The sequence below is a fragment of the Mycobacterium sp. VKM Ac-1816D genome (genome assembly GCF_000416385.1).
Classification (GTDB): domain Bacteria; phylum Actinomycetota; class Actinomycetes; order Mycobacteriales; family Mycobacteriaceae; genus Mycobacterium; species Mycobacterium neoaurum_A.
This window is the reverse complement of sequence record NZ_AOHQ01000117.1, coordinates 1-54,036: the sequence shown is the minus strand read 5'-3', so window position 1 is coordinate 54,036 and position 54,036 is coordinate 1. Positions and strand designations below refer to the sequence as shown.

Genomic DNA, 54,036 nt, shown 5'->3' with positions numbered 1-54,036 from the left:
GGTGCACGACGTCGAACACTCGGCGACCGCCCGCGATCTCGAACACATCGTGGCCGACTCACGCGAGGCGGGGGACATCCCCGAGGAGCTGTCCACCCTGCTGGACCGCATCCTGGACTTTCCGACCCGCACAACCGAGCACGCGATGATCCCCCGGGCCCGCGTCGACGTGGTCGGTGCCGACGAGCCGGTGGGCGCAGTGTTGACCAAGATGGCCAGCGGTCATACCCGTTACCCGGTGATCGGTGCGACACCGGATGATCTGGTGGGCGTTGTCCATTTGCACGACCTGCTGGACGCCGCCGACCCGTCGGTCACGGCCGGCGAGAAGTGCCGGCCCGCGGTGATCCTCCCGGAAACCCTGCCGTTGCCGTCGGCTTTGCGCGCCCTCAGCGAGGCGCACGACGAGATGGCACTCGTGATCGACGAGTACGGCGGTTTCGCCGGGGTGCTCACCATCGAGGATCTGGCCGAGGAACTGGTCGGCGAGATCGACGACGAGCATGACAAGGACTCGGCCGACGATGACGTGGTGCCCATCGATGACGGTTGGTTGGTGCGCGGCGATGTCGCGCTCGACGAATTGAGCCGAGTGATCGGCCATGACCTGCCCGAGGGCGACTACGAGACGCTGGCCGGGCTGCTGATCGCCGAATTCGGTGGTCTTCCCGGTGTCGGCGATGCCGTCTCGGTCGACCTCGGCGTCGAGCCCGCGGAGTTGGTCGCCGATCATCCGCCGTTACACCGCCGGCTGGATGCCACCGTCCAGGCCGTCGAAAAGCACGTGCCGGCAAGGGTTCTGGTGAGCCTGGCCGACGTGCCCGTCGATGCCTTGCAGGAAGGCGCTGGTGATGAGTAACCCCTGGGTCGTCGCCCTGGTGACCGCGTCGCTGATCGCTGCCAGCGCGTTCTTCGTGGCCGTCGAGTTCGCCTTGATCGCGGCACGGCGCCACCGTCTGGAAGATGCGGCGCCGCACAGCCGCTCGGCACGCGCCGCGCTGCGTTCGGCGTCCGAGCTGTCGGTTCTGTTGGCCGGGTCGCAGCTGGGTATCACGATCTGCACCCTGGCGCTGGGCGCGATCACCAAACCCGCCGTGCACCATTGGTTGACCCCGGCCATCGCGGGCTGGGGTGCGCCGTCATGGCTGGCCGATGTCGGCGGGTTCGTGCTCGCGCTGATCATCGTGACGTTCCTGCACCTGGTCGTCGGCGAGATGGCCCCGAAGTCCTGGGCCATCGCCCATCCCGAGCGGTCGGCGACCATGTTGGCGTTGCCGATGCGGGCGTTCATGTGGGTGACCCGCCCCGTGATCGGCACGCTGAATCGCCTGGCCAACTGGTGTCTGCGCAAGGTCGGCGTCGAACCGGTCGACCAGGTGGCCACCGGTCAAGATCCCGATGCCCTGCGGCATCTGGTGGAGCATTCGGCCACCGTGGGCACCCTGGACGAGCGGTATCACGGTCATCTGGTCAGCGCGCTGGAACTGGAGGCGCTGACCATCGGGGACATGTTGCGCACCGGAGCCGAGCCCAGCAGCGTGCGCTCCACGGCGACCACGGCCGACATCCAGGCCGAGTCACTGCGCACGGGTCACCTCCGACTTCTGGTCCGCGACAACGGTGCCGTTCTGGGGGTCGTGCACGTACGCGACACCGTGCAGGCCGACGCCGGCACCACGGCCGCCGACCTGATGCGTCCGGCTCTGGAGTTGAAGGTCGACATCCCTGCCTATGCCGCGCTGCGGACCATGCGGGAGACCCGCAATCATCTTGTGGTGGTGACCGACTCCGACGGCAGCATCCTCGGCTTGATCACGCTGACCGATGTGCTCGAACGACTGCTGCCGACTGCCGACGCGGTGACCTGAGTTATCCACATTGCCAGGTTGATCCACAGTTCGCCCGTCGTGGTCGCGCAGACCGGGTGACTCGTCGTGGCGTGCCGTGACGATCATCGGTATGACACAACAACCTCGCGGATTCGACGTCGGTCGGCCCGCATCGCTGATCGCCGCACTGCCGGCGGTCCTCGGCTTCGTCCCGGAGAACTCGCTGACCATCGTCACCCTCGACGGCGGCGAGATGGGCTGCGTCATGCGGGTCGACCTGTCGCCCGGTCTGCTCGGCAACACCACCGCGCTGGCCGAGGTGGTGGCCGGATCGGGTCATGACGGGGCCGTGGCCGTGATCGTCGACGAAGACGGAGCCGATCACGGGGAGCTTGCCGACGACCTCGCGGTGTCGATGTCGAGGGAAGGGGTCGATCTGCTGGCGGTGCTCGCCGTCGATCGGATTGCCGCCGACGGTCGATGGTTCTGTGTATGCGGATGTGGTGCGCACGGGGTGATCGATGACCCGGACTGTTCCCCGCTGGCGGCCGAGGCCGTGCTGGGTGGGCGCCGGCTCTATCGCCGTCGTGACGAGCTACGGGCCGTGGTCACCACGACCGACGCGGCGCGCGGTGAGCGGCTGGGTCAGGTGTTGCGATCGGCTCGGCGGGGCCAGCTCAGTGCCGCGGCGGCACGGCGGGCGATCGAGGCGGCCATGACGCTGGCCCGCGCAGTGGCGACAGGCCAGCAACCCGCCGATGCCGACATCGTCGTCGTGGTGGGAGCGCTGCGTGATCCTCGTGTCCGAGACACGCTCTACGCCCTGGCGGTCGGCGATGCCGCAGCCGCTGCCGAGACGCTGTGGGCGACGCTGGCGCGGTTGGTCCCGGTGCCATGGCGGCAGGAGGTACTGACGTTGCTCGCGTTCTCGGCCTACGCGCGCGGCGACGGCCCGCTGGCGGGGATTGCGCTGGAGGAGGCGGTCGATATCGATCCGACGCACCGGATGGCGACCATGCTCGACTGTGCGTTGCAGTCCGGGATGCGTCCCGAGCAGATTCGTGAGCTGGCGCTGTCCGGCTACCGGATCGCCGGGCAACTGGGCATCCGATTACCGCCGCGGCTGACCTTCGGCCGCCGCGCGGGTTAGACCTTTTCGACCTTCACCGCATGGGCCATGTGATGGGGCAGCTCGACGTCCTGGTGTCCGGGCATCAGGATCAGAACGCCCTGATCGCCCGGATCGTCGCCGACCTGGACGGTTACGCGCGCATTGGGGACCACACCGGCATCCTTGAGCCTGCCGATCAGCTCGACATCGCCCTGGACGTGTTCGGTCAGCTGGCGCACCACCACCGCGACCGGGGAGCCGGCCGGCAGCTCGGTCAGCCGGACCAGGTTCGCGTCCTCGTCGGCATCGGCCCCGCCGAAACCGAGTTCCGACAGTCCCGGGATCGGGTTGCCGAACGGAGAGGTCGTCGGATTGTCGAGCACCTGAACCAGACGCCGTTCGACGTCCTCGCTCATGACGTGCTCCCAGCGGCACGCCTCGGCGTGCACTTCTTCCCAGGGCAGGCCGATGACGTCGACGAGCAGCCGCTCGGCGAGACGGTGCTTGCGCATCACGGAGACGGCCAGATTGCGGCCCTTCTCGGTGAGTTCGAGATGGCGGTCACCGGCGACGTGCAGCAAGCCGTCTCGTTCCATCCGGGACACGGTCTGACTCACGGTCGGTCCGCTCTGATCCAGACGTTCGGCGATGCGCGCCCGCAGCGGCACCACGCCCTCTTCCTCGAGGTCATAGATCGTCCGCAGGTACATCTCGGTGGTATCGATGAGGTCGTTCATGCCCTACCTTCCAAGCCCTGCTGTTACTACCCGAGTCTAGCTGGCCGGTGTCGTGAGCAGGGTTCCAACATCCCATGTGAGCATCCAAGACGTCGCGATGCCCGCCGCGGAACGCGCGACGGGCATCACGGGGTGGGTGGTCTGGATCAGCTGGCGTACGACCGCAGCCGCTCGGCCCGATCTCCGTTACGGAGCTTGGACATCACTTCGCGCTCGATCTGGCGGACCCGCTCGCGGGACAGCCCGAACAGTTTGCCGATCTGGTCGAGAGTGCGCGGCTGGCCGTCGTCCAGGCCGAAGCGCAGCCGGATGACCTGCTGCTCGCGCTCGTCGAGCGTGGCAAGCACATACCGGATGTCGGTGTGCAGGAGCTCGGAGATCACGGCGTTCTCGGCCGACATCGCCTCGGAGTCCTCGATGAAGTCACCCAGCGGCGCCTCTTCGTCGCTGCCGACCGGCATGTCCAGGCTCACCGGGTCGCGGCTGTGCTCCAGCAGGTCGGTGATCTTCTCGACGGGGATACCCGACTCCTCGGCCAGTTCCTCGTCAGTCGCCTCGCGACCGAGGTTCTGGTGCATCTCGCGCTTGATGCGGGCCAGCTTGTTGACCTGCTCGACGAGGTGGACGGGCAGCCGGATGGTCCGGCTCTGGTCGGCCATACCCCGGGTGATGGCCTGGCGGATCCACCAGGTGGCGTAGGTGGAGAACTTGAAGCCCTTGGCGTAGTCGAACTTCTCCATCGCGCGGATCAGCCCGAGGTTGCCCTCCTGGATCAGGTCCAGCAGCGGCATGCCGCGTCCGGTGTAGCGCTTGGCCAGCGACACCACCAGGCGCAGGTTGGCCTCCAGCAGATGACGACGCGCGGCGTCACCATCGCGGACCACGGCCGCCAGATCGCGACGCTTGGCCTCGCCGAGGCGCTTCTTGGTGTCCAGGACGTGCTGGGCGTACAGGCCTGCCTCGATGCGTTTGGCCAGCTCGACTTCGTCGGCCGCGTTCAGCAGCGCGGTCTTGCCGATGCCGTTGAGATAGACGCGGACCAGGTCGGCGGCGGGGCTCTGGGCGTCCAGATCGGAATCGATGCGGCTTGCGGTGGCGATCGCCATTTACGGCCTCCTGCTCGGCGGAACTGTCACTGCGTACAACGCCCGAGAGGGTTCGTGAGTTCCCGCTCGGTCCCAGTGGCATACCACCTGACCTGCGGCTTTAAACAGACGACCTGAGAATGTCCTGAGAAGTGGAGAAGAGGCTGCTCAGTCGGGAACGCCGTGGCCCGCATGCGGACTGCCCGCACTGGGATCGGGCCGAACGGGTGCCTGCAGGGCCGGGCGCTCGGCGGTGGGGAACAGCGGGGTGCGCCGGCCCGTGCCCGCACCGGGATAGCGGCGCGGCTCCGAGGCGCTGCGCGGTGGGCGGTCGTTGGCGATCAGCACCGCGATCCAGGGCAGTGGAATGGAGGCCACGATGATCGCCAGCGAGATCAAACCGTTGTGCCAGATCCCGTAGGCGACGGCGGCCAGCACCAGCGCGGGAATGCGGAAGGACATCAAGGTGAGGTATTTGCGCACCCGGGCGCGATGCTGCTCGTCGTGGGGCAGTGCAGCGCGGGTGATGAGCACCGGGCGACCTTGGTCGTCGAAACTCAGCTCGGGGCTTTGTTTCATCACTCCACTGTCGCACACCCGAGACGCCGCGCGCACGTGCCGGGCACAATGGAGCGATGCAGACCCAGACCATCGAACGGCCCGATACCGACGAGCACGTCGACGACGGGACCGATGACGACGCCCCCAAGGTCTTTCATTACGTCAAGAAGGACAAGATCGCCGAAAGTGCCGTCATGGGCACGCATGTCGTCGCACTGTGCGGCGAGGTCTTTCCGGTGACCAAGGCCGCCAAGCCCGGTTCACCGGTGTGCCCGGACTGCAAGAAGATCTACGAACAACTCAAGAAGTAGCGTCGCCGGGATCGGGCTGCGGCTCGGACTTGGCGGCACCGGCCCGCGCGGTGTCGGTCTTGGCCGATATCCACTCGCGGACCCGGTCGGCATGCGTCACCGGGGCGGGCCACTCCTCCTGGATGGCGGCGTTGAGTTCGGCGCCGATCATCACCGCGAAGCCCGCCAGGAAGGCGAACAGCAGGAACGCGATCGGGGTCGCCAACGCGCCATAGGTGTAGCCGGTCGCGGTGATCCAGGTCAGATAGAACCGAAGACTGAACGTGGCGATCAGGAAGACCGCGGTGGCCAGCACCGCGCCGACGACCAATCGGTGCGTGGGCAGCGGACTGGGTAGTGACACGCGATAGAGCACGGTGACCACGACGATCAGCGCGATCACCAGCACGGGGTAGTAACCGTACTGCAGCGTGTGCGACCAGCTCTCCGGGATGTACTCGGTGATCTTGCGCGGTCCCAGTGCGATGAACGGAGCGGTCAGCACCGCGCTGACCAGCATGATCACGTAGAGGCCGAGTGCGAAGAAACGCTGTCGGACCGGGTGGCGCAGGGGCGTCTGGTCGTGTGCCTCGACCACCGAGTCGACGAAGGCCGACACGGCCGAGGACCCGGCCCACAGCGAGATGACGAATCCGAGCGACACCACCTCGCCGCGCGCCGACCGCACGATGTCGTAGATCGTCGGCTCGATGATCTCGTTGACCACGTTCTGCGAGAAGAACCGCTCCGATGTACCGATGAGCTGCTCTTCGATGGTGGGCAAGGTGTCGGGACCGAACAGCGGCGCGAGATAGGCCAGACTGCCCAGCATTCCGAGCAACAGCGGGGGCAGCGACAACGCGCACCAGAATGCGGCCTGCGCGGATTCCGAGAAGATCGAATCGTCCCACGCCTTCGACAGCGTGCGCTTGAGGATGGGCCAGATGTGGTGGCGTGACGGTCTTGTCGAGGACTGGTCGCTCATCACTGGTCCAGCATTCCCGACGAAAGCACGCGCCGCCCCGGAGGGCGGCGCGTGATGTTCGCTATGCGTCGACCGGACTGACCTCGATCACGGCGGCCAGTTCGATCAGCTTCGCCTCGTGCTCGTTGGCGTGATGCTGGCAGAACAGCAGCTCGGCACCGGAAGGCAGCTTGGCGCGTACGCGTGCGGCGGCACCGCAGCGGTCGCAGCGATCTGCCCGGGTCAGTTCCGGACTCATCAGGGTTGCGTTCACGGCGCTTCCTCCGTTCTGCCTGGGTGCGTATGTCTACTGTGTCAGACGTTTTCGGTTCTGGCCTTGTTCCCCGGGGGTTCACCGGTGTGTCGTGTCTCACTGCGCCGGCGTTACCGTGCGGGCAACCTGGACAGCGTGAGTACCCAGAGCGCGTTTCTTTTGCACCTGTGCACGGCCGAAGAGTGGGAGCGGGCGCGTGCCGCCGGCGAGCATCGTCCGGCATCGCTGGACGATGTCGGATTCGTGCACCTCTCCACTCCTGAACAGGTTCATCTGCCCGCCAACCGCTTGTTCGCGGGACGGACCGATCTGGTGCTGCTGCACATCGACCCGCGGGCACTGAACGATGAGGTGCGATGGGAGCCCGGCGTGCCGACCGATCCCGAATCGATGGTGTTCCCACACCTTTACGGACCGTTGCCGGCCGCTGCTGTGACAAGTGTCACGCCGTATGTGCCGGCGGCAGACGGCTTCTTCGCCGCACTCGGGTGAACGTCTTCGGACACGCCGCCATGGTAGTCACCGGTACGTTGAGCCGGTGACGGCAGCGCAGCGGATCGCGGTGGTGACCGGGGCCGGTCGCGGTGCCGGGCGCGGCATCGCGACCGCACTCGGCGAGCACGGGTGGAAGGTCTACGGCACCGGGCGGACCATCGACGCCGCACCGCCCGGCGGCGTGGCGGTCCGGTTGGACCACGCCGACGACGCCGCCGTGGGCGAGTTCTTCGCGCGCGTCGGCGCCGACGAGGGTGGGCTGGATCTTCTGGTCAACAACGCCGCCGTGGTCCACGACGACCTGACCGGGTCGAAGCCGTTCTGGGACAAGCCGATCGGCCTGGGCGACGTGCTCGACGTCGGTCTCCGGTCGGCCTATGTCGCCTCCTGGCACGCCGCGCCGTTGTTACTGCGACGGCCGCGGGGGCTGATCGCCTTCACCTCGTCGCCGGGGTCGGTGTGCTACATGCACGGCCCCGCGTACGGGGCGCAGAAGGCCGGGATCGACAAGCTGGCCGCCGATATGGCGGTCGACTTCCGCGGCAGCGATGTCGCCACGGTGTCGATCTGGATGGGCATCCTGCTCACCGAACGGCTGCGGGCCGCCTTCGCGGGCAACCCCGAGGCCTTGGCGGCGACCGCCGAGCACGCCGAGACCCCGGAGTTCACCGGGCATCTGATCGACGCGTTGTTCGCGGATCCGGAGCTGGCCGGGTTGTCCGGGCACACCCTGATCGGAGCGGAGCTCGGCGAGCGCTACGGCATCACCGACGAGGGCGGACGCCGCCCGCCGTCGCACCGCGCCTGGTTGGGTGCCCCGCGGACGCCCAGTCAGGTTGTCGTGCGCTGAGCGACCGGGCCTAGTCCAGGTAGTCGCGCAACACCTGGGAACGGCTGGGGTGGCGCAGCTTGCTCATCGTCTTGGACTCGATCTGACGAATGCGCTCACGCGTGACGCCATAGACCTGGCCGATCTCGTCGAGGGTGCGCGGCTGACCGTCGGTCAGGCCGAACCGCAGCCGCACCACGCCCGCCTCACGCTCGGAGAGCGTCTCCAGCACCGACTGCAGCTGATCCTGCAGCAGGGTGAAGGACACGGCGTCGACGGCCACCACGGCCTCGGAGTCCTCGATGAAGTCACCGAGCTGGCTGTCGCCCTCGTCGCCGATGGTCTGGTCCAGCGAGATCGGCTCACGCGCGTACTGCTGGATCTCCAGCACCTTCTCCGGCGTGATGTCCATCTCCTTGGCCAGCTCTTCGGGCGTGGGTTCGCGACCCAGGTCCTGAAGCAGCTCGCGCTGGATGCGGCCCAGCTTGTTGATGACCTCGACCATGTGCACCGGGATACGGATGGTGCGGGCCTGGTCGGCCATGGCGCGGGTGATGGCCTGGCGGATCCACCAGGTGGCGTAGGTGGAGAACTTGTAGCCCTTGGTGTAGTCGAACTTCTCGACGGCACGGATCAGGCCGAGGTTGCCCTCCTGGATCAGGTCCAGGAACGCCATGCCGCGTCCGGTGTAGCGCTTGGCCAGCGACACCACCAGTCGCAGGTTCGCCTCCAGCAGGTGGTTCTTGGCGCGGTCGCCGTCACGGCAGATCCACGTCATGTCCCGGCGCTCGGTCGGGGTGAACTTCTCACCCTTGGCGGCCTTCTCGGTCATCAGCTGAGTGGCGTACAGGCCGGCCTCGATGCGCTTGGCGAGCTCGACCTCCTCCTCGGCGTTGAGCAGCGCGACCTTGCCGATCTGCTTCAGGTAGGCCCGCACCGAGTCCGCCGAGGCGGTGAGCTCGGCGTCCTTGCGGGCCTGGCGCAGCGCCTCGGACTCCTCTTCGTCCCAGACGAAGTCTCCCGAGGCCTTGTCCTTCTCGGTCGGCTCGGCGATATCGTCCTCGCCGTCCTTGGCCGGCTTGGCCGCGGCGGGGGAGGCGTCGTCACCTTCGGCCTCTTCGTCGGAGTCCGCGTCGGCGGGGTCGGTCTCGTCGTCGGTCTCCAGGTCGTCGATCTCGACATCCTCGAGATCATCGCCGGGCTCAACGTCCAGATCCTCGGCACCGTCGAGTTCCTCGCCGAGGTTCACTTCCTCGCCGGACTCGTCCTTCTTGCCTCGCGGCGATGCGGCCTTGGCCGGTGCCTTCTTGGCCGGTGCCTTCTTCGCGGCCCGCTTGGCCGGTGCCTTCTTGGCCGGCGCCTTTTTCGCGGCGGTCTTGGTGGCGGTGGCCTTCACCGGCTCGTCGGTTGCCGGGCTTGCCTCTGTCGCTGCCACGTACACCTCTCGGTAATGCTGGACGGTGACCACGCGCACGCGTCACCGAAATTCGGCTATCTCGAATAGTGGCGTCGTATCTCTGCTTGGGATATCCGCCGCTATCAGTCGGTGGCGGCCGCCGTCGACCATTGTAACGACAGTGTGGTCCACCACCGTGCCGAGCGGCAAATCCGGTCGCGTGTTATTGCACGTGAATGCCCTTGGCGGCCATCGCCGCGCCGACGATTCCCGCCGAGTTGCGCAGCGCGGCGGGGACCACCGGGGTGCGGTTCTTGAGCATCGGGATCCAGCGGTCGGCCTTGCGGCTGATTCCGCCGCCGGCGATGAACAGGTCGGGCCAGATCGCGTTCTCGATGGTCACCAGCACCTTGGTCACCTCCTCGGTCCAACGCTGGTAGTTCCATTCCCTGCGTTCCTTGACCGAGGAGGCCGCGCGATGCTCGGCTTCCTTGCCGTCGACCTCGAGGTGGCCGAACTCGGTGTTGGGGAGCAGCAGACCGTTGTGGATCACCGCCGACCCGATGCCGGTGCCGAACGTCAGCAGCACGATCAGACCGGTGTTGTCCTTGCCTGCGCCGTATTGCGCCTCGGCAAGGCCCGCGGCGTCGGCGTCGTTGAGCACGGTCACGTGCTGGCCTTCCAGCACATTGCTGATCACCTCGGCGGCGTCGGTGCCGATCCAGCCCTTGTCGACGTTGGCCGCGGTGCGCACGACGCCGTTGGTCACCACGCCCGGATAGGTGACGCCCAGGCTCCCGGTCCAGCCGAACTCGCGGACCACGGCCGCCACGGTCGCCGCGACGGCATCGGGGGTGGCGGGCTGCGGGGTGGCCACTTTGATCCGGTCGCCGATGAGGGTTCCGGTGTCGAGGTCGACGATGCCTCCCTTGATGCCGCTGCCGCCGACGTCGACGCCGAAGCCAGTATTGGGCGAATCGGTCATTGGAACGCTCCTCAGCAGGGTCCGGCGGGCAATCCGACATCACCCTAACGGGTTGTGGTGCGATGTACTCATGACTGATCCGCAGACGTTGCGCCAGGTGTCCGAGCAATTGGCCACGGAGGCGGCAACTTTCGTGTTGACCCGACGGGCCGAGGTGTTCGGTGCTGTTCCGGTGGCCGATGCGGTGCAGGCCAAGAGCACCCCGACCGACCCGGTGACCGTGGTGGACACCCAGACCGAACGGTTGCTGCGCGACCGGCTGGCCGAGTTGCGGCCCGGTGAGCCCATCCTCGGTGAGGAGGAGGGTGGGTCGGCGGTGGGTGAACCCGGCGTCCCGGTCTGGGTGATCGACCCCATCGACGGGACGGTGAACTTCGTCTACGGCATCGAGGCCTATGCGGTGTCGGTGGGAGTCCAGATCGACGGTGTCTCGGTGGCCGGTGCGGTGGCCCATGTGTCCACCGGCGAGATCTACTCGGCGGCGGTGGGGCACGGCGCGACGGTCACCGGCGCCGGTGTGCAGGCCGCGTTGCGGTGCAACACCATCGACGATCTGTCGATGGCGCTGGTGGGCACCGGATTCTCCTATGATTCGGCGCACCGGGCCAGTCAGGCCGAGGTGCTTACCGCGTTGTTGCCCCAGGTTCGCGATATTCGGCGCATCGGGTCCTGTGCGCTGGACCTGTGCATGGTGGCCCGGGGGCGGCTGGACGCCTACTTCGAGGACGGCGTGCAGGTGTGGGACTGGGCGGCCGGCGCGCTGATCGCCGCCGAGGCCGGAGCCGTCGTGCGCCTGCCGGGCCCCGACGGGGGCGGGGCGCTGATGGCGGCCGCGCCCGGTGTCGCCGAGGCGCTGGCCGACCGGATCTGAGGGCTCAGCAGGTGGCGCTGTGGATCTTGGTCAGCAGCGCCGCGTCGGCAGGTTGGGTCGCATCGGGCCGCAGGCCGGCGAGCATCGCGTCGATATCGTCGCTGCGGCTGAACTCGCTGAACTCGGTGCCGACGGCCAGATCGACGGTGTCATCGGTGCGGCCGTCCTGGAACAGTTCGGTGCAGGGCGCGACGAGCCAGACCGCGGCCGCGGCCGCCCGGCCCGCCTCGCCGAACCGGATCTGACCTTGGCATTCGAGTCTGCTGTTGGCGTACACGGGGTCGTTGGCGGCGGTCGGCTGCGCGAATCCGAGGCCCTGCAGCGCCCCGGACACATCGGCCGCCTGCCCGGCTTGGCCGCTGGCGTTGAGGACGCGGACCTTGGTGTCGGCGAGACGGGCGGGCATCACCTCGGCCATCTCGGTGCGCGACACCGGTTCACCGAGTTGGGTCTGGGTGGCATCTGCGGCGGGCGGGGGCGCATTGCAGGCCACTGCTTCGGGCACGACGGTCGACTGGTTGAGCGCGACGACCCAGATCACGCCGGCCGCCAGGGCCAGCACCACGAACAGGCACAGCACCGGGATGACGTTGCGGCGACGGAACGGCCGGCCGTGCTTGTCGAACGCCGTGCCCTCGGTGATGGATGCGACCACCACTGCACCTTAGAGGTATGCCGGGACGGGCGCTTCTACCAGGACGTTTACGTTGTGATATAAATCACAGTCAATCTGAACCCAATCGGGGCACGAATCATTTGGCGTAGGCGTTCTGCGCTGGTACAAAGCCTTGCTGCACGACGCTGCATGAATTAGGAGGGGATTGAATGGCCACCGACTACGACGCTCCACGGAGAACAGAGACCGACGACGTCTCGGAGGATTCGCTCGAGGAGCTCAAGGCGCGACGCAACGAGGCCCAGTCGGCCGTCGTCGACGTCGACGAATCGGAGTCCGCCGAATCGTTCGAATTGCCCGGCGCCGATCTTTCCGGCGAGGAACTGTCGGTGCGGGTTGTGCCGAAGCAGGCTGACGAGTTCACCTGTTCGAGCTGCTTCCTGGTGCACCACCGCAGCAGGCTGGCAAGCGAGAAGAACGGCGTGATGATCTGCACCGACTGCGCCGCCTAGCGCCGCGGAACCGGTCCCGATGATCCAGCAGTCAGCTGCGCAGGGCCGCCAGCACCCGGTCCGGGTGCCGGCAACTGACCAGCCAATAGGGGGTCGGGTCATCGGGATCGTCGAGTACGACCAGCACCATCGGGCCGACCCAGGCCCGATGCAGCACATAGGCCGCTGGGTCCAGTTGGCGACCCAGGGCCGACGATTTGGCCGATCGGGGAACCTCGGCCGACCGGGCGATCAGGTTCACCGGCAGATGCGCCGGGCCCGCCCACAACTCGACCGGTGCGTCGTCTGAGGTGCCGTTCTGGACGACCCGGACTTCCATCCGTCCCATCCACATCAGCGCCGCCGCCGCCACGGGCAGCAGCACCGCATAGGGCACCCAGTCCGGCAGGGCGGCCACGCCCATGTTGACCTCGGCGGCGATCAGTGCGGCGAGCCCCAATCCGGGCAGCCAGAACCACCACGGGACCCGAAGGCGTTCGCGGTAGCGCACGGTTTGGGCGATGGCGCGCGTATCGGACACGTGCCCAAGAGTAATCTTTGCGCCCGTGCCCACTTCTCTGGCGGTCGTGCGATTGGATCGCGACCTTCCGATGCCCAGCCGGGCTCACGACGGTGATGCCGGCGTAGACCTGTACAGCGCCGTCGATGTCGATCTCAAGCCGGGGCATCGCAGCCTGGTCCCCACCGGGATCGCGGTCGCCATCCCGCACGGGATGGTCGGTCTGATCCACCCACGGTCGGGATTGGCTACGCGCGTGGGTCTTTCGATCGTGAACAGTCCGGGCACGGTCGACGCCGGGTACCGTGGTGAGATCAAGGTGGCGTTGATCAACCTCGATCCGCAGCAGCCGATAGCGGTGCGACGCGGAGATCGCATCGCACAGCTGCTGGTGCAGCGGGTCGAGCTTCCCGAGCTGGTCGAGGTCCCGTCATTCGACGAGGCCGGGCTGGCTGACACTTCCCGTGGCAGCGGTGGCCACGGCTCTTCAGGCGGACATGCGAGTTTGTGATGACAGATAACGACGACGACGATTTCGACGGCCCCTTCGACATCGAGGATTTCGATGATCCGGAGTCGGCGACGGTGGCGCGCCTCGACCTCGGTTCGGTGCTCATTCCGCTGCCGGCCGCCGGTCAGGTGCAGGTGGAGCTCACCGATCAGGGTGTGCCGAGTTCGGTCTGGGTGGTGACGCCCAACGGCCGTTTCACCATCGCGGCATACGCGGCGCCCAAGTCGGCGGGACTGTGGCGCGAGGTGGCCACCGAGCTGGCCGAGTCGCTGCGCAAGGACGGTGCCAAGGTGCGCATCGACGACGGCAAGTGGGGGCGCGAGGTCGTCGGCGCCAGCACCTCGGTTCCGGAGGGGCAGCAGCCCGGAGTGGTGCGCTTCATCGGTGTCGACGGCTACCGGTGGATGATCCGCTGTGTCGTCAACGGACTCCCGGAGAAGGTCGACGCGCTGGCGGTCGAAGCGCGAGAAGCGTTGGCCGACACGGTTGTTCGCCGTGGAGACACGCCATTGCCGGTGCGTACACCGCTGGCTGTGCAGCTGCCCGAGGCGATGGCCGCCCAGCTGCGCGCCGCGGCGGCCCAGCAGGCCGCCGCCCAACAGGCGCAAGCCCACGCTCAGGGACAGGTCCCGCCGGAACCGGCGGCACGGCGCAGCGCGCAGGGCACCGCCATGCAGCAGATGCGCAGCACCATCACCGGCGGCTAGAGCCCGCTCAGAGCGGTCAGGCACGCCGCACCCAGGCGCGCCGGGTCCGCCCCGATTTCTTCGAGGGTCACCGTCTGCAGCGCCGCGCGCGGTGCCGCGGCAGCCCACTCGTAGCCGACCTGTCCGGGATGGATCGGATCATCGACGGCCGCGGCGATGCCCATCGGCGCCGACAGCGTCCGCAGTTCGTCGACCGTGGGCGCCACGAACCCGGCGGCCTCCTCCATCGCATCGGGCAGCCCCGGCCACTGTCCGGTCCATGACCGGGCCAACTCCTCGGCCAGCCAGGCCGGGCTCGATTCCCGCATTGCGGTGATCGTCGCCGCCAGCCCGTCGGTGCGTAGCTGACGTGCCGACGCGCGCGCCGCCTGCGCGGCCACGGCATCACCGGGCGCCCCCGACCAGGCGGGCAGTGCGGCGAGCACCGCGACGGTGCTGTCCGGATGGGCCAATGCCCAGTGCGCGGCGATGGCCGCGCCGATGGACACCCCGCCGACGGCGATCGGCCCGGCCGCCGCGGTGGCCTCGGTCAGCGCGGCAACGTAGCCGGCGATCAGTCGGTGCGGGTCGGGGGCCGGGGTGAGCACCACCGCGCCCACGGCGTGCAGCGGCGCGGCGAAGGCGCGATAGACGTAGTCGTCGTCGGATCCGGTGCCTGCCATCAGGACGGTCGTGACGCCTGTCAAGTCGACGGTCATCATCCGATCGTGCCGCGCCGATGCCCGGCGTGGCGAATCGGAACCAACAGGTCTACGGTGGCGTTGGTCAGTATGCGGATCGAAGACGATTCGCGGTGAGGGAGAGGTCATGGCTACCGCCGAGGGGTATCTTCGCCGGCTTACCCGCCGGTTGACGGAAGACCCCGAGCAACGCGATGTCGAGGAACTCAGCGATGAGGCCGCCGGCACCGGCGCCCAGAAGGCCATCGACTGCGAGCGCGGCCAGGAAGTCACCATGGTCGGCACGCTGCGCAGCGTCGAGTGCAACGGCAAGGCCTGCGCCGGGGGCGTCAAGGCCGAACTGTTCGACGGCACCGACGCGGTGATGCTCGTCTGGCTCGGTCAGCGGCGCATCCCCGGTATCGAGACCGGCCGGACCCTGCGCGTGCACGGACGGATCGGCAAGCTCGACAACGGTGCGAAGGCGATCTACAACCCGCACTACGAGATCCAGAAGTGACGGGGGATACCTCCGAAGTCACCGCCGAGGAACCCGCCAAGAAGGGCGGGCAGGCGATCCTGGACCAGATGGGCGGCATCAGCGGCCTGATCTACTCCTCGCTGCCGGTCCTGGTGTTCGTGCCCGTATCGACCAAATTCGGTCTGATGCCCGCGATCTGGGCGGCCCTCGGTGTGGCGGCGCTGGTCCTGGTGTGGCGGCTGATCCGGCGCGACACGGTGCAGCCCGCCATATCCGGGTTCATCGGCGTGGGGATCAGCGGGCTGATCGCCTGGTGGCTCGGCGAATCACGCGGCTACTTCGCCTACGGCATCTGGATGTCGCTGGTCTACGCCGCGGTGTTCACCGTCTCGATCGTGATCCGTCGTCCGTTGGTGGGCTACGCCTGGAGTTGGTTCAGCGGTCACGGGCGGGACTGGCGCGCGGTGCGCCGGGCGGTGCTGGCCTTCGATGTGGCGACCTTCGCGTGGGCGATCGTGTTCGCGTCGCGGTTCGTCGTACAGCGCCACCTCTACGACGCCGACGATGTCGGCATGCTCGGGGTGGCCAGGATCGCCATGGGATGGCCGTTGACCGGCGTGGCGGCCGTCATCACCTGGTTCGCCATCCGGGCCGCGCAGAAGGCGCTACATGAATCAGCGCGCCTGCGGCCGCAGGAGTAGCTGGCGCAGCTCGTCCTCGGCCTCGGTGGTGGACACGAAAACCAACTCGTCGCCACCCTCCAGCGGCTCGTCGCCTTCGGGGACGATCACCCGCTGGCCGCGCAGGATGGTCACCAGTGACGCGTCACGCGGCAGATTGAGCCGCTTGACGGCCTTGCCGCCCCACGGGGTGTCATCGGGCAGGGTGATCTCCACCAGGTTGGCCTGACCCTTACGGAAACTCAGCAGGCGCACCAGATCACCCACCGCGACCGCCTCCTCGACCAGCGAGGCCAGCATGCGCGGGGTGGACACCGCGACGTCGACACCCCAGTTCTCGTCGAAGAGCCACTCGTTGCGCGGATCGTTGACCCGTGCCACCACCCGCGGCACCGCGAACTCGGTCTTGGCCAGCAGGCTCAATACGACATTGGCCTTGTCGTCGCCGGTGGCGGCGATCACGACGTCGAACTCCTCGAGCCGCACCCCCTCCAGCAGGCTCAACTCGCAGGCGTCACCGAGGCGCCAGTGCGCGGCCGGGATGGCGTCGACGTCGATGTGTTCGGGATCACGCTCCAGCAGTGTGACCTCATGGTTGGCGACGAGTTCACGGGCGATGGACCGGCCCACTGCACCGGCTCCGGCGATGGCCACCTTCATGCGTCGTCCTCGCTGGGCGGTAGTGCCGAGATCGCCATGGCCTCGGCGATGTGACCGGAGATGGCGGCGATGAAGACCTGGTCACCGGCCTGGATGATGGTCTTGGCGTCCGGGAGCAGGCCGCTGCCCATGCGCAGCAGGAACGCGACCCGGCCGCCGGTGGTGGTCTCCAGCTCGGTGACCGGATGGCCGGCCCAGTCCTGATGCAGGGGCAGTTCGGCAACGCCGACGTTGCCCGACGGGTCCCGCCACTTCGTGGTCTCGGACTCCCTGGTCAGGACGTTGAGCAGCCGGTCGGTCGTCCACGGCACGGTCGCGACGGTGGGGATGCCCAGGCGCTCGTAGACCGCGGCGCGTTTGGCGTCGTAGATGCGCGCGACAACCCGCTCGACGCCGAAGGTCTCGCGTGCGACACGCGCGGAGATGATGTTGGAGTTGTCACCGGAGGAGACCGCCGCGAAGGCGCCGGCCTCCTGGATCCCCGCACGCAGCAGGACATCCCGGTCGAATCCCATGCCCAGCACGCGCTCGCCGGAGAATTCGGGGGACAGCCGGTTGAACGCGGTGGAATCACGGTCGATCACGGCAACCTCGTGTCCGATCCTGGCCAGTCCGTCAGCCAGCGATGCGCCCACCCGGCCGCACCCCATCACCACTACCCGCACTCTCGGTCCTCTCTGGCCGTCGTCCAGGAATACCGCCATATCCAACACACCGGTGTCCCGGCGCACCCGGAACGCTACAGCCAATCGCCGCTGCGCTTACTCTTGGCACTCGTGTCCAAGCTTTCGACCGCCGCCAGGCGGTTGGTCCTGGGAAGACCGTTCCGCAGCGACAAGCTGTCCCACACGCTGTTGCCCAAGCGGATCGCGCTGCCGGTGTTCGCCTCCGATGCGTTGTCCTCGGTCGCCTACGCGCCGGAGGAGATCTTCCTGGTGCTCTCGGTGGCCGGCTTGGCGGCGTACTCGTTCGCCCCGTGGATCGGTCTTGCCGTCGCGCTGGTGATGATGATCGTGATCGCCAGCTACCGGCAGAACGTCCATGCCTACCCCTCCGGCGGTGGCGACTACGAGGTGGTGACCACCAACCTGGGTGGCACGGCGGGCCTGACGGTGGCCAGCGCGCTGCTGGTCGACTACGTCCTGACCGTGGCTGTCTCGATGTCCTCGGCGATGGCCAATATCGGGTCGGCGGTGCCGTTCATCAACCAGCACAAGGTGTTGTTCGCGGTGCTGGCGATCTTGGTGCTGGCCGCGCTGAATCTGCGCGGCATCCGGGAGTCGGGCACCGCCTTCGCCATCCCCACCTACGCCTTCATGGTCGGCATCTTCATCATGCTGGGGTGGGGCCTGTTCCAGATCTACGTGCTCGGCCACGAGCTGCGTGCGGAGTCGGCTTCGTTCGACGTGCATTCCGAGCATGGCGATCTGATGGCGGTGGCCATGGTGTTCCTGGTGGCGCGGGCGTTCTCGTCCGGCTGTGCGGCCCTGACCGGTGTGGAGGCCATCAGCAACGGAGTCCCCGCCTTCCAGAAACCCAAATCGCGCAATGCGGCCTCGACGCTGCTGATGTTGGGTGCGGTGGCCACCACGCTGTTCATGGGGATCATCCTGTTGGCCAAGGAAACCGGCGTGAAGATCGCCGAAAGCCCCGAGACCCAGTTGATCGGCGCCCCACCGGGATATCACCAGAAGACGCTGATCGCACAGCTCGCGGACGCGGTGTTCCACGACTTCCCGGTCGGCCTGTACGCCATCGCCGGGGTGACCGCGCTGATCCTGGTGCTGGCGGCCAACACCGCGTTCAACGGTTTCCCCGTTCTCGGATCGATCCTGGCCCAGGACCGGTTCCTGCCACGGCAGCTGCACACCCGCGGTGACCGGCTGGCGTTCTCCAACGGGATCCTGTTCCTGGCTTTCGCGGCCATCGCCTTCGTGGTGGCGTTCCAGGCCGAGGTCACCCACCTGATCCAGCTCTACATCGTGGGCGTCTTCGTCTCGTTCACGCTCAGCCAGATCGGCATGGTGCGGCACTGGACGCGTTACCTGAAGGTCGAGACCGACCCGGCCGTCCGCCGGCACATGATGCGCTCGCGGGTGATCAACGCCGTCGGCTGTGTGTGCACCGGCACCGTGCTGGTGGTCGTCGTGATCACCAAGTTCATGGCCGGTGCGTGGATCGCGATCTTGGCCATGGGATCGCTTTTCGTGCTGATGAAGATGATCCGCAGGCACTACGACACCGTGGCGCGCGAGCTCGACGAGCAGGAGGCCGAACTCGAGGACGTGGTGCTGCCCAGCCGTAACCACGCCGTGGTGCTGGTGTCCAAGTTGCACCTGCCCACCCGCCGCGCCCTGGCCTACGCGCGCGCCACCCGGCCGGATGTCCTGGAAGCTATCACCGTCAGTGTCGATGATGCCGAGACCCGCGAGTTGGTGCATACCTGGGAAGAGAGCGATGTCAGCACGCCGCTGAAGGTCATCGCCTCGCCGTATCGCGAAATCACCAGGCCGGTACTGGATTACGTCAAGCGGGTGACCCGTGAGTCGCCGCGCACGGTGGTCACGGTGTTCATCCCCGAATATGTGGTCGGGCATTGGTGGGAACAGGTACTGCACAATCAGAGCGCGTTGCGGCTGAAGGGTCGGCTGCTCTTCGAGCCGAACGTGATGGTCACTTCGGTACCCTGGCAGCTCAACTCGTCGGAGCGGCTCAAGACCATGCAACCGCAGTCTGCGCCCGGCGATGCACGTAGAGGATTTCTGGATTGATCGAGCTGACGCTGACCACCGGGCCGGCGGCCAACGGTGGCAGCTGTGTCGCCCGCCACGACGGCCGCGTGGTGTTCGTGCGCTACGCACTGCCCGACGAGGTGGTCCGGGTGCGTGTGGTGTCCGAGCGCGGATCCTATTGGCACGCCGATGTTGTCGAGGTCCTCGAGGCCTCGCCCGATCGGATCGACTCGTTGTGCTCCATCGCGGGTTCGGAGGGTTCCGGGTGTTGCGATCTGGCGTTCGTCGATCCTGCCGCCGCCCGCCGGATCAAGGGCGATGTGGTGGCCAACCAGCTGAGCAGGCTCGGCGGGTTCGAGTGGTCCGGGCAGGCCGAGGAGGTGGGAACGGTGGGCGCCACCGGCTGGCGCACGCGTGTCCGACTGGACGTCTCGGACTCCGGTCGCGCCGGGTTCCACCGTTACCACAGCGATGAGTTGGCCGAATCGCTGCATTGTGCGCAGCTGCCCGCCGGGATGCTCGACGGCCTCGACGGATCGCGTTGGCCGCCAGGGGCACAGCTGCACATCGCCGTCGACGATCTCGGCCGTCGCCATATCGTGCAGGCCGGACCGCGAACCGGGCGCAAGGCGAGCACCCGTGTGGTGGAGGGTGACTACGAGGCCGTGCAGGAGATCGGCGATCGGCGGTGGCGCGTTCCGGTGACGGCGTTCTGGCAGGCGCACAAGGACGCGCCGCGCACCTACAGCGAGCTCATCGGCCGGGTCGCCGGTGCCCAGCCGGGTGGCACGGCGTGGGATCTGTACGGCGGTGCCGGGGTGTTCGCGTCGGTGCTGGCCGACGCGGTCGGGGAGAGCGGCCGGGTTGTCACCGTCGACACCTCCCGCGGTGCGGCGCGTTCGGCGCGGGCGGCGCTCTCGGATGCCCCGCAGGTTTCGGTGGTGACCGATTCGGTGCGCCGGGTGGTGGCCGCCGAACGGTCCCGTCCCGACGTCGCGGTGCTGGACCCGCCGCGCTCGGGTGCCGGCCGTGAGATCATCGAGGCGCTGGCCGGTGTGCCGAGGATCATCCATATCGGTTGTGAGGCAGCATCATTCGCGCGGGATATCGGTGAGTACCGACGACACGGCTACGACGTGGAGTCGCTGCGGGTTTTCGACTCTTTCCCGCTGACCCACCATGTCGAATGTGTGGCGGTGCTGACGCGCTGACTCAGGCCGCGCGGCCAGAACATTCCGGCGCGCGATCTGCGGCGGCGTCGAGGCCTGACTGAGTCCGCGAGACTACGTGTTTTTGCGCGAAAAGGCTGAATTCTCGCCACAAACCGTAGTGTCGTGGAGGGCGAAGAGTTGTGCCGACTTGACGGAACGTTGGGTTTTCCCAACAATTGCTTGTATGAGTCCGGTGAAACGGGGTGAAACGCTCCCGATCCACAACCGCATCCGCGTTCTGCGCGCGGAGCGCGGTATGAGCCGGGCCGACCTGGCGGCCCTCATCGAGGTCAACCCGCAGACCGTCGGTGCGCTGGAGCGGGGCGATCATTACCCGAGCCTCGATCTCGCGTTCCGCATCTGCGATGTGTTCGATCTTCCGGTCGAGGCGGTGTTCTCGCGGACCGAGTTCGCACCGTTGTCCGGCCAGGTCTACCGACGCGACAAGGGAGGCGATTGACAATGGCTGACGCGGATGTGATCGAGCGCTACCAGAACTTCCGGACCAGGCGGTTCCTGAAACAAGAACAGGTGTGGGAGAACTCGCTCCCCGGTTGGCGCAGCAGGCGGCGCAGGCGGATCCTCGTGGGAGTCCTCGCGGTGACGTTCGTGGCGATGTTCGGCGTCAGCGTCTTGTGCGCATTCGGCGTGTCCTGGGCGCCACTGCTGTGGCTACCCGCGTGCGTGGTGTTCTTCCCGGCCTGGATCGCCATGCAGATCGTGTCCAGCCGTCGCGGCGACGCGCCGCAGGGCGCCCTCGACGAATTCGAGATAGCCCAGCGCAACAGTGCCCGGTCGATCGGGCTCACGGTCACCCAGAACCTCGTGATGATCCCGGTGCTCTATCTCGTCTTCGGGTCTGTCATCACCGGGGGCACCGATCCCAACATGGCGTACGCGGGCGGCTTGATGGCTTTGACGACGTTGCTCATCGGCGGCTGCACCCCGGCGATGATCCTGGGCTGGACCCGCCCCGACCCCGAACCGGACGTCTGAGCTCAGGCGCGCAGCGCGGTCGACAGCAGGTCGAACAGCCGAGCATCCCAGTCGCCGACCCGTCCGGTGCGTGCTCGTTCGGCGACGTACGCGCCGACGACGGCATCGATGAGCGCCTCTGGATCGATATCGGCCGAGATGCTGCCGTCGGACTTGAGCTCGTCGATGACAACGACCAGCGCCGCCCGTTGGTTGCCGAGGACTTCCCGGAACAGTCCGCTGAACTCTGGGTCTTCATCGGTCAGGAGTGAGGCGAAGCCGCCGAATCCGATGCCTCCGTCGACTGCGGCGACGGCGTTGCGCACCAGCCAGTGCAGCCGATCGGTGGTGTCGGCGCGGGGCGGTGGCGGCGTCGGTGTCATCAACTCCGAAAGAGCGGCGCGCAGCATGGCGCGCCGGTCCTGGTGGCGGCGGTAGATGGTGGTCTTGGCGATTCCCGAATGGGCCTGCACCGCTTGGATCGTCACCGCTGCGGGTCCCGCTGACCGCAACAGGTGCAGCGCGGCGTCGGTGATCCGACTGCCGACCGCATCGGAATCTGCCATCGATGGTGTCCTCTCGGTCCCGGGGATGTCCTTCCTGCATTATGCGCTACGGTATACGTATCGCTACGCGACGCGTAGCGTAGCTCAGGGAGGAGTGAACGATGAAGAAATGGAAGGGCACGACCGTCATCTATCTCGGCTACGTCAGCCTGCTTGTCGGATTCCTGTGCCTCGGCCTGACCGTCGCCGCCCTGGCGGCGCGGAGCCCGTGGGTCATCGCGACCGCCGCAATGATGGTCAGTGCCTTCGTCGCGGCCGTCATCGGTGTACGGAAGGGCCTTCGCCGCGGGGTTTCCAGCCTGTGGGCCGAACAGCGCCCGTCCGATGACGCCGAGCGGTATCTGGCCAGTTACCGCGGCGGACGGCGAGCCGCGCCCGAGGCGACCGTGGATGCGTCCGTCGTCGGCTCCCGGGCGGCCTGACCCGGCAACCGGTAATCTCCGTACCGGTGTGCCGGGAAGTCTGGTCGGCGTTCATATCGCGCTGACCAAGGGAGCTTGATGAACAACCGCAGACTTCTCACCCTCGGCTCATGGCCGGAGGCCAAGCGGGTCTCGGAGATCCTGCGCAAGGAGACCGTCGGCGGCGTCATCCTGCTCATCGCCGCCGCAGCCGCCATCATCTGGGCCAATTCACCATGGGCGGACCGCTATTTCGCCATGCGGGACTTCGAGATCGGTGCCGAGCCGTTCGGATTGCATCTGTCTCTGTCGATCGGGCACTGGGCCGCCGACGGGCTGCTGGCGATCTTCTTCTTCGTGGTGGGTCTCGAGCTCAAGCGGGAGTTCGTCGCCGGCGATCTGCGCGACCCGGGCCGCGCAGCGCTGCCCATCGCCGCAGCCGTGGGCGGCATGGCGGCGCCCGCGCTGATCTTCGCCGCCATCGCCTGGCGCGGCGGCGAGGACGCCCTGCACGGCTGGGCGATCCCCACCGCGACCGATATCGCGTTCGCCGTCGCCGTGCTCGCGGTGATATCCACCCATCTGCCGTCGGCGCTGCGGATGTTCCTGCTGACGTTGGCGGTGGTCGACGATCTACTGGCCATCACGGTGATCGCGGTGTTCTACACCGACGACCTCGACATCGGTGTACTCGCTGCGGCGTTCATCCCGCTGGCCGTGTTCGCGCTCTGCGTGCAACGGGGCATCAAGGCCTGGTGGATCCTGATCCCGCTGTCGGTCGCGACGTGGGTCCTGATGCACGAATCCGGTGTGCACGCGACCGTTGCCGGGGTGCTGCTGGGCTTCGCCGTACCCGTGCACCGGTCGGTCACCCGCGCCGGTGACGACCTCGGCTCCGGCATGGCCGAATACTTCGAGCGCAAGACCCGCCCACTATCGGCCGGAGTGGCCATCCCGGTGTTCGCCTTTTTCGCCGCGGGTGTCGCACTCGGTGGATTCAGCGGTTTGGCCCAGGCGCTGACGAACCCGATCACGCTGGGCATCGTGGCCGGGCTGGTCCTCGGCAAGCCGATCGGCATCTTCTGCACCACCTGGACGTTGTCGAAGCTCACCCGCGCCGAACTGGACAGCTCGCTGCGCTGGGTCGACGTGATCGGGGTGTCGATGTTGGCAGGCATCGGATTCACCGTGTCGTTGCTGATCGGTGATTTGGCTTACAGCGACGCGACACGCGCGGAGTTCGTGAAGGTCGGGGTGCTGACGGGTTCGCTCATTGCGGCAGTGTCGGCCGCGGTGGTGCTGGCCACCAGAAATGCCGCATACCGCCGAATTCAGGAAGCCGAAACGGCCGACGATGATCATGACGGAGTGCCCGACATCTACCAGCCTCGACAGGACTGACCCATGGTGCGTGGGTAAGCTGGCGGGATGCTTAAACAGATCCGCGGACCAGCAGATCTACAGCGCCTGTCGCAGTCCCAGCTCACCGAGCTGGCCGGCGAAATCCGTGAATTCCTGATTCACAAGGTAGCTGCAACCGGCGGACATTTGGGCCCCAACCTCGGCGTCGTCGAGCTCACCCTGGCTCTGCACCGGGTGTTCGACTCGCCGCACGACCCGATCATCTTCGACACCGGGCACCAGTCCTATGTCCACAAGATCCTGACCGGCCGCGCAGATGACTTCGATCAGCTGCGTATGAAGGACGGCCTGTCGGGTTATCCGTCGCGGGCCGAGAGCGAGCACGACTGGGTCGAATCGAGCCATGCCAGCACCGCGCTGTCCTATGCCGACGGGCTGGCCAAGGCGTTCGAGCTGTCCGGGCATCGCAATCGCCATGTCGTCGCCGTCGTCGGTGACGGGGCGCTGACCGGCGGTATGTGCTGGGAGGCGCTGAACAACATCGCCGGATCCGACCGCCCGGTGGTCATCGTCGTCAACGACAACGGGCGCAGCTACGCGCCCACCATCGGCGGACTGGCCGATCACCTGGCCGCCCTGCAGTTGCAGCCCGGGTACGAGAAGTTCCTCGAACGCGGCCGCGATGTCGTGCGCGGGGTCCCCGTCATCGGTGAGATCTGCTACCAGTGCATGCACAGCGTCAAGGCCGGCCTCAAGGACGCGCTGCAGCCCCAGGCCATGTTCACCGATCTGGGTCTGAAGTATGTCGGTCCCATCGACGGTCATGACGAGCACGCCGTCGAGGCGGCGCTGCGGCACGCCCGTGGTTTCAACGCGCCCGTCATCGTGCACGTCGTCACCCGCAAGGGCATGGGCTACGGGCCGGCCGAGGCCGACGTCGCCGAGCAGATGCACGCCTGCGGTGTGATCGACCCGCTGACCGGTCTGGCGACCTCCGAATCGGCGCCGGGCTGGACCGGGACGTTCTCCGATGAGCTCATCCGGATCGCCCGACGGCGCCGCGATATCGTCGCGATCACCGCGGCCATGCCCGGTCCCACGGGACTGAGCGCATTCGGCCAGCAATATCCGGATCGGCTGTTCGATGTTGGTATCGCAGAACAGCATGCGATGACGTCGGCGGCCGGGCTGGCGATGGGTGGAATGCACCCGGTGGTCGCGGTGTATTCGACCTTCCTCAACCGCGCCTTCGACCAGATGATGATGGACGTCGCGCTGCACAACCTACCGGTGACGATCGTGCTCGACCGTGCGGGCGTGACCGGGCCCGACGGCGCCAGCCACAACGGTGTGTGGGACATGTCGATCCTGGGGATCGTGCCAGGGATGCGGGTGGCCGCCCCGCGCGACGCCGCCCGGCTGCGCGAGGAGTTGGGCGAAGCGCTGGAGGTCAAGGACGGGCCGACGGCAATCCGGTTCCCCAAGGGTGCTGTCGGAGAAGATATTCCGGCGCTGGAGCGGTGCGACGGTGTCGATGTCCTGGCCAAACCCGGACCGGGACTGTCCGAGGATGTGCTGCTGATCGCGGTCGGTTCGTTCGCCCAGATGGGTCTGGCCACCGCGCAGCGCCTGCAGCAGCAGGGGATCGGTGTCACCGTCGTCGATCCGCGGTGGGTGCTTCCCGTGCCCGAGGCGTTGCAGGCCATGGCCAAGGCCCACAAGTTGGTGGTCACCGTCGAGGACAACGGTCTGCACGGAGGTATCGGATCCTCGGTGTCGGCGGCGTTGCGGCACAACGAGATCGACGTGCCGTGCCGTGACGTCGGTGTGCCGCAGGAATTCCAGGTGCACGCGTCGCGCGGTGAGATCCTCGCCGAGGTCGGCCTGACCGATCAGCACATCGCCCGACAGATCACCGGATGGGTCGCCGCGCTGGGATCGGCCGTGGGAGACCGGGTCGAGAACAGCGTCGACTGACGGCGTTGTGCTCAGGCGTCCTCGTCGGGCGCAGCCGCCAGGCGGCGCTGGCGTAGCACCCATGCCGCGACCGCCAGGACCAATACCAGTGCGCCGAGCACCCCGGTCTGCACGATGGTCCTGGCGAACTCCGGCCCCTGGCCGACCAGCTTCGCCGCCTCCACCGACTGCACCACGATCTCTTTGATGCAGGCCAGGATTCCGACGATCAGGAACGGTTCGACGGCAATCTCGTGGGATCGCAGGCTGGTGCGTACCGCGTAGAGCAGTTCGACGAAGATGAAGATCAGCAGCACGCCGTCCAGCAGTTCCAGCATGACGTTGGAAGTGGGTGCGTCCAGAAGTGAGAACATGGTCTTGACCTGGGCGACCAGCAGGGCCACCGCGCCAGCGACAAGGATCACCGCGATGCCCCAGTACACCGCGTCCTCGACGATGCTCAGGACGCGGTCGGCGAACCGCTGGCGGTCCTTCTCGTCGTGTGTTTCGTCTTTCTCGGCCATGTCGGCTACCCGTCGGACGGTGTGGTCAAGGCTTCGGTCAGCACCGGTACCGTCAGCTCCCGCTGCCATGGGCGCGCCCCGGCCTGTATGAGGTAATCCTCGACCGCTGCCCGCACATCGGGCACCGGCTGCCAGTCCCAGCACAATCGGCGCACGGTGTCGGGCGTCAGCAGATTCTCCGTCGGCACCGAGACGCGTTCGGACAACTCGGACAGGGCGGCGCGCGCGGCCTCGAGACGTTCGGCGGCCTCCGGCTTGCGCCGTGACCAGCGGGCCGGCGGTGGCGGGCCGGTCGTGGGCTCGGCACCCGTCGGCGGATCCGGGTCGGTGCGGGCCCTGGCCAACGCGTCCAGCCACACCTGCGCACTGCGGCGCTGTCGACTGCCGCCGAAAACCGGCAAGGCAGTCAACTTTTCGATGGTGTCCGGGTTGCTGGTGGCGGCGCTGACGATCGCGGCGTCGGGCAGGATGCGTCCTGGGGCGATATCGCGGCGCTGCGCGATGCGGTCGCGGGTGACCCACAGTTCGCGCACGGCGGCCAGGGCGCGCGGGTCGCGCACCTTGTGGATACCCGATGTCCTACGCCAGCGGTCACGCCGGGTGACCGTCGGTTCGGCGGTGCGCAGATACTCGAATTCCTGTGCCGCCCAGTCGGATTTGCCCTGCTCGGCCAACACCGCGGCGAGCGCCTCCCGCAGCTCCAGCAGTACCTCGACGTCCAGCGCCGCGTAGTTGAGCCAGTCCGCGGGCAACGGACGCTTGGACCAGTCGGCGGCACCGTGACCCTTCACCAGACCGAGGCCCAGCAGTCTGCGCACCATCTCGGCGAGGTTGACCCGCTCGAAACCGGCCAGCCGCGCGCCCAATTCGGTGTCGTACAGCCGAGGTGGTGTCATACCCAACTCCGCAAGGCAGGGCAGATCCTGGTCGGCGGCGTGTAATACCCACTCGTCGGTGCTGAGCACCTCGGCCAGCGGCGCCATGACCTTCAGCGCGTCACCACCGTGATTGACGGGGTCGATCAGGATGATGCCCGACCCGGCGCGTTTGATCTGAATCAGGTAGGCGCGGTTGGAGTATCGGAAGCCCGACGCGCGTTCGGCATCGATCGCGAACGGGCCCGAGCCGGCGGCCAGCAGGTCGGCTGCCTTGACCATGTCGCTGGGGTACAGCGCGACCGGCGGCACGCCGCCGGCGGGTGCCAGCAGGGGAGTCGCCTCGGGTTCGGGCGCGGCCCCGGAGTCCTCTGATTCGGTCATGTCAGGCGCGGGTGCGGGATCCCAAGCTCGTCACGCCGGCCGGCGGTAACCCGGCAGCATGCTCCAGCACCTCGCAGAACGCCTGGACGTGCGGGCCGAGCTCCAGATCGGTTGCCGTCCACGAGGCGCGCAGTTCGAGCTGATGGGCGCGCGGCGGGCCGGAGATGTCGCCGTAGCGCACCGACGTGGTGGCGGTGACGGTGCCGCCGAGGGCGGTGACCGCCTGCGCGTGCGCGGCGAGTGCGTCGGCCAGCCAACTCCACGCGACCTCCGGGAGTAGCGGATCGACGGCCTCGGTGGAGTCCAGGTCGGCCTGGATGTAGGCGACCAGTCGCATGGTGCCGTCCCAGGCCTCGGCACCCTCGGGATCGTGTAGCAGGATCAGGCGGCCGAAGGCGTCGCCGTCGGAGCGTTCCGGAACCACCGCGACCTCGGGATGGCGGACCTCGGCGCCCAGCGCGTAGCTGAACGGAGCCAATCGCTGCGGGGGGCGGATCGGACCCAGCTCGATCTCCGGCCGCACGGTTGCGGCATTCATCGCCGCAACTGCGGTCCGGAATTGAGCCGGTTCGACGGATGTCACAGTCAGCGACGCTAGCCCCAACTGCTCTCAGCCTTGCGCAGGCGCGCCGTCTTTCGGGCGCGTGGCAACATAGGTGCCGATGAGCACCCGTCGTGACCTGCCAGAGTCGCCATTTCTGGCCGCCGCTACCGGCCGCACCCCGTCCCACACCCCGGTGTGGTTCATGCGGCAGGCCGGGCGTTCGCTACCCGAATACCGTGCGCTGCGCGCCAACCACAAGATGCTGGAGGCCTGCTTCGACTCCGAACTGGTCTGCGAGATCACCCTGCAACCGGTACGCAGGCACAAGGTGGACGCGGCCATCCTGTTCTCCGACATCGTGGTGCCCCTGCGGGCCGCCGGTGTCGCCCTGGACATCGTCCCCGACGTCGGACCGGTGATCGAGCATCCGATCCGCACGACGGCCGACGTGGCCGCGCTCACACCGCTGGAGCGCGCGCAGGTCGCCCCGGTCAGCAACGCGATATCGCTGCTGGTGGCCGCGCTGGGGGACGTTCCACTGATCGGATTCGCCGGCGCCCCGTTCACGCTGGCGTCCTACCTGGTGGAGGGCGGCCCGAGCCGCAACCACGAGAAGACCAAGGCCATGATGCTCGGCGAGCCGCAGACCTGGCACGCCCTGATGGCCTCGCTGACCGACCTCACGATCGAATTCCTGGAGGCGCAGCTGGACGCCGGTGTCGACGCCATCCAGCTCTTCGACTCCTGGGCGGGCACGCTGTCGCTGGCCGACTACCGCGCCTACGTCCTGCCGCACAGTTCGCGGATCTTCGCGACGCTGGCTCCCCGCGGCGTGCCGATGACGCACTTCGGGGTCGGTACCGCCGAACTGCTCGGTGCCATGGGTGAGGCCGGCGCGACGATGGTCGGGGTGGACTGGCGTACCTCGCTGACCGCGGCGGCCCAGCGGGTGGGCCCCGGAAAAGCACTGCAGGGCAACCTCGATCCGGTGACGTTGTTCGCCGGCTGGCCGGCCGTCGAGCGCGCCGCGCGTGCCGTCGTCGAGGACGGCCGCGCCGCGGTGGCCGCGGGCGCGGCCGGACACGTCTTCAACCTCGGTCACGGTGTGCTGCCCGCCACCGACCCCGAGGTGGTGACCGACCTGGTCGCGCTGGTGCATTCGTTGTGACCACGTACTGCGTTGTCGGCGGCGGAATCTCGGGGTTGGCCGCCGCCTACCGGCTGCGGGTCGCAGCCGGTCCGGATGCCGAGATAACGCTCTTCGACCCCGCCGACCGGCTCGGCGGGGTGCTGCGCACCGAACAGGTCGGTGGCATGACGATGGATCTGGGTGCCGAGGCGTTCATCACGCGCAGGCCCGAGGTCCCCGCGCTGCTCGCCGAACTGGGGCTGACCGACCGCCAGGTCGCCAGCGCCGGTGCGCGGCCGCTGATCTACAGCCAGGGCACGCTGCACCCGCTGCCCGCCGGCACCCTGCAGGGGGTGCCCGCGCATGCCGAGTCGGTGGCCGGATTGGTCGACGAGGCGACCGTCGCACGGATAGCCGACGAACCCCGCCGCCCGCTGAACTGGCGGCCGGGCGCGGATCCCTCGGTCGCCGAGCTGATCGGGGACCGCTTCGGCGCCCAGGTCGTCACCAGGTCGGTGGAACCGCTGCTGACCGGTGTCTACGCCGGGTCGGCCGCCACCATCGGGGTGCGCGCGGCGTTCCCGGCGCTGGCGGCCGCGCTGGACCGCGGTGCCCGCAGCCTCACCGAGGCGGTGCGCACCGCCCTGCCGCCGCCGCAGCCCGGTCCGGTCTTCGGTGCGCTCGACGGCGGCTACACGGTGCTCGTCGATGAGCTGGCCCGTCGCGCCGGGGCGCGTTGGGCGCAGGTCGGCATCGAACGGGTGACGCGATCACCGCGCGGCTGGGACCTGGTCGACGACGAGAGCAGGCACTGGTCGGCCGATGCGGTCGTGCTGGCCGTGCCCGCGCCGCGGCTGGCCCGCCTGATCGAACACGTCGCGCCGCGCAGCGCGGCGATCGCGCGCGACATCCCGGTGGCCTCCACCGCCCTGGTGGCGCTCGCCCTGCCCGGCGGCACACCGCTGCCCGACCAGTCGGGTGTGCTGGTTGCCAGCGGCGAGGCGTTGCACACCAAGGCCATCACCCTGACCTCCCGCAAGTGGGGCAGGCGCGGCAATGTGGAGCTGGTGCGGTTGTCCTACGGACGGTTCGGGGACAGCCTGGCCCGTAGCGTCGGTGACGACGAGCTGTTGAGCTGTTCGCTCGCCGACCTGCAGCAGGTGTTCGGGATCAGCACCGACCCGGTCGATTTCCGGGTGCAGCGCTGGATCGAGGCGATGCCGCAGTACGGGCCCGGCCATGCCGATCGGGTGGCGGAGTTGCGCGCCGGACTACCGCCGACATTGGCCGTTGCCGGTGCCTACCTCGACGGGATCGGGGTGCCCGCATGCGTGGGGTCCGGCACGACGGCGGCGGCACGGCTGGTGGCAGGATAGCCATATGGCCAAGCTCGATTACGACTCGCTCAACTCGATGACCCGGTACATGATGATCTCGGTGTTCGCCGTCCAGCCGGAGGCGCTCGATGCCGATCGCAGTGCCGTCATCGACGAGACCGCGACCTTCCTCAAGCAGCAGGAGGAGGGCGACGTCGTCGTCCGAGGCCTCTACGACGTCTCCGGCTTCCGGGCCGATGCCGACTACATGATCTGGACGCACGCCGAACGCGTCGAGGATCTGCAGGCCACCTACAAGGCCTTCCGGCGCACCACCCTGGGGTTGGCCAGCGATCCGGTGTGGAGCGTCGTCGCCCTGCACCGGCCCGCGGAATTCAACAAGAGCCACGTCCCGGCGTTCATCGCCGGTGAGGATCCCGGCGACTACATCTGCGTGTATCCCTTTGTGCGGTCCCTGGATTGGTACCTGCTGCCCGACGACGAGCGCCGCAAGATGCTCGTCGAGCACGGGATGGCCGGCCGGGAGTACCCGGATGTGCGTGCCAATACCGTGCCGGCGTTCGCCCTTGGTGACTACGAGTGGATCCTGGCCTTCGAGGGGCCGGATCTGGCCCGCATCGTCGAGCTGATGTGGAAGCTGCGCTATACCGACGCCCGGCGCCACGTCCGCGAGGAGACGCCGTTCTTCACCGGTCCGCGGGTGGGTGTCGAACAGCTGTTGACCGCCCTGCCGTGAACCCAGGCCCCGACCGGATGCGCGTCGACCTGATTGTTTGCTAGCGTTTGACGATGCCGACAGTCGCCCGGGTGGGGGGCGGGGCCGCGGTCACCACCATCGCGTTCTCCGTGTGGCTGCTCACCGGGTGGGGTTCACCCGATGTGCGGGTGGCGGTCGAAGATCTCGCGTTCATCGTGATCTCGGTCTTCGTGACCGGTTGCTGTATGTACGCGGCATGGCGTGCCCAGGGACGGCAGCGGGTGGTCTGGGGCTGTGTCAGTACCGGCATGGTCGGCTACACCTCGGGCTCGGTGATCTGGGCGTATTACGAGGTGTGGCAGGTGGCATCGCCGTTCCCCTCGATCGCCGACGTGGCCTATCTGGTGTTGCCGATCTTTGTCTGTATAGGTTTGCTGGCTGTCCCGCATGCGGCGTCCGGCTACACCCACGGCAGGCTGGCGCTCGACGGCGTCATCGTGGCGGTCGCGTTCTTCCAGATCGGCTGGTGGACGGTGATGGACACCATCCTGCAGTCCGACGGGGCCGGTCGTTTCCTGCTGGGGATCGCGCTGGCCTACCCGATGCTGGACCTCGGGGTGCTCACCGTGGCGGTGCTGGTCTTGGCCCGTGCGCCCGCCGGTCAGCGTCAGTCGCTCGCCCTGCTGGTCGGCGGTATGACGCTGATCGCCATCGGCGACGGCATCTTCGTCTTCACCAACACCCATGGCAACGAGTCGTGGGTGCCCTTTTCCAGCATCGGGTGGGCCCTCGGGCTGTTGCTGATCGCGCTGGCGGCCCTGACCTCCCGCAGACACCCCAGCACGCGGACCGATACCGATCAGCCGATCACCCGCGGCGCCATGTGGTTGCCCTACATCCCGATCGTGCTGGCCCTGGCCGCGGCGGCGATGCACTTTGCTGGATCGCCGGGGGTGCCGCCGGCCCTGTTGATCTCGGTGCTGCTCATCGTGCTGGTGCTGGTGCGGCAGTTCATCGTGGTGGGGGAGAACAGCCGGCTGCTGGAAACGGTGGCCGCTCAGGCCATGCGCGATCCACTGACCGGGCTGGCCAACCGCGCCCTGCTGCAGGACCGACTGACGCACGCGATGGCGCTGCACGAGCGCGACGACGAGGCCGTCACGGTGCTGTCGATGGACCTCGACGACTTCAAGCTCGTCAACGACGGACTGGGCCATCCGGCTGGTGATTCACTGCTGATCCAGGCCGCGGAGCGCATCGTCACCTGCACCAGGGCCGGCGATACCGTCGCCCGGATGGGTGGCGACGAGTTCGTCGTGCTGATGGAGGGTGACGAGGCCGCCGCGCGGTTGGTGGCCCACCACGTGGTGGCCGCGTTCGCCGATCCGTTCGTGGTCGACGGATATGAGTTGCGGCTCTGTCCCAGCGCGGGGTTGGCGGTCGCGAATTCCGAGGGAACCCGGCTGTCGGCCGATGATCTGCTCAAGCGGGCCGATCTGGCGATGTATGCCGCCAAGCGCGGCCGCATCACCGGTGTGCACATCTACTCCGACGAGGACGTGCCCGCCGGCGTGGCCGATCCGGTGCAGTTGCGTCGGGGGGCTGCCGACAGCGCACATGACAGCGCGGTGGCGTTCCAGATGCTGGGCCAACTGCGCCATGCCATCGACAACTTCGAGCTCACGCTGGTCTATCAGCCCAAGGTCGACCTGCTCGACGCATCGATCATCGGGGTCGAGGCCCTGGTCCGCTGGCCACATCCCGATCGCGGGCTCCTCGGGCCGGACCAGTTCCTGCAACTGGTCCGCGATCACGGATTGATGCGCCCCATCAACGAACTGGTTCTTGAACAGGCGCTCGGCCAGGTGGCCATCTGGCGCGATCTGGGGTTCCGGGTTCCGGTCGCGGTCAACATCTTTGCGCCCTCGCTGTCCGACTTCGGCCTGCCGGACCGAATCCAGCGTGCGCTGCGGGCACGGGATCTGCCGTTCGAGAGCCTGACCGTCGAGATCACCGAGGATCTGCTGCTCGACAACCGCGAGATGGCCGCCACGGCGATCGATCAATTGCGTGCCAGCGGTGTCCGGGTGGCCATCGACGATTTCGGCAGCGGCTACTCGGCCCTGTCGTACCTGCGGGATCTGCACATCGACGAACTGAAGTTGGACAAGGGGTTCGTCACCGCCATCACCGAGGATCGCCGGGCCGGCGCCATCGTGCGGGCGGTGATCGACCTGGCTCGTGAACTCGGGCTGAGCACGGTGGCCGAGGGCGTGGAGAATGCCGAAACCGCCTCGCTGTTACGGGAGTACGGCTGCCAGGTGGGGCAGGGCTACTACTTCAGCGAACCGTTGTCACCGGCGGATCTGCTGGCGCTGCTCAGGACCCGGCGGCAGGAACGAGACGCAGCGATATCGAGTTGATGCAGTAGCGCTGGTCGGTGGGCGTGGGGTAACCCTCGCCTTCGAAGACATGTCCGAGGTGGCTGTGGCAGTTGGCGCAGATGACCTCGATGCGGGTCATGCCCAGCGAGTCGTCACGACGCAGGATCACCGCCTCGGAGTCGGCCGGATCGAAGAAAGACGGCCACCCGCAGTGGGATTCGAACTTCTCGGTGCTGCGGAACAGTTCAGCCCCGCAGGCCCGGCACTCGTAGACCCCGGCGGTCTTGGTGTCGGTGTACTCGCCGGTGAACGGCCGCTCGGTACCCGCGCGGCGCAGCACCTGGAATTCGGCGGGATTGAGCTTCTCGCGCCATTGGTCGTCTGTCAGCTCGATCTTGGGACCAGGGGTCGTCATGATTTCACGCTAGCGCGCCGATCGGCATCCGTCATCCACGGCGGATCGATACCGGAATCCAGCCTGCCTTCGGCCTTCGCGTCCAGGTAGCGGAAGTACAGCACGCAGAACACGACGATCAACAGCAGTGACCAGCCGTAGGTGATCTTCATGTATTCCAGGAAGCGCCCGGTGGTCGGCCAGTGCGCCAGCAGCCAGCGGTCCATCGTCATGAACCCGTATACCGCAAGCCAGGCCGGCCAGTTGTGCAGCACCGAGTTGCGCAGCACCACCGTCATCAAGAACGGGAACAGCATGGTCGAGTAGTAGCCCTGGCCCAGCGAGAGCACCAGGAACGACGCCGTCAGCAGCACACCGGAGGAGGTCAGCAGCCAGAACAGCGGGTCGCGTTCGCGGTAGTACTTGTAGAGCAGGTACAGGCTGCCTGCGGCCAACAGCAGGAACAGGATGCGCAGGGACAGGATCAGCCACATCGGCAGGCCGTAGTAGATGCCGTTGCCCAGAATCGAGGAGTTGAAGTAGTCGCGCGTCTCCAGGATGTAGGGCAGCGTCCGGTGCACGAAGCTCATCGGGTCCGACACCAGCGGCCAGGCGGCCGCGTTGAAGACCAGCGGAACACCGAAAGCCGTGATCAAGGTGTAGAACTGGCGGTTGAGTACCGGCAGCAACAACAGTGGCGCCAGGGATGGTTTGACCACCAGCGTCAGGCCGATCGCGGCGCCTGCCAACAGTTCTGCGGTGCGTCCGCCCTTGAGCAGGAACCGGAAGAACAGCACCGCGCCCAGCAGCATGCAGCCGTTGATATTGGTGAAAACCAGTGTGTTCGTGACGGATTCGGTGCAGAACATGGCCAGCACCAAGGCGGGCGCGGCCACCGAGGACAGCGTGTAGTTGAACATCCGCAACAGCAGATATGCCGCGATCAGGAATGCGATCACATTGAACGTGATGTACCAGTAGCGGGCGGCATCGACGGGCAGATAGCCGAACGGGGCGAGCAACAGCGTGCCGCCGGGCGGGTACAGGTAGTGCGGGTCGACGTGATCGAAGTTCTCGTTGTAGATGTCCCAGCCCATTTTGAAATTGATGACGGCCCGGTAGACGGGCCCGAAGTCATCGGTGATGTAGCCGTTGGTGCCCAGCACATAGCTGCGGTGGATCACCGAGAGGATGGCGATGGGCCACAGAACCGACCGCAGGATCGTTGCCGTCGACGGCGGTGTGGTGCTGGGACGGAACGCGTTCAGGACGGACTGCTGGAACGACACCTGCGCAATTTACACCGGGTGTCCTGACGGCCCACTCAGGCAGGGCAGAACGTGTCGGTCTCGGGCAGGGTGCCTGTTTCCAGATAACCGATCACCGGGGGCAGCGCGCACGGCGAGTAGACGCTGGCGCCGTGGCCGATGCCCTGGAAGATCACCCGCTTGCTGTTGGACCCGGCGTTGATGATGGTGGCGGCGACCGCGGCGACGCCCTCGTTGCCGATGACGGGATCGTTCTGCACACCGAGCAGCAGGGTGGGGATTTTCAGATCTTTGGGGTCCTCGGATGCCGAACCGCTGGGCCAGCTCAGGCAGTTCACCATGCGCAGCGCGCCGACGGTGCCGAACTGGGGGTAGGTGCGGTTCCAGGCGACGACGAGTTCGCGGACGCGGTCGGGGGTGGGCCGGTTGAGCGCATCGCTGCAACTGTTGACGAACTGGCCGTCGGTCTGGCGCAGATCCTCGGCCTGGGCGATCAGATCGGTCATGGCGCCGGTGTCACCGCCGCGGGCGGCGGCGATGGCACCGCCGAGCGCGTTGGTCGCGGCCACCCGGTCACCGCGCGGGAAGGCCAGCGCGGTGGTGATGGCGTCGGCGACCGCGGCCTCGGAGGCACCGTTGGGTCCACGTCCCTCGCGGGCGGCCTTGAGCAGCGCATCGACCGCGCCCTTGGGGTCCGGACTCAGCGGGCAGTTGATGGCGGTGCACTGTGCGGCGAAGGCATCCAGCGCGGCCTGCTGGCCCTTGACCCGCTGCTCGGCGGCCGATTCGGCGCCGATCGCCAGCGGCAGGGGGGAGTCCAGCACCAGACGGGACACCTTCTCCGGGTGCGAGCCGGCGTAGGCCAGTGCGACCTGGGCACCGTTGCCGATCCCGAGCAGCGCAATCGTCGGCACGTCCCAGGTGCTGCGCAACCGCTCGATGTCCTCGGCGGCGTGGGCGTTGTCGTAGGCCGAGTCGCCGGGGGCGATGGTGTCGGTGCAGGTCGTGGTGGCGGTCTGGGCGATCGCGCTGAGTTTGGCCACCGGATCGTCACCGGTTTCGAACTGGGTCTGGTCGATCATCTCCTGGCGGTCGAACAGGTCGCGGCAGTCGATGGCCTTGGACAGACCCATGCCGCGGCGGTCGACCGCGACGATCGGGTTCGTCTTCAGGATGTCGGTTCCCGACCGGGACAGCCAGACCGGCAGCTGGGTCGACGACGGGAGGTCGCTGCCGGTGGTGAACACCAGCGGCCCGGCGTCGGTCGGGGTGGCGGCGGTGCGGGCCCGGACCACACCGATCGGGATCGTCCCGTTGGCACCCTTGATCGGATCGAGGTCGGCGTCGTAGGTCGCGCATTCGAGGGTCACACCGGACACCGGTGGCACGGCGGCATCACGGAACGTCTGCGCGGTGCAGTCCGACCAGTTCAATGCGCGGTCGTTATCGGCGCTCGGTGCCTCCCAGACCGGCGGTCCGGAGGCGGCGGGTGTGGTTTCCGGAGCGCCCTGCGGGCCGGCGCCCTCGTCGGTGGCGTACTGCGGGTTGGCGGCCAGCAGTGGCGCACACGAGGTCAGCAACACGGCGACCGCGGAAACACCGAGTGCCCTCATCACCGGGCGGACTCCTCGAGCCGCCGCGCTCCTGCCCGCCGTAACCATGCCGACCACAGTAGCGATCACGCCCGCTGGATCAGTGGCGGCTGTAGCGCGTGTACAGATAACCCTCGTCGTCGGTCAGCGTGTGTCGGCGGCGCATCCGGGTGATCGCCTCGTCATGGCCGTCGGTGATGCGCTTACCCGAACCGCCTACCAGGGTCGGTGCGATCGTCAGGCACAGTTCATCGAGCAATCCCGCGGAGATCAGCGCGCCGAGCAGGCTGGGGCCACCCTCGGTGAGCACCCGCGGCAGGCCCAGCCCGGCCAGCGTGTCCAGTGTGGTGGCCAGGTCGACGGTCCCGGGGTCACCGGGGGCCGAGCAGTCGTACACCCGCGCCAGCCCGGCGAACTCGGCGCGCGCCTCCTCGGCGGACTCGTGGGTGGTCAGGATCAGTGGCGGTACCTCGGTCTGGGTGAACACCGGCAGGCTGTGGTCCAGCCGTGCGCTGCGGGTGACCATGGCGATGGGCGGCACCTCGGCCTGGCGGCGGGCGTTCCGCGCCTGGCGTTCGGCCGCGCCCAGCTGCGCACCGGAATAGCCTTCGACGCGCACCGTGCCCGCGCCGACGAGCACCACATCGGCGAGCTCGCGCAGCAGCCGGTAGAGCGCGCGGTCCCCGTCGCCGCCAAGGACGCCGGATTTCCCGTCGGCGGTCGCCGCTCCGTCGAGGCTGGTGATGAAGTTGGCCCGCACCCAGCAGGAATCGAGCTTCTCGGGGTAGGCGTACAGCTCGGAAAGCCCGGCGCCGGCGTCATCGACCGGGCCCAGCGTTGTGAAATCCGTCCCAGCGGCGCTATCCGACATGGGTTTCATTGCAGCACGTCGATAAGGTGCACGACATGCAAAGCGGCACCGGGGTCGATGGTTTGGTGGATCGGCACCCCAAGGTGACGCCGGAACAGCTGGTCGCGCGCCTGGTGCCACCGCCGACCTTCGCCGATGTCAGCTTCGACACCTACCGTCCCGATCCCGCCGAGCCGTCGCAGGCCGCGGCGGTCGAGCGGTGCCGAGAGTTCTGCGAGCAGGCGCTGCAGCGGCGGGCCGGCAAGAAGAAGCTGTTCGGTAAGCGGGAGGTGCTGCCCGGGGTGGGGGTGTACCTCGACGGCGGGTTCGGTGTCGGCAAGACCCACCTGCTGGCCTCCACCTACTACGCCCTGACCAACGCCGACGTCGCGCCGACGGCATTCGCGACGTTCGGTGAGCTCACCCAGCTGGCCGGGGTGTTCGGTTTCACCGAGTGCATCGAGCTGCTGAGCCAGTACATCGTGATCTGCATCGACGAGTTCGAGCTCGACGACCCTGGTAACACCACGTTGATCTCGCGGCTGCTCTCGGCACTCGTCGAGCGCGGGGTGTCGATCGCCGCCACCTCGAATACGTTGCCCGAACAGCTGGGTGAGGGCCGGTTCGCCGCACAGGATTTCCTGCGTGAGATCAACACGCTGGCCGCGATCTTCACGACCGTGCGGGTCGAGGGTCCCGACTACCGGCACCGCGGTCTGCCGCCGGCGCCGGAGCCGCTGTCCGATGACGAGGTGCGTGCCCGCGCCACCGGCGTCGACGGCGCGACGCTCGACGATTTCGACGCGCTGTGTGCCCACTTGGCGACCATGCATCCCTCCCGCTATCACGCGTTGATCGACGGGGTCCGGGAGGTGTTCATCACCGGGGTGCACCCGATCACCGACCAGAGTGTGGCGTTGCGGCTGGTGGCGCTGACCGACCGGCTCTACGACGCCGGCGTCCCGATCCTGGCCTCGGGGACCAAGCTCGACACGATCTTCAGTGACGAGATGGTGGCAGGGGGTTTCCGCAAGAAGTATCTGCGGGCCACCTCGCGGTTGTTGGCACTCACGGCGGCGGCGCAGTCGGGCTGAGCCTTCGCACCATCACGTAGTCGTTCTCGATGTTGTTTCCCAGCTGGAACGTTTTGGTCCCGGCGACCTCGAATCCCGATTTCACGTAGAAGCGTTGGGCTCGGGCGTTGTCCTGGTTCACCCCGAGCCACACGCATGCTGCGCCGAGGTCGGTGCAGTGTCCCAGGGCATGTGACATCAGTGCGGCGGCGACGCCGCGGCCGTGGGCCTCGGGTGCGGTGTACATCTTGGACAGTTCGACGGTGGGCCGGAGCGCGACGGTGCGTTGCACGTCGGGGTCATCAGGCTCACCGCGAATCAGCATGGTGTAGCCGAGGATCCGTTGTTCGTCGCACGCGATGAGCACTGTGCGGTCCGGGTCGCGCAGATAATCCCGGAAGGCCTGTGGTGAGAGGTGGGTCGCGACGAACGTGGCCACATCGGCCGGGTCGGATTCGGGCGGGCAGGCCAGCGGGAACGTGGCGGCCGCGACCGCGGCCAGCTCGTCGACATCCGCGGCCGTGGCGGCCCGGATCACGGCAGGGGTGAGCCGGGCTGCCAGATGTTCCACTGCGCCAGATGGGTTCCGGTCTGCGGGTTGATCATCACCACGTTGGTGACCAGCGCGCGGTAGACGTCCCAGTAGACGCCGCCGGAGACGGTGGCCCCGGGCGGGGCGTTGAGCAGTGCCTTCTCCAAGGCATCGGGGGCATCGGTGTGCTTGGCGGCGTACGCGTCGGCGTACGGGGTGACACCGCTGAACGTCGTGGCGATCGACAGTTTGAACGGGTTGGGTGCGGAGATGACGTGCACGGTGATGCCGGCGCGCCACGGGCCGCCCTGCGCCCGCCAGCGTGGCGAACCATTCCAGCCCCAGCCGGGCGGGACGGGCACCGGGAGTACGTCATGGACGGTGACGTCGGCGACGAAGTCGTCGTATTGGACGCGCAGCGTCTGTCCGAGGTCGCCGATCGGCGTCTCGGCCGCAGCGGCGGGCGGGGCGACACCGACCGCCACCAAGGTCATGGCGGCGACAAGGATCGACAACAAGCGCGACATACAAACCCTCTCTTTGCTGCCTCGCATGATGGCACATGCCCGGCGCCGGCTCGGAGGTTCGGCCGTTTAGGCCACCCAGGGTCCGTGTCCGCCGATGGATTCGATGCGGATCCGGGTCAGGAATCCGTCGGGGGCATCGGCGGGTGGGAAGTGCTCATCGGAGCCGAGCATGGCGACGGCCAGTTCCTTGAGGACGTCCAGGCCGCCTTCGACGACGCGTGCGGTGCCGGTGATCGACAGGTACTCGCGTTGCTGGCCGGGCGTGCTCGGAGCCAGGATGGTGGCGGTGACCCGGCCGTCGCGGCGGACGTTGCGCACCTTGCGATAGGTGTCGCTCAGGTGGGCCGAGACGAGTTCGTCACCCTCGGGGGTGGATTGCAGCGCGACCCAGACGACGGTGGCCTGCGGGCTGCCGTCGGGGTTGATGGTGACCAGCGTGGCGTCGGCGCCCGCACCGATGAGTTCCCGGGCGGCTGCGTTGAGTTCCATGTCGCAGTTCTACAGTTCGTCGTCGGATTTCATTCCCGGCATCGCCGACAGCAGGTCGACCAGGGTGGCGGTGAGCCGATCCCTGTCGAGGCCCAGACCGTGCAGGGGGCCGTCGCCGGCCTCGGATTCCAACAGCGCCAGCAGCATGTGCTCGGTGCCGATGTAGTTGTGGCCCAGGCGAAGTGCCTCGCGGAAGGTCAGCTCCAGGACCTTCCTGGCGGCACCGTTGAAGGGCACCAGGTCCAATGTCTGACCGGTGGCGGCCGGCAGGGTGATCGCCGCGCGCAACTGGTCGGGTTCGATGCCCTGGGCCCGTAGCAGGGCGATGGCCAGCGAGTCGGTGTCGACCAGCAGGCCCAGTATCAGGTGCTCGGGGGTGATCTCGGTGTTCTCGGCATCGCGGGCGGCGTTCTGGCTGAAGACGACCGCGGCGCGGGCTCGCGGGGTGAACCGTGCGAAACCCTCGTTGGGGTCGATGGTGTCGCCCTTGGGGACGAACCGTTTCTGGGCGGCCTGTTTGGTGACGCCCATGCTGGCGCCGATGTCGGTCCAGGAGGCTCCGGAGCGGCGGGCCTGGTCCACGAAGTGGCCGACGAGGTGGTCGGCGACCTCGCCGAGGTGTTCGGCGGCCAGCACGGCATCGGAGAGTTGTTCGAGGGCGTCGGTGTGGACGGACTTGATGGTGCGGATCAGGTCATCGAGGCTGACGGAAGTACTCATGCGACAACCGTAGGTTGACGATGCACCGTCGTCAACCCTGGGTTGACGTTATGGCCGCGGGTAGCCCCGCCGCACCGTGCGATCGAGAATGCCCAGCGTCGCCCGCAAAGCGGATTCCGGGATCACCGGGAAGATGCCCGCCTCGCGCCACTTGTCATCGATGGCCGACCAGTCGTAGAACGATGTCACGACCGTCCCGTCGTCGGTGGGCTCCAGGCGGTAGCCGTAGACGTGGCCGATCTGCGGCTTGATCTGGCCGAGGATGGTCCAGGCGATCAGCCGGTCCTGCTCGTAGTCGACGATGTCGACAGTCACGTCGTACTTGCCCATCGGAAAGTCGTTGAGCGCCTCCCGATCCATGTGCACCACGAACCGGTCACCGACCTGTCGGGCCGGCTCGCCGCTCGCATCCTGCAACATGCCGGAGGCGTCGATGGCCACGTGGCCGTGCGGGTCGGTCAGCACGGCGAAGATGTCGGAGGCCGGGGCGGCGATGGTGCGTTGGACTTCCATGCGGTCGCTCACGGGGAGACTCCTTGCTGGCGGATGGGTTTGCGGGCGATCAAATACCCCTGCGGTGTCGATTCGACACCGTCGTCGTCAGGGCCCCGGACCAGTTGGGCGTACACCGGGAGGCCGGCGGCGTCCAGCGACTCGGCGACCGATTCCGGGCGACGGCGTTCGAAGACCAGATTGACGTGTTCGCCGAAGGCCTCGGTCAGATGACGTGGTTGATCACCGACCTGAAAGGCCGCCAGCGCGACGCCGCCGGGAATCAACACGCGACGGAACTCGGCGAACACCCCGGCCAGGGCGTCGTCGGGCACGTGGATGATCGAATACCACGCGCACACCCCGCCGACGCTTTCGTCGGGCAACGGCAGCGCGGTCATCGAGCCGACGGTGAAATCGATACTCGGCCACACTCGGCGCGCATGGTCGATCATGTTGGGGGACAGGTCGATTCCCGACACCGCGGCGCCATACTCCCGCAGGATCGCGGTGGCCGCGCCGGTCCCGCAGCCGACGTCGACGACGGGCCACCCCGCCGGTACCGAATCGGCGAACGCCCGCAGCATCGCGCGGTCGACCGGTTTGTCGTCGAGGTGGCCGGCGAAGGCGTCGGCATAACCGGCGGCCGTGCGGTCATAGCCGGCCTGGGTGCGCTTCAAGAACGAGATGTCAACCATCGCTGCCGAGGTTACTGTCACAGTATGCGTATCGCGGTGTTGTGCATCGGAATCGTCCTGGCGGCCTTCGGCACCCTGTTCGCCCTGCAGGGTTTCGGCGCCGTCGGAGGCAGTCCGATGAGCAACACCACCACCTGGTCGGTGCTCGGTCCGCTGATCGCGTTGATCGGGGTGGGCATCGCCGGTTATGCCTGGCGGCTCAAGCCGTGACGTGCAGGCCGCTTTGGCCCGTGCGGGGCGGGCGTGTAACCTGGCCGACGTGAACATCGGTGTATGCGCCGCCTATTGGCGCTTTATCAAGGCTCCGGGCGGAGCCGATAAAGCGTTGATCTAACCGCGCATCCACCCGGAGCCCAGGCAGTGACCACCACGGTCGCTGCCTTTCGTCATTACGAGGGCGCCGAAATCTCACGCAGGTGCCCGTAGCAGGAAGGCACCCCATGAATCTGGCGCAGATCGCCACCGCACCCGCGACGTCGGACCGGCGGATTCGCAGTTTCAGCGAGATCCCCAGCCCGCACGATGTGCTCACCGAGTTCCCGCTGGGCGCGCGGCGGGCCGAGCGGGTGGCGCGCGACCGCGACGAGATCGCCGACATCCTGGCCGGTCGCGACGACCGCCTGCTGGTCGTGGTCGGCCCGTGTTCGGTGCATGACCCCGAGGCCGCGCTCGACTACGCCGGCCGGCTGGCCACGGTGGCCGAGGAGCTCAAGGACCGGCTCAAGATCGTCATGCGGGTGTACTTCGAGAAGCCCCGCACCACGATCGGCTGGAAGGGCCTGATCAACGATCCGGGCATGGACAACACCTTCGACGTCACGCGGGGGCTGCGGACCGCGCGCCAGTTGCTGCTCGACGTCATCGACATCGGTCTGCCGGTCGGATGCGAATTCCTCGAGCCCACCAGCCCGCAGTACATCGCCGACGCCGTCGCCTGGGGCGCCATCGGTGCGCGCACCACCGAATCGCAGGTGCACCGGCAGCTGGCCTCGGGTCTGTCCATGCCGGTCGGCTTCAAGAACGGCACCGACGGCAACATCCAGGTCGCCGTCGACGGTGTCAATGCCGCTGCGGCCCAACATGTCTTCTTCGGAATGGATGACATGGGCCGGGGCGCCCTTGTCAACACCGCGGGCAACGAGGACTGCCATGTGATCCTGCGCGGCGGCACCGGCGGACCCAACTACGAGGCATCCGCGATCAATGCGGTGGCCGACAAGCTGGTGGCCGCCGGCCTGCCCGGCCGGGTCGTCATCGACTGCAGCCACGCCAATTCCGGCAAGGATCACGTCCGCCAGGCCGTCGTGGCTGCCGAGGTGGCGCAGCTGGTGCGCGACGGACTACCGGTCAGCGGTGTCATGTTGGAGAGCTTCCTGGTGGCGGGCGCCCAGTCACCGGATGCCAAGCCGCTGACCTACGGCCAGTCGGTCACCGACAAGTGCATGGATTGGGCCACAACGGATCTGGTGTTGCGCGAGCTCGCGCGCCGCTGACCCGGCTAGCCCTGCTCGTCGAGCAGGGCTAGCAGGGTCTGCGTGGTCTTCCAGTTGCGGATCGTTATCTGCTTGTACTCGGTGGTGGTGGTGATCTTGCTCAACCTGCTCTTGGTTCGTTCGGCGCCCAGCCGCGCGAAATACACCACCCCGGTACCCGGCCAGGCCTGGTCGACCCCGTCGCGCAGCGTGACGATGTCCAGCACGCGCGCCGCGGTCAGGGGTGCCTTCAGGAAGATGGCGTCGGAATGGAACGTGTCGGGGTCGGCGCCGAAACCCTTGGGCGCCTTGCTGACCACGTTGCGCAGCTGGCGGTGTGAGCGCACGACCACGACCAGTGCAACGCCGAATGCCTTCTCCAAGGCGCCTTCGATGGCGCTCTCCAGGTTCGCGGGATCGTCGTCGGTGTCGAACAGCACGTTGCCCGACTGGATGTAGGTGCGCACGTTGTCATAACCGTGCTCGTCGAGGGTGGCACGCAGATCCTTCATCGCGATGATGTTCTTGCCGCCGACGTTGATCCCGCGCAGCAGCGCGACGTAGCGGGCCATCAGCCGAACCCGACGTTGCTGCGGTGCATCGCACCGAAGCTACTAGCATTCCGCCCATGGCAAAGGTCGAACTTTCCCGCGAGCTGTCGATCGACCCGCAGACCGCATGGGACCACGTGTCCAAGCTCGACGAACTGGGGGACTGGCTGGTCCTGCACGAGGGCTGGCGTAGTGATGTCCCCGACGAACTGACCGCCGGTACGACGCTGATCGGGGTGGCCGGTGCGAAGGGCATGCGCAACCGGGTCACCTGGACGGTGCGCACGTTCGATGCTCCGCGGCTGGTGGAGGTCACCGGCAAGGGGGTCGGCGGGACCAAGTACGGGCTGAAGATGGCGGTGAAGCCGACCGCGTCGGGATGTGCGTTCACCGTCACCATCGACCTGGGCGGGCCGCCGCTGTTCGGTCCGATCGGTGCGGTCGCCGCGCGCACCGTCAAGGGCGATATCGAGCGGTCGGTCGACAACTTCGAGTCGCTGTACGCCTGAAGCATCTAAGCTCGCCCACGTGTGGGGGAGACGCGCCGCGGCGTTGCTGGTGGTGTTGGCCTGTGTGCTGACACCGGTACCGGTGGCCGCCGCCGAAGCGCCGGTGGCGCATATCGACTTCGGTGGGCTGAGCCGCACCTATCAGGTGCATGTGCCGCCGGGGACGCCGAAGGGGCTGGTGCTCAGCCTGCACGCCGGCGGGCAGACCGGCGCGCAGCAGGCCGCGCTGACCGACTTCGATCCGGTGGCCGATCAGCACGGTTACGTCGTGGTCTATCCCGACGGGATCGACTTCAGCTGGGCCGACGGGCGCGGCGCCTCGGTGCCCGACCGCACCGGGGTCGACGATGTCGGATTCCTGGTGACGCTGGTGCAGCGTCTTTCGGCCGACTTCGGGATACCGCCGGGTCGGGTGTTCGTCACCGGGTTGTCGGCGGGTGGGTTCATGGCGAACCGGTTGGCCTGTGAGCGCGCCGACGTGTTCGCCGCCATCGCGACCGTCGGTGCGTCCCTCGGGACCAATGTCGGGTGCCATCCGTCGCGCCCGGTGTCGGTGCTGACGATCCACGGCACGTTGGACCCGATCGTGCCCATCGGCGGTGGACCGATGATGGGCCGCGGTGGGGCGAGCACCGTCTTGGCGGCCACCGCGCTGGTCGACAGTTGGCGACACCTCGACGCCTGTGATGCGGATCCGTTGATCGAACCGCAGCCCGGCGTCGATGCCCAGTTCGTCGAGCGGGTCAGTTATCGCTGCGCCGAGGGGTCGGCGGTGGTCTACATGCGGGTCGACGGCGGCGGGCACACGTGGCCAGGGGCCCCGGAGATCCTGCCGGCCAACCAGGTGGGCCCGGCGATCCGGTCGTTCAGCGCCTCCGAGGCCGCCGCGGTCTTCTTCGACGAACACGGGCGCTGACTTCCGTCGACCCACGGTTCGAACATATGATCGAACCGTGGGTGAGATGCAGTCCATCGGGTACGGCGGGCAGCCCACGCGTGAGGTGTTCCGCCGGGTCGATCCGCCGCGGACCGTGCTGGTGGATCTGGCCGCGCTGTTCCCGCGTCAACCGCACTGCCGGTGGGGCCGCCAGCACCCGCTGGGGTTGCAGATGCACAAGGTCGTCGAGGCGCAGCTGACCTGCTGGGGGTTGTGCGAGCAAGGCGCGTGGTGGGGGCTGGTCACCTATCCGGTGCGCTTCGGGGCCAGCGAACGGCCGGTGACGCATTGGGTTCCGGCCTGGATGCTGACCCTGGGCTGATCGTGCGGCGTTGACGGTGGCGGGTGAGATGCTGCTGGCGTGGCAGACAAGGTGGTCGACGACGTCGTGAAGGACCGGGCGGTGCAGTACAACATCGCCCTGACGGTCCTTGCGGTGCTGACCGCGGTGGTGGCGCTGCTGACCAATCTGACCGGCGGGGGCTGGGAGCTCGGGCTGCGGATCACGACCGTCGTGCTGGCCACCGCCACGGCCATCACCGGGTTGTTCAAGTTCCGCAACGAGCGTGCCTACAAGGCGCAGCAGGAGGGCCAGAAGGCCGACCTGGAGCAGGCGTTGCGCGCCGAGTCGCGGCGGACCTCGCTGCTGATCAACGGCGCGATGTTGGGCACCGCCGACAAACTGCGCCGGTTCGCGGCCATGGATCAGACCGCCCGGGACCGCGAGATCAGCGGGTTCCGGTCGTCCATCGTCAGCAAGGTGTGCGACCTGATGCAAAGCGATGCGCCGCGTGCGGCGTACTTCCGGGTGCAGCATCGCCCCGGCGGTTCCCGGGTGATGACGTGTGGTTCCTATGTCGACTCGATCAACCGCGAGGATTCGTTCACCAGTGAGTTCGTCGAGGGGACCGGTGGTGATCAGGGCGTGTGGACGCTGATCGACCATGGCGACGTCGAGAGCAGCAATGACACCGACGCGCGCATCCCGGAGACCTGGGATGTCAGCAGGGGCCGTGTCTACAAATCGTTCGTGTCGGTGGCGGTGCGTGCCGACGTGGCCTTTGGGATGCTGACGGCCAACACGTTGGAGAAGGACGGATTCACCGCCTCCGATATCGCCTCGATCAAGATTCTGGCGCACCTGTTGGCCGCGGCCGAGGCGACGGGGCAGCCGCGATGACGCGGGGGACGAGTCCGCTCGCGTTGTCGGCTGTCGCCGCTAGGCTGACGGTATGTCGAGGAAGGGAGTGCAGACCATGGCTCGTGCCGTGCAGTTCCACGACGATGACATGAAACGCGCCTGGGAAGAGGCGATCGTGGCCGAGCGGGAGGCCGAGTTGCATCCCGAGCGCACCGCCGAGCGTCGGCGCCGGCTGATCCGCTGGGTACAGGCGCGCGATCTCGCGGCGTCGGTCGCGTAGCGGTTCGGGCGCAATCGGGCATGCCCGAGCCCCCGGGTGGTGACGATCCCACCGGCTATATGGCCGATGCCGGGTCGCCCACCGAGCTGGCCGGCGTCGCCGATGCCGACACGCAGTCGGCGTACGCCTGGGGTCTGGACGAGGAACCCGAGCCGCAGGCACCACGCACGCTGAGCCCGGCGGTGATTACCGCGGGTGCCGTGGCGGCGGCCGTAGTCGTGATCGCCGCGGCGTCCGCCGTCGCGGTATGGGCATTGCGCGATGAGCCGGTGAGCGCGCCGGCGCCTCGGCCGGATCTGCTCAACGGCGTGTATCACGTTGAATACCAACCGGACCGGGCCACGACATCGGGCACCGACCGTCCGGTGAGCTGGGGTGTGCAGGGTGCGCCGACCCAGGATTGGTTGACGTTGACCACCACATGCACCGAGGGCACCTGTATCGCCGGCGGGGAGGTGCTTGGCCCCGACCGGCAGCGGAGGGCCGGAGCGCGGGCGCTGTCGTTCCAGCTGATCGACGGGACGTGGCGCGATATCGCCCCGGCCCGGGTGAAGTCCACCTGTCGTTACGCCGATGGGTCGATCGCCGGTGAGTCGTGGACGACGGTGACCCTGGGGTTCACGCCGCGCCCCGACGGCACGTTCACCGGTGCACTGACCACGGTGGTGGACACCAATGAGTGTGGCGATCAGGGGAACACCGTGGTGACACCGTTGACGGCGGCCCGGGTGGGGGATGCGGTGTGAGCCGTGGACAGAGTTCTGGTTGCGATCAGGCGTTCGGCGTGGATCTAAGGGGATTCGAACCCCTCACCCCGCGTGTGCCTTGTCGGGGCGGAGTCGGCCGATTCCTTTATGTGGGCGTCAGATCCGCACATCAAAGACTGCGTCGATTTCGCTGAACTGATTTGAGAGCCGACCTGGCTGGCAGTCATTGTTGCTGTAGCCCAGGTACTGGCGGGCAGGGTCGTGATGCGATGTATTGCGGGGACGGTGGAATGGCGCCAGAATGGGCTCGGCGCTACGTACGAGCATTCGGTCTTCGAAGTGAATTCAGCGGAGAGCCTCAGCGATAAAGCCTTTACCGTCCAACGCAAAGGGTGACGCCATAAAGGCTCTTCAGGAAGACTTACGCCGCGATGATCTATAAATCCCTGAATGCTCTTACGGACAACTTTCGACATCGATGCGTACTACGCCAAAGTCGACACTGGTTTCAGCTGTAAACGATTCGCCTGGTGCTGGAGTTGACGTGCAGACCTGCCAGTTTCTATCGACTATTTGAGCTCGCGCATCACCAGTCAGGTCCGTGGAACTGCTGAAGAACACCTCGTTATTGGTGATGCGTTGAATCTCATTCTGTGCGTGCTGAAGATTGGTGCCAATCAGATTGGGCATTGTCCACGTCGCGCTGACGACCTCAGGCGCCGGACCGCTCGTTGCTTGAGGCGCAGCTACGGTGACGGTGTTGGTGACCGTAGAGGTGCTGGTTTTGGCAGCTTCCGGTGTGGCACCGCAGGCGGCTGTGAGCACTGCCACTGATGCGATTGCGATGTAGGTCGGGTTCCGCATACGGCGGATGGTAGAAGTCCATTCACTCAGTAGTGTTCGTTTTGGCCAACTATCCGTCGATCGACTGACGGGGCGGTGCGCGCAATGATTCATTCGTGTGCCGACGGCCGCTGCGGCTTCATCGCGACCTTGCCTTGGATCAAATGTTTCTGCATTCCAGCCCGAAGGTCGACACTGACGGGGTGCTGGCTGGATAAGTCGAATATCGACCGCAACGAAGATTCCTATGCTTACCATTCAGCGGGGCACCAGTATTCTGTTTGAGCGAAGTTTGCGCAGTCTGCAGTAAGGGGGGAGAGATCGTATGGTTCGTGCAGGCGTCACTGGCGTCGTACTAGTGGGCATCGGCGCAGCAGGTCCGGTACCGCTGGCGAATGCGACGCCGTTTAAGAACTGCACGCAGGCACGTCAAGCTGGATACGAGGATATTCCTTCTTCGTCGGACTATTACGGCTCATGGCTTGATGGCGACGGTGACGGTATTGCGTGCGAAAGCACCTAGCATGAGAAAGATCGGAATGCTCATGTCATGCGTAGCTTTAACCCTTATCGTGGCTCCATCAGCACACGCGGACTCCGAGGACTTCGTCGACTACATCGCTAGCCGCGGTGAAGCGACCAAAGGTATGGAGTACGAAATAATCGATCTGGGCCAAGCGATCTGCGGCATGTTTCAAGCGGGCGGAACGGTCGACGACGTGTGGGACACGCTGACCCAGCGCAACAACGCCGCTTGGATTGTGGGCTCGATCAACTATCTGTGTCCGGATTACCTGTATCTGCTGGACTGATTACGAGGGGCGCACCCGCAGGCCGTGCTCATCGATCGGACTGTGTAATTGCGGCACCACAGTGGCCAGTGAACTTGCAAGTGTGAACGCGTGAGCGAATTCCGGCATGTTGGCCCTGAGATCGGTCTTACAACGCGCCGAACCTTTGAGGTGCAAGGTCAGGGCTCCATGTGCGTAGGCAAGCACCGAAGTTGGATAAACCCAAGTTCGTTTGCGGAACCCTGACCCGCACTCAACGAGAACTATCCGATTGGATGCGTCCTCGCAGTTGAATATACCCAATCGTGGCCAATATCACACGTTGAGGGCATGGCGTCGATAGTTTGCCGGTCCACCTGTCAGGTGTGCATCTCAGAGACGACACAACTCTGGCGATGTTGAAGTTCTTCTTCTACACCCGAGGCTGCCCCCGGAGGCTGACGATGATGAGTGCAGTGAGACTCATCGTTGCAGTAGCTCGCTTGACCCGCACGACGGCTCGCGCAAGCTGTACCCTCCGCTGGCCATGAGCCGCATCAGCCTGGCCGGCTTGCGAGAACCGCCGAGGCTGCAAACCTCATCAGCCACACCAGCAACGTTTACACCATCGTCAATTTGATTCCTTCTAAACCTGGTGGAGGTTGACCGGCCGCGATATATTCCAAGCTAGGGAGGGGGAAATATGAAGAAACGGTTGACTTTCGTCATCGCATTGACGGCCGGTGTGTGCGCCATATCGACACCGGCAGCAAACGCTGACGTTCAGGCTGGATGCGTGAATGATCGGTGGGGATTCCTCGGCAGCCAAACGCGCAGTATCTGCGACGGCCCGCTGCAGCCTGACGGCAGTTGGGTGCGGTTCCGCATGGTGTGGATTCCGGCGCATCAGGTGCCAGTCAGCACGTCCTGCGGCGCATACAGCTGTAGCACTAGCGGCGGCTACTTCCAGGACGTTCAAATATTCGAGAAGGTCAAGTATCCGGTTACGCCGAACACAGTGGTGCCGGGTGAACCTGCCTGGTTACCGCCGACCTACACCGACGCCGGTGGATTCACCCCGATCAATTTCAATTAACGTGGCTCGCTAGTCGCGCCGGCGTTTCTCGTCTAGCAACCGGTTTAACTCGGAGGCGATATCGGGCGTGCCCGCGTCGGCGAGGGCTACGACGGTGTCGACCCACTCCTGAACGTCAGAAGGCACCAGCATTGCCGCGATGCCGTACGAGACGACTCGGGTGATCTTGCCGCGCGTCTTTGTCCCGTTGCGTTCTTCTTCCTCGTAGGAGTCGATGACCAACGACGAATCGTGGTTCGCAGTCACGATCCCTTCGAGCACTTGTGGCCTTCGCGCGTTCGACACGGGCCCACCGCTCAAGCCGGCCGGCGCTGGCACGCTCAGCTCGGCGGCAAGGTACTTCCGGCCGTCCGGAGACTGATATTCGAAATGTCGTTGATAGTGACCTTTGAATAGCCGTGGCACCTGAGTGTTCTCCTCGGCGGGGTAGCCGAAGGCATGGAAGTCGCCGCCGTCGACCAAGGTGTGGCCGATCTCGTTGTAAACCTGGCCGTTCGGGGGAGGCTTGGCACCCTTGGAGATCACCATCACGGCCAAGTCGATCGACCGGTGGCGTATCACCTGCTCGGCGAGTCGCGCGTCACGCTCCATCGGCGACTTGAAACAGAGCCGGCCATTTTCGACCTCAGGCACGCAGTGGGCCGCGGTCAATATGACGTAAGGACGCATGTACATCGAGCCCGTCCCGTTGAACTCCCACGTGCTGTCCGGCGGCGAGAGAAAGATTGCTCCGGTTGCGAGTCTGGGGAAGAAGTCGAGCGACATGCCGACAACGCTATCGAGAGCAGAATTCGCCCGCGCCGATCGACGAATGACTGATTGGGCACAAGAACACGAAAGGCCCGGGGTTACCGGGCCTGACCTGCATAGAACGTGGTGCGCGATACTGGGATTGAACCAGTGACCTCTTCCGTGTCAGGGCCGAGCGCAGTGCTGGTCTAACTAGCACTCTACCTGCATAAACCTTACTCAGTGGGTAAGGCCATGAGTGGACATGTACAGCCGTCTGAGTGCTAGTCTCAGTTCACGTTCAGTTCACGGCACAACTCCAACAAGGGGCGCGCGGGTGGTCAGAGGATCAGGTCGAAAGACACGGACGCCGGGAACGTTCGGTACTGTCCAGCAGTTGCCGAGCGGTAGATACCGGGCGTTGTACTTCGGTCCGGATGGTCGACGCTACAGTGCGCCAACCACCTTCATCGCGAAGCAGGACGCTCGCGGATGGCTTGCCCTGCGTCATTCTGAGATCATTCGGGACGCGTGGGTTCCGCCCGGAACCGGCGCCAAACCGGACGTTCGACGCAAGTTCAATGATTTCGCGAATGAGTGGCTTGAGGATCGCGCCAACGATGCTGCAGCGCCGCTCAAGCAGCGGACTGCGGAGCACTATCGCCTCATCCTTGATAGACAGCTATTGCCGACGTTCGGGCAACGACCCGTAGCTTCTATCACCGCCGATGATGTAAAAGCTTGGTATCGGAAGACGGGGGCCGGAGCGCCCACGATGCGAGCGCATAGTTACGGGTTGCTGCGCACAATTATGGCAGCAGCGGTAGCCGGCAAGTGCATTACTGAGAACCCGTGTGCGATCCGTGGCGCGGGAAGCGCGAAGCGTGTGCACGAGGTGGAACCCGCCACGCTTGAGCAGCTGGACCTGTTGACGGACGCGATGCCAGGAAAATTCCGGCTGATGATCTTGCTGGCGTCCTGGTGTGCGCTTCGGTTCGGTGAACTCACGGAGCTTCGCCGGGTGGACATCGATCTGTCTGTTGGAGCGATCAAGGTGCGACGCGGAGTCGTGCGAGTTTCGACCGGGTTCAAGGTTGAAGGTCCGAAATCAAAGGCCGGCATTCGTACCGTTGCAATCCCGCCGCACCTGTTGCCGATGGTCGAAGAACATCTGGGTGAATATGTTGAGGATCCGCCTAACTCGCTGCTATTCCCGGCTTCCAACGGTGGGCACCTAGCTCCGTCGACGCTGTATCGGCACTTCTATAAGGCGCGCGACGCGGCGGGACGGCCCGATCTCAGGTTCCACGATCTTCGGCACACGGGTGCGGTGCTGGCCGCTTTGACCGGAGCTACGTTGGCGGACCTGATGAACCGATTGGGGCATTCCTCCCATCAGGCCGCGCTGATCTATCAGCACCGCGCGCAGGGGCGTGACAGGGTCATCGCAGATGCCCTCTCTGCGATGACAGCTCCGAAGGCCTTGGCCATCGCGTCCGAGGGCTGATCAAAGACTCCTAGGCCGCACGGTGAAGCGCACGATGTGGCTAGGTGGTAAATATATGAACCATTATGGTTAATGAAATCGCTTTGCTTGCAGTATCTTTCGCGAAGTGTTAACTTTTCATCGAACTTGGAGGTGCTCCCGTACAGATTCGCTCGAAATAGGCGTCATTCATTGGCCCGCCCGTCCGGGGTGGACCGCGCCTTGAAGGAGAATCATGGGTTCATCGTTTCGGCCGGACAGTGACAGCGACAAGCTTCCGGCGAAAGTTACGATCAAACAGGCTGCGCAACACTATAGTTTATGTGACAAGACGGTGCGGCGCTACATCGCGCAGGGGAGGCTCGTTGCCTTCCGCGTCGGTGACCGCAACATCCGCGTGGATCGCGACTCACTGGTTGCGCTTGCAACGCAAATCGGCGGTGCTGCATGATCCCGCCGAGCCACGCGCTACCGGAGACACTTCGCCAGGCGAAGCGTTGGGACTTGGTGAAGCGGACTTACGTGAGCGCGGGCCTATGTGAGGGCTGCGCAGCGCGGGCCGCGTGGGGCCACCAGCACCACGGGAATAGTTGGAGAGACTTACAGCCGCCTTGTGTCCGTTGCAGGGGATTGGTGGAGGAGTTCCACGAAGCCACTTCGGCCGTGGCATGGCGAAAAATGCGCCAGCCGCAGACCGCGAGAAAGACCCAACGGCTCCATGGGACGGTCCACCGAGGCGTAGATGCGAGCCAGCCCGAGTTCGGCGCCGAAGGTGAGGTGGCATCGTGATGCCGCATGGAGATATGGAGCCGCTGGATTGGGTGACCTTGGGGAAGGTGCCTACTGCGTCCCCAGTCATTCCCGGCCTGCTCAACGAAGGTGAGTCCGGATCGCTGATCGGACAGGGCGCAGTAGGCAAATCGCTTCTAGCCCTAGACATCGCGCTGCGGCTCGCTTCCGGCAGCTCAGTGCTTGGCAAAGCGGTCGGGTCTGCTGCACGATCAGGTGACAGACAGTTTCGGTCACGCGGCCTGACTGGCCCGTGTGGTCA

67 protein-coding genes (1 of these 67 only partly in view) are annotated in these 54,036 nt (G+C 66.8%); 38 read left to right on the top strand and 29 right to left on the bottom strand.

The genetic code is table 11. From position 1 onward, the window contains the following. The 3 genes from G154_RS05110 to G154_RS05100 form a co-directional block, all read left to right on the top strand. Positions 1–859: the 3' portion of a hemolysin family protein gene (locus tag G154_RS05110; protein ID WP_019512987.1), read on the top strand. The gene continues 527 nt to the left of window position 1, outside the view; the window shows 859 of its 1,386 coding nt (coding positions 528–1,386); its start codon lies off the left edge, out of view; its stop codon occupies positions 857–859. After that, on the top strand, positions 852–1,868 hold the full coding sequence (locus tag G154_RS05105) for a hemolysin family protein (protein ID WP_019512986.1): 1,017 nt from the start codon (positions 852–854) through the stop codon (positions 1,866–1,868). Before G154_RS05110 ends, G154_RS05105 begins: the two co-directional genes overlap by 8 nt. Before the next feature lie 91 nt (positions 1,869–1,959). Next, positions 1,960–2,979, top strand: a complete 1,020-nt coding sequence (locus G154_RS05100; protein ID WP_023985649.1) for a DUF4192 domain-containing protein — start codon at positions 1,960–1,962, stop codon at positions 2,977–2,979. On the opposite strand, the gene G154_RS05095 is transcribed toward G154_RS05100, so the two are convergent. The 3 genes from G154_RS05095 to G154_RS05085 all read right to left on the bottom strand — a co-directional run bounded on the left by G154_RS05095 (position 2,976) and on the right by G154_RS05085 (position 5,341). Beyond that, entirely contained in the window at positions 2,976–3,677 is a 702-nt protein-coding gene (locus G154_RS05095) for a metal-dependent transcriptional regulator (RefSeq protein WP_019512984.1), read from the bottom strand. The two genes, G154_RS05100 and G154_RS05095, sit on opposite strands and share 4 nt — an antisense overlap. 146 nt (positions 3,678–3,823) lie before the next feature. Further along, entirely contained in the window at positions 3,824–4,783 is a 960-nt protein-coding gene (locus G154_RS05090; RefSeq protein ID WP_019512983.1) for a sigma-70 family RNA polymerase sigma factor, read from the bottom strand. A 147-nt stretch (positions 4,784–4,930) separates the two neighbouring features. Further along, entirely contained in the window at positions 4,931–5,341 is a 411-nt protein-coding gene (locus tag G154_RS05085) for a DUF3099 domain-containing protein (protein ID WP_023985650.1), read from the bottom strand. A gap of 56 nt (positions 5,342–5,397) precedes the next feature. Here G154_RS05085 and G154_RS05080 point away from each other — a divergent pair, with 56 nt between their 5' ends. Beyond that, positions 5,398–5,634: a DUF3039 domain-containing protein gene (locus G154_RS05080; RefSeq protein WP_019512981.1), complete on the top strand. Its 237-nt coding sequence runs from the start codon at positions 5,398–5,400 to the stop codon at positions 5,632–5,634. Here G154_RS05080 and G154_RS05075 read toward each other — a convergent pair. Together G154_RS05075 and G154_RS05070 are read right to left on the bottom strand one after the other, a co-directional pair. After that, complete coding sequence (locus G154_RS05075) at positions 5,624–6,598, bottom strand: YihY/virulence factor BrkB family protein (protein ID WP_019512980.1); 975 nt, start codon at positions 6,596–6,598, stop codon at positions 5,624–5,626. The two genes, G154_RS05080 and G154_RS05075, sit on opposite strands and share 11 nt — an antisense overlap. 61 nt (positions 6,599–6,659) lie before the next feature. Then, positions 6,660–6,851 carry a hypothetical protein gene (locus G154_RS05070; protein ID WP_023985651.1) on the bottom strand — a complete coding sequence of 64 codons (192 nt, stop codon included), beginning with the start codon at positions 6,849–6,851 and terminating at the stop codon, positions 6,660–6,662. Positions 6,852–6,986: 135 nt separating this feature from the next. On the opposite strand from G154_RS05070, the gene G154_RS05065 reads away from it, so the two are divergent. Both G154_RS05065 and G154_RS05060 read left to right on the top strand, forming a co-directional pair. After that, positions 6,987–7,343, top strand: coding sequence for a DUF952 domain-containing protein (locus tag G154_RS05065; RefSeq protein ID WP_031601450.1), 357 nt, complete (start codon positions 6,987–6,989; stop codon positions 7,341–7,343). A gap of 46 nt (positions 7,344–7,389) precedes the next feature. Next, positions 7,390–8,196, top strand: coding sequence for an SDR family NAD(P)-dependent oxidoreductase (locus G154_RS05060; protein ID WP_019512977.1), 807 nt, complete (start codon positions 7,390–7,392; stop codon positions 8,194–8,196). 10 nt (positions 8,197–8,206) lie between these two features. Here the strand turns inward: G154_RS05060 and G154_RS05055 are convergent, their stop codons facing one another. Beyond that, a complete protein-coding gene (locus G154_RS05055; protein ID WP_023985653.1) occupies positions 8,207–9,610 on the bottom strand; it encodes an RNA polymerase sigma factor in 1,404 nt (467 codons plus the stop codon). Between the two features lie 184 nt (positions 9,611–9,794). Next, positions 9,795–10,556 carry a polyphosphate--glucose phosphotransferase gene (gene ppgK, locus G154_RS05050; RefSeq protein ID WP_019512975.1) on the bottom strand — a complete coding sequence of 254 codons (762 nt, stop codon included), beginning with the start codon at positions 10,554–10,556 and terminating at the stop codon, positions 9,795–9,797. A 70-nt stretch (positions 10,557–10,626) separates the two neighbouring features. Between ppgK and G154_RS05045 the strand changes: the two genes are divergently transcribed. Beyond that, entirely contained in the window at positions 10,627–11,427 is an 801-nt protein-coding gene (locus G154_RS05045; protein ID WP_019512974.1) for an inositol monophosphatase family protein, read from the top strand. Positions 11,428–11,431: 4 nt separating this feature from the next. Here G154_RS05045 and cei read toward each other — a convergent pair whose 3' ends face one another. After that, complete coding sequence (gene cei / locus G154_RS05040; RefSeq protein ID WP_023985654.1) at positions 11,432–12,082, bottom strand: envelope integrity protein Cei; 651 nt, start codon at positions 12,080–12,082, stop codon at positions 11,432–11,434. Between the two features lie 170 nt (positions 12,083–12,252). On the opposite strand from cei, the gene G154_RS05035 reads away from it, so the two are divergent. After that, on the top strand, positions 12,253–12,555 hold the full coding sequence (locus G154_RS05035) for a DUF4193 domain-containing protein (protein ID WP_015306517.1): 303 nt from the start codon (positions 12,253–12,255) through the stop codon (positions 12,553–12,555). Between the two features lie 31 nt (positions 12,556–12,586). Here the strand turns inward: G154_RS05035 and G154_RS05030 are convergent, their stop codons facing one another. Next, entirely contained in the window at positions 12,587–13,075 is a 489-nt protein-coding gene (locus G154_RS05030) for a DUF3093 domain-containing protein (RefSeq protein WP_023985655.1), read from the bottom strand. A 25-nt stretch (positions 13,076–13,100) separates the two neighbouring features. Here G154_RS05030 and dut point away from each other — a divergent pair, with 25 nt between their 5' ends. Together dut and G154_RS05020 are read left to right on the top strand one after the other, a co-directional pair. Then, positions 13,101–13,565 (top strand): dUTP diphosphatase, encoded by a 465-nt coding sequence (gene dut / locus G154_RS05025; protein WP_019512971.1) that lies wholly within the window; start codon positions 13,101–13,103, stop codon positions 13,563–13,565. Next, a complete protein-coding gene (locus G154_RS05020) occupies positions 13,565–14,272 on the top strand; it encodes a DUF3710 domain-containing protein (protein WP_031601451.1) in 708 nt (235 codons plus the stop codon). The genes dut and G154_RS05020 overlap by 1 nt, the downstream gene beginning before the upstream one ends. Here G154_RS05020 and G154_RS05015 read toward each other — a convergent pair. Then, positions 14,269–14,970, bottom strand: coding sequence for a hypothetical protein (locus tag G154_RS05015; protein WP_023985656.1), 702 nt, complete (start codon positions 14,968–14,970; stop codon positions 14,269–14,271). The two genes, G154_RS05020 and G154_RS05015, sit on opposite strands and share 4 nt — an antisense overlap. A gap of 109 nt (positions 14,971–15,079) precedes the next feature. Here G154_RS05015 and G154_RS05010 point away from each other — a divergent pair, with 109 nt between their 5' ends. Beyond that, on the top strand, positions 15,080–15,451 hold the full coding sequence (locus G154_RS05010) for an OB-fold nucleic acid binding domain-containing protein (RefSeq protein WP_019512968.1): 372 nt from the start codon (positions 15,080–15,082) through the stop codon (positions 15,449–15,451). After that, positions 15,448–16,113 carry a DUF3159 domain-containing protein gene (locus tag G154_RS05005; RefSeq protein WP_045546572.1) on the top strand — a complete coding sequence of 222 codons (666 nt, stop codon included), beginning with the start codon at positions 15,448–15,450 and terminating at the stop codon, positions 16,111–16,113. Before G154_RS05010 ends, G154_RS05005 begins: the two co-directional genes overlap by 4 nt. Here G154_RS05005 and G154_RS05000 read toward each other — a convergent pair. Together G154_RS05000 and G154_RS04995 are read right to left on the bottom strand one after the other, a co-directional pair. Then, complete coding sequence (locus tag G154_RS05000; protein ID WP_019511805.1) at positions 16,087–16,752, bottom strand: TrkA family potassium uptake protein; 666 nt, start codon at positions 16,750–16,752, stop codon at positions 16,087–16,089. The two genes, G154_RS05005 and G154_RS05000, sit on opposite strands and share 27 nt — an antisense overlap. Then, entirely contained in the window at positions 16,749–17,417 is a 669-nt protein-coding gene (locus G154_RS04995) for a TrkA family potassium uptake protein (RefSeq protein WP_023985658.1), read from the bottom strand. The genes G154_RS05000 and G154_RS04995 overlap by 4 nt, the downstream gene beginning before the upstream one ends. Positions 17,418–17,528: 111 nt before the next feature. Between G154_RS04995 and G154_RS04990 the strand changes: the two genes are divergently transcribed. The 4 genes from G154_RS04990 to G154_RS04975 all read left to right on the top strand — a co-directional run bounded on the left by G154_RS04990 (position 17,529) and on the right by G154_RS04975 (position 21,691). Further along, positions 17,529–19,523 (top strand): APC family permease, encoded by a 1,995-nt coding sequence (locus G154_RS04990; protein WP_023985659.1) that lies wholly within the window; start codon positions 17,529–17,531, stop codon positions 19,521–19,523. After that, positions 19,520–20,695: a class I SAM-dependent RNA methyltransferase gene (locus G154_RS04985; RefSeq protein WP_019511808.1), complete on the top strand. Its 1,176-nt coding sequence runs from the start codon at positions 19,520–19,522 to the stop codon at positions 20,693–20,695. The genes G154_RS04990 and G154_RS04985 overlap by 4 nt, the downstream gene beginning before the upstream one ends. A 184-nt stretch (positions 20,696–20,879) precedes the next feature. Next, positions 20,880–21,155, top strand: coding sequence for a helix-turn-helix transcriptional regulator (locus tag G154_RS04980; protein ID WP_019511809.1), 276 nt, complete (start codon positions 20,880–20,882; stop codon positions 21,153–21,155). A gap of 2 nt (positions 21,156–21,157) precedes the next feature. Then, positions 21,158–21,691, top strand: a complete 534-nt coding sequence (locus G154_RS04975) for a hypothetical protein (protein ID WP_019511810.1) — start codon at positions 21,158–21,160, stop codon at positions 21,689–21,691. A gap of 2 nt (positions 21,692–21,693) precedes the next feature. On the opposite strand, the gene G154_RS04970 is transcribed toward G154_RS04975, so the two are convergent. Next, entirely contained in the window at positions 21,694–22,236 is a 543-nt protein-coding gene (locus G154_RS04970; protein ID WP_019511811.1) for a TetR/AcrR family transcriptional regulator, read from the bottom strand. Positions 22,237–22,337: 101 nt separating this feature from the next. On the opposite strand from G154_RS04970, the gene G154_RS04965 reads away from it, so the two are divergent. The 3 genes from G154_RS04965 to dxs all read left to right on the top strand — a co-directional run bounded on the left by G154_RS04965 (position 22,338) and on the right by dxs (position 25,976). Continuing rightward, positions 22,338–22,658: a hypothetical protein gene (locus G154_RS04965; protein WP_019511812.1), complete on the top strand. Its 321-nt coding sequence runs from the start codon at positions 22,338–22,340 to the stop codon at positions 22,656–22,658. 78 nt (positions 22,659–22,736) lie between these two features. After that, positions 22,737–24,038 (top strand): Na+/H+ antiporter NhaA, encoded by a 1,302-nt coding sequence (gene nhaA / locus G154_RS04960; RefSeq protein ID WP_019511813.1) that lies wholly within the window; start codon positions 22,737–22,739, stop codon positions 24,036–24,038. 27 nt (positions 24,039–24,065) lie between these two features. After that, positions 24,066–25,976, top strand: coding sequence for a 1-deoxy-D-xylulose-5-phosphate synthase (gene dxs, locus G154_RS04955; RefSeq protein ID WP_023985661.1), 1,911 nt, complete (start codon positions 24,066–24,068; stop codon positions 25,974–25,976). A gap of 11 nt (positions 25,977–25,987) precedes the next feature. On the opposite strand, the gene G154_RS04950 is transcribed toward dxs, so the two are convergent. Genes G154_RS04950 through G154_RS04940 form a run of 3 tightly spaced genes read right to left on the bottom strand, consistent with a single transcriptional unit; the run spans position 25,988 to position 28,276 of the window. Beyond that, complete coding sequence (locus tag G154_RS04950; protein ID WP_019511816.1) at positions 25,988–26,479, bottom strand: phosphate-starvation-inducible PsiE family protein; 492 nt, start codon at positions 26,477–26,479, stop codon at positions 25,988–25,990. A gap of 5 nt (positions 26,480–26,484) precedes the next feature. Next, positions 26,485–27,738 carry a ribonuclease D gene (locus G154_RS04945; RefSeq protein ID WP_019511817.1) on the bottom strand — a complete coding sequence of 418 codons (1,254 nt, stop codon included), beginning with the start codon at positions 27,736–27,738 and terminating at the stop codon, positions 26,485–26,487. A 1-nt stretch (position 27,739) separates the two neighbouring features. Next, a complete protein-coding gene (locus tag G154_RS04940) occupies positions 27,740–28,276 on the bottom strand; it encodes a DUF3000 domain-containing protein (protein WP_019511818.1) in 537 nt (178 codons plus the stop codon). 124 nt (positions 28,277–28,400) lie between these two features. Between G154_RS04940 and hemE the strand changes: the two genes are divergently transcribed. The 4 genes from hemE to G154_RS04920 are packed head-to-tail and all read left to right on the top strand — an operon-like array spanning position 28,401 to position 33,868. Further along, complete coding sequence (hemE, locus tag G154_RS04935; RefSeq protein ID WP_023985663.1) at positions 28,401–29,450, top strand: uroporphyrinogen decarboxylase; 1,050 nt, start codon at positions 28,401–28,403, stop codon at positions 29,448–29,450. Further along, entirely contained in the window at positions 29,447–30,787 is a 1,341-nt protein-coding gene (locus G154_RS04930) for a protoporphyrinogen oxidase (RefSeq protein WP_019511820.1), read from the top strand. The genes hemE and G154_RS04930 overlap by 4 nt, the downstream gene beginning before the upstream one ends. 4 nt (positions 30,788–30,791) lie before the next feature. Further along, positions 30,792–31,484 (top strand): hydrogen peroxide-dependent heme synthase, encoded by a 693-nt coding sequence (gene hemQ, locus G154_RS04925; RefSeq protein ID WP_019511821.1) that lies wholly within the window; start codon positions 30,792–30,794, stop codon positions 31,482–31,484. A 53-nt stretch (positions 31,485–31,537) separates the two neighbouring features. Further along, positions 31,538–33,868: a bifunctional diguanylate cyclase/phosphodiesterase gene (locus G154_RS04920; protein ID WP_031601453.1), complete on the top strand. Its 2,331-nt coding sequence runs from the start codon at positions 31,538–31,540 to the stop codon at positions 33,866–33,868. Here G154_RS04920 and msrB read toward each other — a convergent pair. From msrB to G154_RS04900, 4 genes are all read right to left on the bottom strand, one after another. Beyond that, complete coding sequence (msrB, locus tag G154_RS04915) at positions 33,825–34,244, bottom strand: peptide-methionine (R)-S-oxide reductase MsrB (protein WP_019511823.1); 420 nt, start codon at positions 34,242–34,244, stop codon at positions 33,825–33,827. The two genes, G154_RS04920 and msrB, sit on opposite strands and share 44 nt — an antisense overlap. Further along, positions 34,241–35,512: an arabinofuranan 3-O-arabinosyltransferase gene (gene aftC, locus G154_RS04910; RefSeq protein ID WP_019511824.1), complete on the bottom strand. Its 1,272-nt coding sequence runs from the start codon at positions 35,510–35,512 to the stop codon at positions 34,241–34,243. Before aftC ends, msrB begins: the two co-directional genes overlap by 4 nt. Before the next feature lie 35 nt (positions 35,513–35,547). After that, positions 35,548–37,104: an alpha/beta hydrolase gene (locus G154_RS04905; RefSeq protein WP_019511825.1), complete on the bottom strand. Its 1,557-nt coding sequence runs from the start codon at positions 37,102–37,104 to the stop codon at positions 35,548–35,550. 79 nt (positions 37,105–37,183) lie between these two features. Beyond that, positions 37,184–37,954, bottom strand: a complete 771-nt coding sequence (locus tag G154_RS04900) for a pyrimidine reductase family protein (protein WP_023985665.1) — start codon at positions 37,952–37,954, stop codon at positions 37,184–37,186. A gap of 35 nt (positions 37,955–37,989) precedes the next feature. Here G154_RS04900 and zapE point away from each other — a divergent pair, with 35 nt between their 5' ends. Further along, positions 37,990–39,027: a cell division protein ZapE gene (gene zapE / locus G154_RS04895; protein WP_023985666.1), complete on the top strand. Its 1,038-nt coding sequence runs from the start codon at positions 37,990–37,992 to the stop codon at positions 39,025–39,027. Here the strand turns inward: zapE and G154_RS04890 are convergent. The 6 genes from G154_RS04890 to G154_RS04865 form a co-directional block, all read right to left on the bottom strand. Continuing rightward, positions 39,002–39,577, bottom strand: a complete 576-nt coding sequence (locus tag G154_RS04890; RefSeq protein ID WP_019511828.1) for a GNAT family N-acetyltransferase — start codon at positions 39,575–39,577, stop codon at positions 39,002–39,004. The two genes, zapE and G154_RS04890, sit on opposite strands and share 26 nt — an antisense overlap. Then, positions 39,541–40,065 (bottom strand): hypothetical protein, encoded by a 525-nt coding sequence (locus G154_RS04885; RefSeq protein ID WP_023985668.1) that lies wholly within the window; start codon positions 40,063–40,065, stop codon positions 39,541–39,543. The genes G154_RS04890 and G154_RS04885 overlap by 37 nt, the downstream gene beginning before the upstream one ends. A gap of 66 nt (positions 40,066–40,131) precedes the next feature. Further along, positions 40,132–40,554: a PPOX class F420-dependent oxidoreductase gene (locus G154_RS04880; RefSeq protein ID WP_019511830.1), complete on the bottom strand. Its 423-nt coding sequence runs from the start codon at positions 40,552–40,554 to the stop codon at positions 40,132–40,134. Between the two features lie 9 nt (positions 40,555–40,563). Further along, a complete protein-coding gene (locus G154_RS04875; protein ID WP_019511831.1) occupies positions 40,564–41,274 on the bottom strand; it encodes a Clp protease N-terminal domain-containing protein in 711 nt (236 codons plus the stop codon). Positions 41,275–41,322: 48 nt separating this feature from the next. Then, positions 41,323–41,799, bottom strand: coding sequence for an SRPBCC family protein (locus G154_RS04870; protein WP_023985669.1), 477 nt, complete (start codon positions 41,797–41,799; stop codon positions 41,323–41,325). Beyond that, positions 41,796–42,464 (bottom strand): class I SAM-dependent methyltransferase, encoded by a 669-nt coding sequence (locus G154_RS04865; protein ID WP_019511833.1) that lies wholly within the window; start codon positions 42,462–42,464, stop codon positions 41,796–41,798. The genes G154_RS04870 and G154_RS04865 overlap by 4 nt, the downstream gene beginning before the upstream one ends. A 24-nt stretch (positions 42,465–42,488) precedes the next feature. Between G154_RS04865 and G154_RS04860 the strand changes: the two genes are divergently transcribed. Beyond that, positions 42,489–42,674: a hypothetical protein gene (locus G154_RS04860; protein ID WP_019511834.1), complete on the top strand. Its 186-nt coding sequence runs from the start codon at positions 42,489–42,491 to the stop codon at positions 42,672–42,674. A 230-nt stretch (positions 42,675–42,904) separates the two neighbouring features. Beyond that, positions 42,905–43,957 (top strand): 3-deoxy-7-phosphoheptulonate synthase, encoded by a 1,053-nt coding sequence (locus G154_RS04855; RefSeq protein ID WP_019511835.1) that lies wholly within the window; start codon positions 42,905–42,907, stop codon positions 43,955–43,957. A 5-nt stretch (positions 43,958–43,962) separates the two neighbouring features. Here the strand turns inward: G154_RS04855 and G154_RS04850 are convergent, their stop codons facing one another. Next, positions 43,963–44,508, bottom strand: a complete 546-nt coding sequence (locus G154_RS04850) for a DUF1697 domain-containing protein (RefSeq protein WP_019511836.1) — start codon at positions 44,506–44,508, stop codon at positions 43,963–43,965. A gap of 56 nt (positions 44,509–44,564) precedes the next feature. Here G154_RS04850 and G154_RS04845 point away from each other — a divergent pair, with 56 nt between their 5' ends. The 6 genes from G154_RS04845 to G154_RS04825 are packed head-to-tail and all read left to right on the top strand — an operon-like array spanning position 44,565 to position 48,100. Beyond that, positions 44,565–44,996 (top strand): SRPBCC family protein, encoded by a 432-nt coding sequence (locus G154_RS04845; protein ID WP_019511837.1) that lies wholly within the window; start codon positions 44,565–44,567, stop codon positions 44,994–44,996. Between the two features lie 19 nt (positions 44,997–45,015). Then, positions 45,016–45,912: a PHB depolymerase family esterase gene (locus G154_RS04840; RefSeq protein WP_019511838.1), complete on the top strand. Its 897-nt coding sequence runs from the start codon at positions 45,016–45,018 to the stop codon at positions 45,910–45,912. 46 nt (positions 45,913–45,958) lie between these two features. Continuing rightward, positions 45,959–46,255, top strand: a complete 297-nt coding sequence (locus G154_RS04835) for a hypothetical protein (protein WP_187697599.1) — start codon at positions 45,959–45,961, stop codon at positions 46,253–46,255. 39 nt (positions 46,256–46,294) lie between these two features. Further along, a complete protein-coding gene (locus G154_RS04830) occupies positions 46,295–47,113 on the top strand; it encodes a hypothetical protein (RefSeq protein ID WP_019511840.1) in 819 nt (272 codons plus the stop codon). Positions 47,114–47,165: 52 nt separating this feature from the next. Beyond that, entirely contained in the window at positions 47,166–47,354 is a 189-nt protein-coding gene (locus tag G154_RS26330; RefSeq protein ID WP_131701330.1) for a hypothetical protein, read from the top strand. Between the two features lie 20 nt (positions 47,355–47,374). Beyond that, on the top strand, positions 47,375–48,100 hold the full coding sequence (locus G154_RS04825; protein WP_023985671.1) for a hypothetical protein: 726 nt from the start codon (positions 47,375–47,377) through the stop codon (positions 48,098–48,100). A 417-nt stretch (positions 48,101–48,517) separates the two neighbouring features. On the opposite strand, the gene G154_RS27045 is transcribed toward G154_RS04825, so the two are convergent. After that, positions 48,518–48,925, bottom strand: coding sequence for a hypothetical protein (locus G154_RS27045; protein WP_234713115.1), 408 nt, complete (start codon positions 48,923–48,925; stop codon positions 48,518–48,520). Between the two features lie 304 nt (positions 48,926–49,229). Between G154_RS27045 and G154_RS25850 the strand changes: the two genes are divergently transcribed. From G154_RS25850 to G154_RS04815, 3 genes are all read left to right on the top strand, one after another. Then, positions 49,230–49,427, top strand: coding sequence for an excalibur calcium-binding domain-containing protein (locus G154_RS25850; protein ID WP_081649936.1), 198 nt, complete (start codon positions 49,230–49,232; stop codon positions 49,425–49,427). 1 nt (position 49,428) lies between these two features. Then, positions 49,429–49,716 carry a DUF732 domain-containing protein gene (locus G154_RS04820; RefSeq protein ID WP_157884745.1) on the top strand — a complete coding sequence of 96 codons (288 nt, stop codon included), beginning with the start codon at positions 49,429–49,431 and terminating at the stop codon, positions 49,714–49,716. Between the two features lie 661 nt (positions 49,717–50,377). Continuing rightward, positions 50,378–50,770, top strand: coding sequence for a hypothetical protein (locus tag G154_RS04815; protein WP_023985672.1), 393 nt, complete (start codon positions 50,378–50,380; stop codon positions 50,768–50,770). Positions 50,771–50,779: 9 nt separating this feature from the next. Here the strand turns inward: G154_RS04815 and G154_RS04810 are convergent, their stop codons facing one another. Then, positions 50,780–51,535 carry a serine protease gene (locus tag G154_RS04810; RefSeq protein ID WP_019511845.1) on the bottom strand — a complete coding sequence of 252 codons (756 nt, stop codon included), beginning with the start codon at positions 51,533–51,535 and terminating at the stop codon, positions 50,780–50,782. A gap of 385 nt (positions 51,536–51,920) precedes the next feature. On the opposite strand from G154_RS04810, the gene G154_RS04805 reads away from it, so the two are divergent. The 3 genes from G154_RS04805 to G154_RS27355 form a co-directional block, all read left to right on the top strand. After that, positions 51,921–53,006, top strand: a complete 1,086-nt coding sequence (locus G154_RS04805) for a tyrosine-type recombinase/integrase (protein WP_023985673.1) — start codon at positions 51,921–51,923, stop codon at positions 53,004–53,006. A 214-nt stretch (positions 53,007–53,220) separates the two neighbouring features. Continuing rightward, positions 53,221–53,436 (top strand): helix-turn-helix domain-containing protein, encoded by a 216-nt coding sequence (locus G154_RS25845; RefSeq protein ID WP_081649933.1) that lies wholly within the window; start codon positions 53,221–53,223, stop codon positions 53,434–53,436. 337 nt (positions 53,437–53,773) lie between these two features. After that, positions 53,774–54,036: AAA family ATPase (locus tag G154_RS27355; RefSeq protein ID WP_155944841.1), on the top strand; the 263-nt coding region annotated here is incomplete at its 3' end.

Excerpts from the sequence above, each read along its gene's own strand:
- G154_RS05075 (WP_019512980.1), bottom strand. The coding sequence starts at position 6,598 with ATGAGCGACCAGTCCTCGACAAGACCGTCACGCCACCACATCTGGCCC.
- G154_RS04855 (WP_019511835.1), top strand. The coding sequence starts at position 42,905 with ATGAATCTGGCGCAGATCGCCACCGCACCCGCGACGTCGGACCGGCGG.
- G154_RS04945 (WP_019511817.1), bottom strand. The coding sequence starts at position 27,738 with ATGACCGAATCAGAGGACTCCGGGGCCGCGCCCGAACCCGAGGCGACT.
- nhaA (WP_019511813.1), top strand. The coding sequence starts at position 22,737 with ATGAACAACCGCAGACTTCTCACCCTCGGCTCATGGCCGGAGGCCAAG.
- G154_RS05000 (WP_019511805.1), bottom strand. The coding sequence starts at position 16,752 with ATGAAGGTGGCCATCGCCGGAGCCGGTGCAGTGGGCCGGTCCATCGCC.
- G154_RS05085 (WP_023985650.1), bottom strand. The coding sequence starts at position 5,341 with ATGAAACAAAGCCCCGAGCTGAGTTTCGACGACCAAGGTCGCCCGGTG.
- G154_RS04885 (WP_023985668.1), bottom strand. The coding sequence starts at position 40,065 with ATGTCGCGCTTGTTGTCGATCCTTGTCGCCGCCATGACCTTGGTGGCG.
- ppgK (WP_019512975.1), bottom strand. The coding sequence starts at position 10,556 with ATGACCGATTCGCCCAATACTGGCTTCGGCGTCGACGTCGGCGGCAGC.
- hemQ (WP_019511821.1), top strand. The coding sequence starts at position 30,792 with ATGGCCAAGCTCGATTACGACTCGCTCAACTCGATGACCCGGTACATG.
- G154_RS04880 (WP_019511830.1), bottom strand. The coding sequence starts at position 40,554 with ATGGAACTCAACGCAGCCGCCCGGGAACTCATCGGTGCGGGCGCCGAC.
- G154_RS04965 (WP_019511812.1), top strand. The coding sequence starts at position 22,338 with ATGAAGAAATGGAAGGGCACGACCGTCATCTATCTCGGCTACGTCAGC.
- G154_RS04825 (WP_023985671.1), top strand. The coding sequence starts at position 47,375 with ATGCCCGAGCCCCCGGGTGGTGACGATCCCACCGGCTATATGGCCGAT.
- G154_RS04835 (WP_187697599.1), top strand. The coding sequence starts at position 45,959 with ATGCAGTCCATCGGGTACGGCGGGCAGCCCACGCGTGAGGTGTTCCGC.
- G154_RS04950 (WP_019511816.1), bottom strand. The coding sequence starts at position 26,479 with ATGGCCGAGAAAGACGAAACACACGACGAGAAGGACCGCCAGCGGTTC.
- G154_RS04810 (WP_019511845.1), bottom strand. The coding sequence starts at position 51,535 with ATGTCGCTCGACTTCTTCCCCAGACTCGCAACCGGAGCAATCTTTCTC.
- G154_RS04860 (WP_019511834.1), top strand. The coding sequence starts at position 42,489 with ATGCGTATCGCGGTGTTGTGCATCGGAATCGTCCTGGCGGCCTTCGGC.
- G154_RS26330 (WP_131701330.1), top strand. The coding sequence starts at position 47,166 with ATGTCGAGGAAGGGAGTGCAGACCATGGCTCGTGCCGTGCAGTTCCAC.
- dxs (WP_023985661.1), top strand. The coding sequence starts at position 24,066 with ATGCTTAAACAGATCCGCGGACCAGCAGATCTACAGCGCCTGTCGCAG.
- G154_RS25845 (WP_081649933.1), top strand. The coding sequence starts at position 53,221 with ATGGGTTCATCGTTTCGGCCGGACAGTGACAGCGACAAGCTTCCGGCG.
- hemE (WP_023985663.1), top strand. The coding sequence starts at position 28,401 with ATGAGCACCCGTCGTGACCTGCCAGAGTCGCCATTTCTGGCCGCCGCT.
- G154_RS25850 (WP_081649936.1), top strand. The coding sequence starts at position 49,230 with ATGGTTCGTGCAGGCGTCACTGGCGTCGTACTAGTGGGCATCGGCGCA.
- G154_RS04875 (WP_019511831.1), bottom strand. The coding sequence starts at position 41,274 with ATGAGTACTTCCGTCAGCCTCGATGACCTGATCCGCACCATCAAGTCC.
- G154_RS04970 (WP_019511811.1), bottom strand. The coding sequence starts at position 22,236 with ATGGCAGATTCCGATGCGGTCGGCAGTCGGATCACCGACGCCGCGCTG.
- G154_RS04905 (WP_019511825.1), bottom strand. The coding sequence starts at position 37,104 with ATGAGGGCACTCGGTGTTTCCGCGGTCGCCGTGTTGCTGACCTCGTGT.
- G154_RS04980 (WP_019511809.1), top strand. The coding sequence starts at position 20,880 with ATGAGTCCGGTGAAACGGGGTGAAACGCTCCCGATCCACAACCGCATC.
- G154_RS04940 (WP_019511818.1), bottom strand. The coding sequence starts at position 28,276 with ATGAATGCCGCAACCGTGCGGCCGGAGATCGAGCTGGGTCCGATCCGC.
- G154_RS05080 (WP_019512981.1), top strand. The coding sequence starts at position 5,398 with ATGCAGACCCAGACCATCGAACGGCCCGATACCGACGAGCACGTCGAC.
- G154_RS04865 (WP_019511833.1), bottom strand. The coding sequence starts at position 42,464 with ATGGTTGACATCTCGTTCTTGAAGCGCACCCAGGCCGGCTATGACCGC.
- G154_RS05095 (WP_019512984.1), bottom strand. The coding sequence starts at position 3,677 with ATGAACGACCTCATCGATACCACCGAGATGTACCTGCGGACGATCTAT.
- G154_RS04900 (WP_023985665.1), bottom strand. The coding sequence starts at position 37,954 with ATGTCGGATAGCGCCGCTGGGACGGATTTCACAACGCTGGGCCCGGTC.
- G154_RS05035 (WP_015306517.1), top strand. The coding sequence starts at position 12,253 with ATGGCCACCGACTACGACGCTCCACGGAGAACAGAGACCGACGACGTC.
- G154_RS05015 (WP_023985656.1), bottom strand. The coding sequence starts at position 14,970 with ATGACCGTCGACTTGACAGGCGTCACGACCGTCCTGATGGCAGGCACC.
- G154_RS05020 (WP_031601451.1), top strand. The coding sequence starts at position 13,565 with ATGACAGATAACGACGACGACGATTTCGACGGCCCCTTCGACATCGAG.
- G154_RS04845 (WP_019511837.1), top strand. The coding sequence starts at position 44,565 with ATGGCAAAGGTCGAACTTTCCCGCGAGCTGTCGATCGACCCGCAGACC.
- zapE (WP_023985666.1), top strand. The coding sequence starts at position 37,990 with ATGCAAAGCGGCACCGGGGTCGATGGTTTGGTGGATCGGCACCCCAAG.
- G154_RS05105 (WP_019512986.1), top strand. The coding sequence starts at position 852 with ATGAGTAACCCCTGGGTCGTCGCCCTGGTGACCGCGTCGCTGATCGCT.
- G154_RS05100 (WP_023985649.1), top strand. The coding sequence starts at position 1,960 with ATGACACAACAACCTCGCGGATTCGACGTCGGTCGGCCCGCATCGCTG.
- G154_RS27045 (WP_234713115.1), bottom strand. The coding sequence starts at position 48,925 with ATGCGGAACCCGACCTACATCGCAATCGCATCAGTGGCAGTGCTCACA.
- G154_RS04975 (WP_019511810.1), top strand. The coding sequence starts at position 21,158 with ATGGCTGACGCGGATGTGATCGAGCGCTACCAGAACTTCCGGACCAGG.
- G154_RS04920 (WP_031601453.1), top strand. The coding sequence starts at position 31,538 with ATGCCGACAGTCGCCCGGGTGGGGGGCGGGGCCGCGGTCACCACCATC.
- G154_RS04850 (WP_019511836.1), bottom strand. The coding sequence starts at position 44,508 with ATGGCCCGCTACGTCGCGCTGCTGCGCGGGATCAACGTCGGCGGCAAG.
- G154_RS05090 (WP_019512983.1), bottom strand. The coding sequence starts at position 4,783 with ATGGCGATCGCCACCGCAAGCCGCATCGATTCCGATCTGGACGCCCAG.
- msrB (WP_019511823.1), bottom strand. The coding sequence starts at position 34,244 with ATGACGACCCCTGGTCCCAAGATCGAGCTGACAGACGACCAATGGCGC.
- G154_RS05045 (WP_019512974.1), top strand. The coding sequence starts at position 10,627 with ATGACTGATCCGCAGACGTTGCGCCAGGTGTCCGAGCAATTGGCCACG.
- G154_RS04815 (WP_023985672.1), top strand. The coding sequence starts at position 50,378 with ATGAAGAAACGGTTGACTTTCGTCATCGCATTGACGGCCGGTGTGTGC.
- G154_RS05010 (WP_019512968.1), top strand. The coding sequence starts at position 15,080 with ATGGCTACCGCCGAGGGGTATCTTCGCCGGCTTACCCGCCGGTTGACG.
- G154_RS04820 (WP_157884745.1), top strand. The coding sequence starts at position 49,429 with ATGAGAAAGATCGGAATGCTCATGTCATGCGTAGCTTTAACCCTTATC.